At 74.5% G+C, this 57,132-nt stretch carries 50 protein-coding genes and 1 pseudogene; 25 read left to right on the forward strand and 26 right to left on the reverse strand.

Going from position 1 to position 57,132, the window contains the following annotated elements; genetic code table 11:
* Together IE286_RS18800 and IE286_RS18805 are read right to left on the reverse strand one after the other, a co-directional pair.
* A partial coding sequence (locus IE286_RS18800) for a Dyp-type peroxidase (RefSeq protein WP_189798022.1) occupies window positions 1–811 on the reverse strand: 811 nt, incomplete at its 3' end.
* Between the two features lie 86 nt (window positions 812–897).
* A complete protein-coding gene (locus IE286_RS18805; RefSeq protein ID WP_189797932.1) occupies window positions 898–2,115 on the reverse strand; it encodes an EfeM/EfeO family lipoprotein in 1,218 nt (405 codons plus the stop codon).
* Window positions 2,116–2,408: 293 nt separating this feature from the next.
* On the opposite strand from IE286_RS18805, the gene IE286_RS18810 reads away from it, so the two are divergent.
* From IE286_RS18810 to IE286_RS18835, 6 genes are read left to right on the forward strand one after another with little or no spacing between them, the layout of a single operon-like run.
* A complete protein-coding gene (locus IE286_RS18810; protein WP_189797933.1) occupies window positions 2,409–4,010 on the forward strand; it encodes a sensor histidine kinase in 1,602 nt (533 codons plus the stop codon).
* The gene (locus IE286_RS18815; RefSeq protein WP_125498267.1) at window positions 4,007–4,414 is read left to right on the forward strand and encodes a roadblock/LC7 domain-containing protein; all 408 of its coding nucleotides are present in this window, start codon (window positions 4,007–4,009) and stop codon (window positions 4,412–4,414) included. Before IE286_RS18810 ends, IE286_RS18815 begins: the two co-directional genes overlap by 4 nt.
* Window positions 4,411–4,758, forward strand: coding sequence for a DUF742 domain-containing protein (locus IE286_RS18820; protein WP_189797934.1), 348 nt, complete (start codon window positions 4,411–4,413; stop codon window positions 4,756–4,758). Before IE286_RS18815 ends, IE286_RS18820 begins: the two co-directional genes overlap by 4 nt.
* On the forward strand, window positions 4,739–5,365 hold the full coding sequence (locus IE286_RS18825) for a GTP-binding protein (RefSeq protein ID WP_372462538.1): 627 nt from the start codon (window positions 4,739–4,741) through the stop codon (window positions 5,363–5,365). Before IE286_RS18820 ends, IE286_RS18825 begins: the two co-directional genes overlap by 20 nt.
* Window positions 5,362–6,579: a cytochrome P450 gene (locus IE286_RS18830; RefSeq protein ID WP_189797935.1), complete on the forward strand. Its 1,218-nt coding sequence runs from the start codon at window positions 5,362–5,364 to the stop codon at window positions 6,577–6,579. The genes IE286_RS18825 and IE286_RS18830 overlap by 4 nt, the downstream gene beginning before the upstream one ends.
* Before the next feature lie 2 nt (window positions 6,580–6,581).
* Window positions 6,582–7,838: a cytochrome P450 family protein gene (locus IE286_RS18835; RefSeq protein ID WP_189797936.1), complete on the forward strand. Its 1,257-nt coding sequence runs from the start codon at window positions 6,582–6,584 to the stop codon at window positions 7,836–7,838.
* 346 nt (window positions 7,839–8,184) lie between these two features.
* Here the strand turns inward: IE286_RS18835 and IE286_RS18840 are convergent, their stop codons facing one another.
* Complete coding sequence (locus IE286_RS18840; protein WP_189798034.1) at window positions 8,185–8,406, reverse strand: hypothetical protein; 222 nt, start codon at window positions 8,404–8,406, stop codon at window positions 8,185–8,187.
* A 397-nt stretch (window positions 8,407–8,803) separates the two neighbouring features.
* Between IE286_RS18840 and IE286_RS18845 the strand changes: the two genes are divergently transcribed.
* The 3 genes from IE286_RS18845 to IE286_RS18855 all read left to right on the forward strand — a co-directional run bounded on the left by IE286_RS18845 (window position 8,804) and on the right by IE286_RS18855 (window position 12,950).
* Window positions 8,804–10,549, forward strand: coding sequence for an FUSC family protein (locus IE286_RS18845; RefSeq protein WP_229863120.1), 1,746 nt, complete (start codon window positions 8,804–8,806; stop codon window positions 10,547–10,549).
* Window positions 10,550–10,556: 7 nt separating this feature from the next.
* Entirely contained in the window at window positions 10,557–11,462 is a 906-nt protein-coding gene (locus IE286_RS18850; RefSeq protein ID WP_189797938.1) for a LysR family transcriptional regulator, read from the forward strand.
* 387 nt (window positions 11,463–11,849) lie between these two features.
* Window positions 11,850–12,950, forward strand: coding sequence for a PP2C family protein-serine/threonine phosphatase (locus IE286_RS18855; RefSeq protein ID WP_189797939.1), 1,101 nt, complete (start codon window positions 11,850–11,852; stop codon window positions 12,948–12,950).
* 42 nt (window positions 12,951–12,992) lie between these two features.
* Here IE286_RS18855 and IE286_RS18860 read toward each other — a convergent pair whose 3' ends face one another.
* The 3 genes from IE286_RS18860 to IE286_RS18870 all read right to left on the reverse strand — a co-directional run bounded on the left by IE286_RS18860 (window position 12,993) and on the right by IE286_RS18870 (window position 16,315).
* Complete coding sequence (locus IE286_RS18860; RefSeq protein ID WP_189797940.1) at window positions 12,993–14,624, reverse strand: phytoene desaturase family protein; 1,632 nt, start codon at window positions 14,622–14,624, stop codon at window positions 12,993–12,995.
* Window positions 14,617–15,114 (reverse strand): SRPBCC family protein, encoded by a 498-nt coding sequence (locus IE286_RS18865; protein ID WP_189797941.1) that lies wholly within the window; start codon window positions 15,112–15,114, stop codon window positions 14,617–14,619. Before IE286_RS18865 ends, IE286_RS18860 begins: the two co-directional genes overlap by 8 nt.
* A 115-nt stretch (window positions 15,115–15,229) precedes the next feature.
* Window positions 15,230–16,315 carry an NAD(+)/NADH kinase gene (locus IE286_RS18870; protein WP_189798024.1) on the reverse strand — a complete coding sequence of 362 codons (1,086 nt, stop codon included), beginning with the start codon at window positions 16,313–16,315 and terminating at the stop codon, window positions 15,230–15,232.
* 246 nt (window positions 16,316–16,561) lie between these two features.
* Between IE286_RS18870 and IE286_RS18875 the strand changes: the two genes are divergently transcribed.
* A complete protein-coding gene (locus IE286_RS18875; protein ID WP_189797942.1) occupies window positions 16,562–17,770 on the forward strand; it encodes a carbohydrate-binding protein in 1,209 nt (402 codons plus the stop codon).
* A gap of 267 nt (window positions 17,771–18,037) precedes the next feature.
* Window positions 18,038–19,435: a PP2C family protein-serine/threonine phosphatase gene (locus IE286_RS18880; protein ID WP_189797943.1), complete on the forward strand. Its 1,398-nt coding sequence runs from the start codon at window positions 18,038–18,040 to the stop codon at window positions 19,433–19,435.
* Here IE286_RS18880 and IE286_RS18885 read toward each other — a convergent pair.
* Together IE286_RS18885 and IE286_RS18890 are read right to left on the reverse strand one after the other, a co-directional pair.
* Entirely contained in the window at window positions 19,432–20,550 is a 1,119-nt protein-coding gene (locus tag IE286_RS18885) for a YihY/virulence factor BrkB family protein (protein WP_229863131.1), read from the reverse strand. The genes IE286_RS18880 and IE286_RS18885 overlap by 4 nt on opposite strands.
* A gap of 157 nt (window positions 20,551–20,707) precedes the next feature.
* Window positions 20,708–21,196, reverse strand: coding sequence for an MSMEG_6728 family protein (locus IE286_RS18890; RefSeq protein ID WP_189797944.1), 489 nt, complete (start codon window positions 21,194–21,196; stop codon window positions 20,708–20,710).
* 251 nt (window positions 21,197–21,447) lie between these two features.
* Here IE286_RS18890 and IE286_RS18895 point away from each other — a divergent pair, with 251 nt between their 5' ends.
* Genes IE286_RS18895 through hypA form a run of 5 tightly spaced genes read left to right on the forward strand, consistent with a single transcriptional unit; the run spans window position 21,448 to window position 26,385 of the window.
* Window positions 21,448–23,013 (forward strand): hypothetical protein, encoded by a 1,566-nt coding sequence (locus tag IE286_RS18895; protein WP_229863132.1) that lies wholly within the window; start codon window positions 21,448–21,450, stop codon window positions 23,011–23,013.
* Between the two features lie 13 nt (window positions 23,014–23,026).
* Window positions 23,027–24,823: a nickel-dependent hydrogenase large subunit gene (locus IE286_RS18900; RefSeq protein WP_189797945.1), complete on the forward strand. Its 1,797-nt coding sequence runs from the start codon at window positions 23,027–23,029 to the stop codon at window positions 24,821–24,823.
* Window positions 24,813–25,409: a NifU-related iron-sulfur-binding protein gene (locus IE286_RS18905; protein ID WP_189797946.1), complete on the forward strand. Its 597-nt coding sequence runs from the start codon at window positions 24,813–24,815 to the stop codon at window positions 25,407–25,409. Before IE286_RS18900 ends, IE286_RS18905 begins: the two co-directional genes overlap by 11 nt.
* A complete protein-coding gene (locus tag IE286_RS18910) occupies window positions 25,406–26,005 on the forward strand; it encodes a DUF5947 family protein (RefSeq protein WP_189797947.1) in 600 nt (199 codons plus the stop codon). The genes IE286_RS18905 and IE286_RS18910 overlap by 4 nt, the downstream gene beginning before the upstream one ends.
* Window positions 26,006–26,031: 26 nt before the next feature.
* Window positions 26,032–26,385, forward strand: coding sequence for a hydrogenase maturation nickel metallochaperone HypA (gene hypA / locus IE286_RS18915; protein ID WP_189797948.1), 354 nt, complete (start codon window positions 26,032–26,034; stop codon window positions 26,383–26,385).
* A 64-nt stretch (window positions 26,386–26,449) separates the two neighbouring features.
* Here hypA and hypE read toward each other — a convergent pair whose 3' ends face one another.
* From hypE to IE286_RS18955, 8 genes are all read right to left on the reverse strand, one after another.
* The gene (gene hypE / locus IE286_RS18920; RefSeq protein WP_308115061.1) at window positions 26,450–27,532 is read right to left on the reverse strand and encodes a hydrogenase expression/formation protein HypE; all 1,083 of its coding nucleotides are present in this window, start codon (window positions 27,530–27,532) and stop codon (window positions 26,450–26,452) included.
* Window positions 27,525–28,703 (reverse strand): hydrogenase formation protein HypD, encoded by a 1,179-nt coding sequence (gene hypD / locus IE286_RS18925; RefSeq protein WP_189797949.1) that lies wholly within the window; start codon window positions 28,701–28,703, stop codon window positions 27,525–27,527. The genes hypE and hypD overlap by 8 nt, the downstream gene beginning before the upstream one ends.
* The gene (locus IE286_RS18930; RefSeq protein WP_189797950.1) at window positions 28,700–28,990 is read right to left on the reverse strand and encodes a HypC/HybG/HupF family hydrogenase formation chaperone; all 291 of its coding nucleotides are present in this window, start codon (window positions 28,988–28,990) and stop codon (window positions 28,700–28,702) included. Before IE286_RS18930 ends, hypD begins: the two co-directional genes overlap by 4 nt.
* A 3-nt stretch (window positions 28,991–28,993) precedes the next feature.
* Entirely contained in the window at window positions 28,994–31,390 is a 2,397-nt protein-coding gene (gene hypF / locus IE286_RS18935) for a carbamoyltransferase HypF (protein WP_189797951.1), read from the reverse strand.
* Entirely contained in the window at window positions 31,387–32,172 is a 786-nt protein-coding gene (gene hypB / locus IE286_RS18940) for a hydrogenase nickel incorporation protein HypB (protein WP_189797952.1), read from the reverse strand. Before hypB ends, hypF begins: the two co-directional genes overlap by 4 nt.
* Window positions 32,173–32,180: 8 nt before the next feature.
* Window positions 32,181–32,840, reverse strand: a complete 660-nt coding sequence (locus IE286_RS18945; RefSeq protein WP_189797953.1) for a hydrogenase maturation protease — start codon at window positions 32,838–32,840, stop codon at window positions 32,181–32,183.
* Window positions 32,837–34,546, reverse strand: coding sequence for a hydrogenase maturation protein (locus IE286_RS18950; RefSeq protein WP_189797954.1), 1,710 nt, complete (start codon window positions 34,544–34,546; stop codon window positions 32,837–32,839). The genes IE286_RS18945 and IE286_RS18950 overlap by 4 nt, the downstream gene beginning before the upstream one ends.
* Window positions 34,547–34,613: 67 nt before the next feature.
* Window positions 34,614–34,982, reverse strand: a complete 369-nt coding sequence (locus tag IE286_RS18955) for a low affinity iron permease family protein (protein ID WP_189797955.1) — start codon at window positions 34,980–34,982, stop codon at window positions 34,614–34,616.
* A gap of 77 nt (window positions 34,983–35,059) precedes the next feature.
* Between IE286_RS18955 and IE286_RS18960 the strand changes: the two genes are divergently transcribed.
* Entirely contained in the window at window positions 35,060–35,449 is a 390-nt protein-coding gene (locus IE286_RS18960; RefSeq protein ID WP_189797956.1) for a transglycosylase family protein, read from the forward strand.
* Between the two features lie 28 nt (window positions 35,450–35,477).
* On the opposite strand, the gene IE286_RS18965 is transcribed toward IE286_RS18960, so the two are convergent.
* From IE286_RS18965 to IE286_RS18975, 3 genes and pseudogenes are all read right to left on the reverse strand, one after another.
* Complete coding sequence (locus tag IE286_RS18965; protein ID WP_189797957.1) at window positions 35,478–36,359, reverse strand: diacylglycerol kinase family protein; 882 nt, start codon at window positions 36,357–36,359, stop codon at window positions 35,478–35,480.
* A 296-nt stretch (window positions 36,360–36,655) separates the two neighbouring features.
* Entirely contained in the window at window positions 36,656–37,180 is a 525-nt protein-coding gene (locus IE286_RS18970) for a hypothetical protein (RefSeq protein ID WP_189797958.1), read from the reverse strand.
* Between the two features lie 241 nt (window positions 37,181–37,421).
* Window positions 37,422–39,699: pseudogene (locus IE286_RS18975) on the reverse strand (catalase).
* A 366-nt stretch (window positions 39,700–40,065) separates the two neighbouring features.
* On the opposite strand from IE286_RS18975, the gene IE286_RS18980 reads away from it, so the two are divergent.
* The 3 genes from IE286_RS18980 (at window position 40,066) to IE286_RS18990 (ending at window position 44,316) form a co-directional block, all read left to right on the forward strand.
* Window positions 40,066–40,530, forward strand: a complete 465-nt coding sequence (locus IE286_RS18980; protein WP_229863133.1) for a low molecular weight protein-tyrosine-phosphatase — start codon at window positions 40,066–40,068, stop codon at window positions 40,528–40,530.
* A gap of 77 nt (window positions 40,531–40,607) precedes the next feature.
* The gene (locus IE286_RS18985; RefSeq protein ID WP_372462537.1) at window positions 40,608–41,414 is read left to right on the forward strand and encodes a fructosamine kinase family protein; all 807 of its coding nucleotides are present in this window, start codon (window positions 40,608–40,610) and stop codon (window positions 41,412–41,414) included.
* A 100-nt stretch (window positions 41,415–41,514) separates the two neighbouring features.
* On the forward strand, window positions 41,515–44,316 hold the full coding sequence (locus IE286_RS18990; protein ID WP_189797961.1) for a SpoIIE family protein phosphatase: 2,802 nt from the start codon (window positions 41,515–41,517) through the stop codon (window positions 44,314–44,316).
* Between the two features lie 117 nt (window positions 44,317–44,433).
* Here IE286_RS18990 and IE286_RS18995 read toward each other — a convergent pair whose 3' ends face one another.
* Window positions 44,434–44,670: a hypothetical protein gene (locus IE286_RS18995; RefSeq protein WP_189797962.1), complete on the reverse strand. Its 237-nt coding sequence runs from the start codon at window positions 44,668–44,670 to the stop codon at window positions 44,434–44,436.
* Between the two features lie 78 nt (window positions 44,671–44,748).
* Window positions 44,749–46,590 (reverse strand): glycoside hydrolase family 15 protein, encoded by a 1,842-nt coding sequence (locus tag IE286_RS19000; RefSeq protein WP_189797963.1) that lies wholly within the window; start codon window positions 46,588–46,590, stop codon window positions 44,749–44,751.
* A 255-nt stretch (window positions 46,591–46,845) separates the two neighbouring features.
* Between IE286_RS19000 and IE286_RS19005 the strand changes: the two genes are divergently transcribed.
* A complete protein-coding gene (locus tag IE286_RS19005) occupies window positions 46,846–47,049 on the forward strand; it encodes a hypothetical protein (RefSeq protein WP_189797964.1) in 204 nt (67 codons plus the stop codon).
* Between the two features lie 260 nt (window positions 47,050–47,309).
* Here IE286_RS19005 and IE286_RS19010 read toward each other — a convergent pair whose 3' ends face one another.
* The 3 genes from IE286_RS19010 to IE286_RS19020 all read right to left on the reverse strand — a co-directional run bounded on the left by IE286_RS19010 (window position 47,310) and on the right by IE286_RS19020 (window position 50,469).
* Window positions 47,310–47,798 (reverse strand): DUF5709 domain-containing protein, encoded by a 489-nt coding sequence (locus IE286_RS19010; protein ID WP_189797965.1) that lies wholly within the window; start codon window positions 47,796–47,798, stop codon window positions 47,310–47,312.
* A gap of 155 nt (window positions 47,799–47,953) precedes the next feature.
* Window positions 47,954–48,901 carry a lysylphosphatidylglycerol synthase domain-containing protein gene (locus IE286_RS19015; protein WP_189797966.1) on the reverse strand — a complete coding sequence of 316 codons (948 nt, stop codon included), beginning with the start codon at window positions 48,899–48,901 and terminating at the stop codon, window positions 47,954–47,956.
* The gene (locus IE286_RS19020; protein ID WP_229863134.1) at window positions 48,898–50,469 is read right to left on the reverse strand and encodes a hypothetical protein; all 1,572 of its coding nucleotides are present in this window, start codon (window positions 50,467–50,469) and stop codon (window positions 48,898–48,900) included. The genes IE286_RS19015 and IE286_RS19020 overlap by 4 nt, the downstream gene beginning before the upstream one ends.
* Window positions 50,470–50,692: 223 nt before the next feature.
* Between IE286_RS19020 and IE286_RS19025 the strand changes: the two genes are divergently transcribed.
* Window positions 50,693–51,076, forward strand: coding sequence for a BlaI/MecI/CopY family transcriptional regulator (locus IE286_RS19025; RefSeq protein WP_189797967.1), 384 nt, complete (start codon window positions 50,693–50,695; stop codon window positions 51,074–51,076).
* A 94-nt stretch (window positions 51,077–51,170) separates the two neighbouring features.
* On the opposite strand, the gene IE286_RS19030 is transcribed toward IE286_RS19025, so the two are convergent.
* Complete coding sequence (locus IE286_RS19030; RefSeq protein ID WP_189797968.1) at window positions 51,171–53,528, reverse strand: glycoside hydrolase family 65 protein; 2,358 nt, start codon at window positions 53,526–53,528, stop codon at window positions 51,171–51,173.
* A complete protein-coding gene (locus tag IE286_RS19035) occupies window positions 53,525–54,277 on the reverse strand; it encodes an HAD family hydrolase (RefSeq protein ID WP_189797969.1) in 753 nt (250 codons plus the stop codon). The genes IE286_RS19030 and IE286_RS19035 overlap by 4 nt, the downstream gene beginning before the upstream one ends.
* Before the next feature lie 185 nt (window positions 54,278–54,462).
* Between IE286_RS19035 and IE286_RS19040 the strand changes: the two genes are divergently transcribed.
* The 3 genes from IE286_RS19040 (at window position 54,463) to IE286_RS19050 (ending at window position 57,031) form a co-directional block, all read left to right on the forward strand.
* Window positions 54,463–55,152 (forward strand): nucleoside/nucleotide kinase family protein, encoded by a 690-nt coding sequence (locus tag IE286_RS19040; RefSeq protein WP_189797970.1) that lies wholly within the window; start codon window positions 54,463–54,465, stop codon window positions 55,150–55,152.
* A 263-nt stretch (window positions 55,153–55,415) separates the two neighbouring features.
* Window positions 55,416–56,330, forward strand: coding sequence for a MurR/RpiR family transcriptional regulator (locus IE286_RS19045; protein ID WP_189798026.1), 915 nt, complete (start codon window positions 55,416–55,418; stop codon window positions 56,328–56,330).
* A 326-nt stretch (window positions 56,331–56,656) separates the two neighbouring features.
* On the forward strand, window positions 56,657–57,031 hold the full coding sequence (locus tag IE286_RS19050; protein ID WP_189797971.1) for a hypothetical protein: 375 nt from the start codon (window positions 56,657–56,659) through the stop codon (window positions 57,029–57,031).
* Window positions 57,032–57,132: the final 101 nt, after the last annotated feature.

Here is a 57,132-nt window from a genome sequence, read left to right on the forward strand (position 1 = left end):
CCCGGTCCCAGAACTCCACCAGCATGCGGATCAGCCGGACGACCTGGTAGCTGCCGCCGGCCGTCCACTCCGGCTCGTCCGCGTCGCCGCCCACCCACACCAGGCGGTTCATCTCACGGGCGTCGTCCGGGTCCGGGTTGGCGGTGCCGTCCTTGAAGCCGAGCAGGTTGCGCGGGGTGCCCGAGGGCCGGGGCGGGCTGGTGAAGCCGTCCAGGCGCCAGCGGACCTGCGCGGCACCGCGGGTGTGCCGGGCGATGTCACGCAGCGCGTGCAGCACCGTGTCCTGCTCGTCGGCGTGCAGCTGCAGGCTGAGGTCGCCGTGGCACCACTCGGGCCGCAGGTCGTCGTCGGGGAAGGACGGCATGGCCGTCAGGCGGCGCGGCCGGCGCGGAGCCAGCCCGTACCGCTCGTCGAACAGGGAGGCGCCGACGCCCACGGTCACGGCCAGCGCACCGGAGGGCAGCCTGCCGCCGAGAAGGCCGGAGTCGGGGGGCGGCCCGGTGATGCCGACCGGTTCGGGCGTCCCTCCCGAGGCGAGGAAGCGTGCCCGGTCGGTGAGCGTGCGCATCAGCTCGGTCAGTTCGGCCCGGCTGTCCGCGGTGACGTCCAGGGCGACGAACGCGCAGGTGCGGCGCGGGAGCGCGGTGACCGACCACTGGTGGCGGCCGTGGAAGGGCGGCAGGGGCGCGCCGGCCGCGCCGAAGGTGCCCGCGGCCCGTCCGGTGGCCCCGCCGGCGGGGGCGGCGGCCCCGCCCGCGGCGACGGAGGCTCCCGCGAGGGCGGCACCGCGCAGGAAGCGCCGCCGTCCCAGTGCCGCCGTGCCCTGCCGCGTGCCGTCCGGTGCCCGCCGCTCCCCGTCCGGCCGCCCGGTGTCCTCCGGTTCCCGTCCCGGCACCCTCACGCCGTCCTCCTCGGGTCGCACAGCGTGGCCACGGAGGCCAGGCGTTCCACCAGGTCACCGAAGACCGCGTCGGTCTTCTCGCGCTGGGCGCGGGTCAGCCGGCCGAGCGGGGTCCACCGGTCACCGTGGCGGAAGCCGTCCACGAGGTGCTGGGCGTGGTCCAGCTGCCGCTGCAGGTCCGCGAGATCGGCGTACCGCGTGGTGAGCAGCGGACGCAGCCGGGCCAGCACGGCACGGGTGCCGTCGAGGTCGGCGCGGGCGGTGGCGAGGCTGGTGCCGCTGCCGTAGTCGGTGCGTCCGGTCAGCTCGAACTGCACGGTGTTCTCCAGGATCTCGTGGGCGCGCAGGCCCAGTTGGGCCGGGTCCATCCGGGCCTGGGACCAGTCGTCGCGCAGGGTGGTGAGGGCGGTGACGAGCGCGGCCGCCGGGGCCTTGAGGCTGTGGGTGCTCTCGCCGTGCCACAGCCCGTACTCGATGCGGTGGAAGCCGGTGAAGTCCGGATCGTGCACGCCGCCGGGCAGTCCGGCGTCGGTGCCGTTGATCACGCCGTCCGCGTCGCCGAAGGCGTCGTAGGCCCCTCCGAGCCGCTCGTACTGCAGGTGGGCCGGCAGCCAGGCGGCACGGGCCGCGGCCGCATCGCCGCGGACGACGGCCTGCTGGAGCCGTACGGCCAGCTTCACCGCCTCGTCGAGTCCGCCGGCCACCCAGGTCTGGTAGTCGAGGGCGGGCGGGATCAGGTCGTGCGCGGTGACGGGCGAGGCGGCCGGTCCGCCCTGGCCGCGGTCGATGCGGACCGTGGGACCGGTGGCCGCGTCGACGTCCTCCGGCAGGCACCGGAAGCGGTAGGTGCCCTTGCCCAGGCGGACGGTCAGCGGGCGGGTGGTGCCGGGGCCGATGTCCTCCACCTCGCCGTAGACCGCGCCGCTCGCGGCGTCCTCCAGGAACACCTCGGCGGCCCGGTGGAAGGTGTTGTGCAGGTCGAAGACCTGCAGGCCGGGCTCGGGCGCGTCCCAGCCGCGGCCGCACCGGCCCGGCGAGACCTCGACGGTGGTGTGCGGCAGCCCGTCGGCGCCCACGTCCGCCGTCCCCGGGGTGCGCGCGGTGCGGTCGTGGGCGAGACCCACTGCCAGTGCCCCGGCCAGGACCAGGACCACCGCCAGGGCGAGCACGGCCCGCCCCCTCGGCGAGCGCAGCCCCCGGCCGGTCGACTGCATGCGGACTCCTCCCCCGGTAGGGCATGGATGATCACGTCATGGTAGGCAACAGCCCTGCCCATGAACACAGATGAGCAACCGAAAGGCCGACGCCCCGCTGCGGGCAGGCGAGCGGGGCCCGTTGACCGCTGAGATCGAAAGATTGCGAACAGGTCCTTACCAATGAGATCGTCAAGCCTCGTATAGTGACCGACAGTTGACTGCCACCTATCGCACCCCCTAGCCAGGACCTGCCCACGGACAGACCGAGGGCCGCCCTCCCGCGAGCGGCGGCCCGCCCGAGGACCCGATTGATGACCGCCCCCACGCCTCGCGGCGAGCGCCCAGCCCTCCGTACGCTGCTCCCCCTGCCCTTCCTGACGGCCGTCGTGGCCTTCGCCGCGGCCGCGGTGCTGGTCACGACGGCACCGGAAGCCGCCCGCACCCGGCTCGCCTGGGGCACCGGCGGCGGAGCCGTGGTACTGGTGATCGCCGTGTTCGCGGCGGTACGGGCGGCACGGACCACGCGGATCACCCGGCAGCGGCTGGAGTCGACGCGGCAGGAGGCCGACCGCCTGCGCCAGGAGAACGCGCGGCTGACCACCCAGACGCACCGCGAGCGGCAGCAGCTGTCGGACGAACTCGCACGTCAGCGCGCCGAGTACGCCCAGTCGCTGGCCCAGGACAGGGCCCGGCTGGAGGAGGAGAGCGCCCGCGAGCTGCGCCGCCTCACCGAGGAGAACGCCCGCCTGGCCGAGGAGCTGAAGCAGTCCCGGCGGGCCCGTGACGCCGCGGTCTCCGCGACCGCCAGCGTGGCCGGCCGGATGCAGGCGCTGACCACCGCCATGCTCGCCGACCTGCGGGCCATGGAGGAGCGCCACTCCGACGAGCAGGTCCTGGCGGACCTGCTGCACCTGGACCACCGCACCGCGCAGGCCGGCAGGCTGGCCGACTCCATCGCGGTGCTCACCGGCGCCCGTTCGGGCCGCCGCTGGGCGCGGCCCATCCCGATGGAGTCGATCCTGCGCGGTGCCATGGGCCGGATCGGCGCCTACCGCCGCGTGCGGGTGCACGCCACCAGCGAGGCCGCCGTGGCCGGGCACGCCGCCGAGGGCGTGATGCACGCGCTGGCCGAGATCCTCGACAACGCCGCCAACTTCTCGCCGCCGACCTCCGAGGTGCACGTCTACGTCGAGGAGGTGCCCGCCGGCGTCATCGTGTCCGTGGAGGACAGCGGCCTGGTCATGGGCGAGGTCCAGCTGCGCCGTGCCGAGCGGGCCGTCTCCGGCGAGGTCGAGGGCCTGGGCGGTCTGACCGGCACCCGGCTCGGGCTGGCCGTCGTCGGCCGTCTGGCCCGCAAGTACGGCCTGAAGGTGTCCTTCCGGCCGTCCGCACGGGGCGGCACCGGGGTGCTGGTCCTGCTCCCGCAGGAGATCCTCGCCTCGCCCGCCGCCGCGTCCTCCGGGCCGGCACAGCCGACCCGTACGGCTCCGAAGGAGGACCGGGACACCCGCGCCGCCGCCGACGCACCGCGACAGGAACGGCCGGCCCCCGCTCCCGCTCCTGAGCCGGTGCACGAGAGCCCGCCGGACGGCACCGACGGCGACACCGCCGAGCGCGTGGCGGGCCTGCCGCGGCGGCGCCGCGGCCGCACGTTGGCCGAGGCCGAACGCGCCCGCGCCGCCGCCCGCTCCTCCGCGCCGCGCTCCGCGTCCGGCCCCCAGGACGCGAAGACCCGCGTCGCGCGCTTCAGCAGCTTCCGCAAGGCCGTGCGCGCGAGCGGTCCCGGGCAGCCGGCGCCGCCCGGCACCGCCGACGGGCAGCCGGCGCCCGAGAGCGACACCGCTCCCCCGGCCGACGCGGCCCCCACCACGTCCCACCCCTACGCGCATCCGGAAGGCGACACCACTTCATGACCGGCCAGACCACCGCCGACGACAAGCTCACCTGGCTCCTGCAGGGCCTGTTGGAGCGGACCCCGGGGACCCGGCACGCGCTCGTACTGTCCCGCGACGGGCTGAAGCTGTGCCGCACCCCCGAGCTGACGGTCGACCAGGCCGACCAGCTCGCCGCGATCGCCGCCGGCATCCAGTCGCTGTCCCACGGCGCCTCCGCCGAGTTCGGCGACGGCAGCGGCGGCGTGCGCTCGGCGATGACCGAGTTCTACGGCGGCGTGCTGTTCATCGTGGAGGCCGGTGAGGGCGCGCACCTGGCCGTGATCACCGACGAGGACGCGGACGCCGGGCTCGTGGGGCACAACATGAGCGAACTGGTCGAGCAGCTGGGCGAGCACCTCACTGCTCAGCCCCGGACGTCATGACCCGGCCGGGCAGGGACGACGCCCCGGATCGGCTGTACACGATCACCGGCGGACGTACCAGCACGGGCCCCGACGACCCCTTCGACCTGGTCACCCTGGTCGTCGCGGAGTCGGACCCGGTGCCGGGCATGCAGTCCGAGCACGCCGCGATCCTGCGCATGACCCGCTTCCCCACGGCCGTGGTGGAGATCTCCGCCGAGCTGCGTCTGCCCGTGAGCATCACCAAGGTGCTGCTGTGCGACCTGCTGGCGGCGGGCCGGGTCAGTGCCCGGCATCCGCGCACGGCAGCCGTTTACGACCCCGACATCCTGGAGCAGGTGCTCGTTGGACTCCGCAATCTCTGAGGCGCGCACCCCGCTGGGTGCCCAGGCAGACAACGGCCTGAAGATCGTGGTCGTGGGCGGCTTCGGCGTCGGCAAGACCACTCTGGTCCGCTCGGTCAGCGAGATCCGCCCCCTCAACACCGAGGAGACGATGACCCAGGCGGGCGAGCATGTGGACGACCTCACCGGTGTCCGCGGCAAGACCGCCACGACCGTGGCCTTCGACTTCGGCCGTATCACGCTGGACGCGCGCAATGTGCTGTACCTGTTCGGCGCGCCCGGCCAGGAACGGTTCTGGTTCCTGTGGGACCGGCTGTTCTCCGGCACGCTCGGCGCCGTCGTGCTGGTGGACACGCGCCGCATCGACGACTCGTGGTACGCCATCGACCGCCTGGAGCACCACGGCACGCCGTTCATCGTGGCCTGCAACGACTTCGGCGGCCCCCGGTACAGCCACGACGAGGTCCGCCAGGCCCTCGACCTCGATCCCCGGGTGCCGCTGGTGGACTGCGACGCACGCTCACGCGAGTCCTGCAAGCAGGTCCTCATCACGCTCGTCGAGCACCTGAAGAACCAGTACACCGGTCAGGCCGCGCGGTCGGCCCTGCCCCCACAGGAGTTGGTGTGATCCCTGACGCCGTTCCGCTCAGCGGCCCGGAGTTCCAGAGCGATCCCGCCCGCGTGTACCGCGAGATGCGGCGCACGCACGGGCCGGTCGTCCCGGTGCTGCTCGACGGCGGCATCCCGGCCTGGCTGGTACTGGGCTACCGCGAACTGCACCAGGTCTCCGGTGATCCGGTGCTGTTCAGCCGCGATTCCGATCTGTGGAGCCAGTGGGAGAACATCCCCGAGGACTGGCCGCTGCTGCCGATGATCGGCCACAAGCAGCCGTCGATCCTGTACACGGTCGGCGAGCGGCACCGGGAGCGCGCGGCGATGCTCTCCGAGGCGCTGGAGGCGGTGGACCCGACCGAACTGCGCCGGCACTCCGAGCGGTTCGCCGACGAGCTGATCGACGCGGTGTGCTCCCGGGGCGAGGCCGACCTGATCGGCGACTACGCGATGCTGCTGCCGGTGCGGGTGCTGGCCCGGCTGTACGGGTTCTCCGACGAGGAGGGCCCGGCCCTGGTCACCGCCCTGAACGACATGATCGACGGCCGTGAACGGGCGCTCGACGGCCAGGCGTACCTGGCCAAGTCCATGGCGGAGCTGCTCGTCGCGCGCACGGAGCAGCCGGAGGACGACGTGGCCTCCCGGCTGCTCGCCGGCAACCGCGGGTTCTCCGACCGGGAACTGGCCGAGGACCTGATGGTGATGATGGCGGCCGGCCATCAGCCCACCGCGGACTGGATCGGCAACTCGCTGCGCCTGATGCTCACCGACGACCGTTTCGCCGCGTCCCTGTTCGGCGGCCGCAACAGCATCGCCGAGGCCATGAACGAGGTGCTGTGGGAGGACACCCCCACGCAGAACGTCGCCGGGCGCTGGGCGTCCCGGGACACCCAGCTCGGCGGCCGCCACATCCACGCCGGCGACATGCTGGTGCTCGGCCTGCAGGGCGCCAACTCCGACCCGCAGGTGCGCACCCACGGTTCGGCGCTGACCGGTGGCAACAGCGCCCACTTCTCCTTCGGCCACGGCGAGCACCGCTGCCCCTTCCCCGCTCAGGAGATCGCCGAGGTGATCGCGCGGAAGGGCATCGAGGTGGTGCTGGACCGGCTGCCGGACATCGATCTAGCGGTGCCCGCCGAGGCCCTTACCCGCCGTCCCTCGCCCTGGCTGCGAGGGCTCACCGAGTTGCCCGTACGGTTCACCGCGACCCCTGCCCTGAAAGGCGGCTGACGATGACAACCGGCACCACAGGCACCACCGGCACGACCATCGGCAACGACACCTCCCGCATCGTCCTCGATCCTTTCGTGACCGATCTGAACGGCGAGAGCGCCCGGCTGCGCGCGGCCGGGCCGCTCGCCGCGGTGGAACTGCCGGGCGGTGTCCCGGTGTGGGCGGTCACCCATCACGCCGAGGCCAAGGCGCTGCTGACCGACCCCCGGCTGGTGAAGGACATCGACGTCTGGACGGCGTGGCAGCGCGGCGAGATACCGGGCGACTGGCCGCTGATCGGCCTGGCCAACCCGGGCCCGTCGATGCTCACCGTGGACGGCGCCGAGCACCGCCGGCTGCGCACGCTGGTCGCGCAGGCGCTCACGCCGCGCCGGGTGGAGCACATGCGCGGGCGGATCGAGCAGCTCACCGGGGAACTGCTGGACGCCCTGCCGCTGGATCAGGACGTGGTCGATCTGAAGGCCGAGTTCGCCTATCCGCTGCCGATGTACGTCATCGCGGATCTGATGGGCATCGACACGTCGCTGCTGCCCCGGCTGAAGGTGCTGTTCGACAAGTTCTTCTCCACCCAGACCCCGCCCGAAGAGGTCGGCGCGACGCTGCGAGAGCTGGCACAGCTGATGGGCGACACGGTCGCCGCGAAACGTCGGTCGCCCGGTGACGACCTCACCAGCGCGCTGATCGCGGCCTCCGAGAACGGCGACCAGCTCACCGACGAGGAGATCGTCTCCACGCTGCAGCTGCTGGTCGCGGCCGGCCACGAGACGACCATCTCGCTGATCGTCAACGCGGTGGTCAATCTCTCCACGCACCCCGAGCAGCGTGCGCTGGTGCTCTCCGGACAGGCCGAGTGGTCCGCGGTGATCGAGGAGACGCTGCGGTACTCCGCACCCACCTCGCACGTGCTGATCCGGTTCGCGACCGAGGACGTCCCGGTCGGCGACCGCGTCATCCCGAAGGGCGACGCGCTGATCGTCTCCTACGGGGCGATCGGCCGCGACGAGCAGGCGCACGGACCGTCCGCGGGCGTCTTCGACATCACCCGTGAGACGAAGAACCGTCACATCTCCTTCGGCCACGGGCCGCACGTCTGCCCGGGCGCCGCGTTGTCGCGGCTGGAGGCGGGTGTCGCGCTGCCCGCGCTGTACGCCCGCTTCCCGCGGCTCGACCTGGCGGTGCCCGCCAGCGAGCTGCGCAACAAGCCGGTGGTCACCCAGAACGACCTGTTCGAGCTGCCGGTGCGCCTGCGGCCGTAGCACCGCCTCACGGAGCGGCGCGCCTGAGGCGGCAGCACCGCTTCCCGGACGACGCGCGGTGCCCGGCGTCCCGTTGCGGGTGTCGGGCACCGCGTGTGCGCGTGGAGCGCCGGGCAGGGGCCCCGCCTCTGTGTCTCCCCGCGTCTCACGCGTCTTCCCCGGGGCTCCCCGCGGCAAACGGGAGGCCTCTCCCAGGACCACCGACGCGCGTTTCCTCGGAACACCGACGCGCGTGTCCGGCCTGTGCGGGGCACGGGGCCGGGCGGTGCGTCCGTGGTGGACCCGCACCGGGGGCGGCGCGCGCCGAGCCGTGTGCGCCGCCCCCCGGTTGCCGTATCACTCCTGCTCAGCCCTGGCCGCGGGACAGGCCGTGCGGGGGGACCACGGTGGGTGCGGCCTCGTCGTGGGCCGGGCCGGTGGCGGTGGTCGCCGGCCCGTTGTCCCCCGCCGCCTTGCCGCTGTCCTCCGCCGCCCGGGACGGCTGCAGCGGGCCGAGCAGCAGACCGCCGCCCAGGGCCAGCACGGCCACCACCTGCCGCCCGCCGATACGTCCCACATGACCGGACAAACGTCCACCTCCCTGTCGCCTCACCGGGCCGTCGTGCCCGGCACAGGGAGGCTGGCAGATCCGGCGTCCGGGCATCCGCCGGTCTTCTGCGGCTCCCACGGACGGGGGACGGCCGTGCGGCCGGATGACGAACAGGTGTGCCGGTCCCGGTCCTGGTGCGCCGAACCGGGCGAATCCTCGTGTTCCGACCACCCCGGCCGCTCCGCCCGCGCCCGGCGGAGCGGCCGAACCGGCCGGTCAGGCCCTACTCATGCACCGAGCGCATGGACATGGCCCGCATCCGGCATTGGACGCATGCGTCGGATTGATCAACCCTGGAAGGGAACGCAGCTTCCCCGTTCCCTCACCCAAGGAGTCCGATCCGTCGATGAAGGCATCGCGTGGTCCCGTGGCGGCAGTGAGCAGCATCGCGCCGAGCCCGGCGTCCTGCGCGGCTGCCGCGCGGGGTGCCGTCGCCCTGGCCGTCCCTCTCCTGCTCGGTGTGTGGACCGGGGCCGTGGTGCCCTCCGTGATCGCGGGCATCGGTGCCCTGTGGGGCGTCAGCCAGGACGGCTCCGATCCCTACCGCCGCAGGGTGCGGCGGCTGGGCGGCATGGGTCTGTGCGCCGCGGCCGGTCTGCTCGCCGGTGAGCTGGCGCTGCGCAGCGGGCATCCGGCGGCCGTGACCGTCTGTCTGGTCGCCGCCGCCCTGGTGGCCGGGGCCGTCGGCCTGCGCGGCCGCATCGCCGCCGTGTGCGGCATGCATCTGCTGCTCGGCGTCACCATCGGCGGCGGCATCCCGGTACCGGGCCCGTGGTGGCACGCCCCGCTCGCGCTGCTCGCCGGGGTGCTCCTGGTCGTCGCGCTGTCCGCGGCCCCGTGGCTGTGGCGGCGTCACGGCATCGAGCGGGCCGCCGTGCGCGCCGTGTACCGGGCGGCCGCCGCGGCCCTGTCGGCGGCCGGCACCCCGGCGGCCGAGGACGCCCGGCGCCGCCTGACCGCGGCGCTCGACCACGCCCACCAGGTGATGGACCGGCATCTGACGCACGACGGCCGGGAGCGGCCGGAGCGGGCGGCGCTGCGCGAGGCCTTCGACACGGGAGTCCGGCTGGGCGAGGTGACCTCGGCCCTGCTGTGGGAGGGCCGGCCGCTGCCGTCGCGCGCGACCGGGGTGCCCGCGCTGCTGGCCGCACGGCTGCTGCCGGCCGCGGGACGCCGTGCCGACCGCGCCGACGCCGACGTGCTCGAGCCGGCCGACGCGCGGGCGGTGCTGGGCACCGAGCCGGACACCCCGGGCCTGCGGGCGCTCGCCGCCCTGGCGGCACAGGCCGGCCGGGCACGCCCGCACGAGCTGCCCGCCCGGCTGCCGACGGCTCCCCGGCACGGCCGCGCCGCCCGGGTGCGCTACTCCATGCTGCTCGCGCTGTGCGTCCTCCTCGCCCAGGTGTGCGCCGAGGTGCTGCACGAGCCGCGCGGCTACTGGCTGCCGATGACGGTGGCCTTTGTCTACCAGCCGGACTTCGGGCCCGTCGCCCGGCGGGCGCTGCACCGTGTGGCCGGCACGGTCGCCGGGGTGGCCGCCCTCGGTACGGTGACCCTGCTGACCCAGAACACCTACGCGCTGATCGGCGCGGTGGCCGCCTTCGCCGCGCTGATGGCCGTCGGCGTACGCCGGCACTACGCGCTGGCCACGACCGGCCTGACCGCGATCGTGCTCGTCCTGGTGGATCTGCTCGGCGACCACCGGCAGCTGTACGGGCCGCGGATCCTGGACACCTCGCTGGCCTCCGCGATCGTCCTGGTCGCGCATCTCGTGCTGTGGCCCCGGTCGGCGGCGCAGCGGGCCGTCGCGCTCACCGAGGCCGCGGTGGGCGCCGCGCAGCGCTACGGCCGGCTGGCCGAAGAGGTCCCGCCGGCCCAGCGGCACGCGCTGCGCCGCGGCGCCTACCACCTGCTCGCCGAGGCGCGGCGGGCGGTGGACCACGCCCGGGGCGAGCCGGGCCGCCGCGGACGCGACCTGCCCTTGCCGCAGGAGCTGGCGGAGGCCGTGACCACCGCGGAACGGCTGTGCGATGCCGTCAGCGCACGCACCGTCGCGGCCCGGCCCGTCGTCCGCCCCCACCCGGTCGCCCGGTGCGCGCCGGTCCGGCCGGTGGCAGGGTGATCCGGCGATGGATCTTCAGGTGCTGCGTTCCTTCCAGGCGGTGGCCGAGGGCCTGACGGTCACCGAGGCCGCCGCCGAGGCCCGCATCACCCAGCCCGCCCTGTCCCGGGCGCTGCGCCGGCTGGAGCAGGAGGTCGGCGCGGAACTGCTGCAGCGCGTCGGCCGGGTGCTGTGCCTGACCCCGGCGGGGCGGGTGTTCAAGGAGTACGTCGACGCCGCCCTGGACAGCTACGACCGGGGGCGGCGGGCGGTGGCCGAGGCCGTCCACCCGGACACGGGTCTGGTGTCCCTGGCCTTCCTGCACACCCTGGGCACCTGGCTGGTGCCCCGGCTGGTGACCGGGTTCCGCGAGGACTTCCCCGGCGTCCGCTTCGAGCTGTACCAGCACGGCGAGCAGGGCCTGGTCCGGCATCTGCTGGACGGCACCGCGGAACTGATGATCACCAGTGGTGACCCGGAGCACCCGCTGATCACCTGGCGGCGGCTGCTGGTCGAACCGCTGTGGCTGGCCGTGCCCGTCCGGCACCGTCTGGCCCGGCGCGGCCGGGTCCGCCTGGCCGAGGTCGCCGACGAGCCGTTCATCCTGCTCAAACCGGGCTACGGGCTGCGCAGCATCACCGAGTCGCTGTGCCGTGAGGCGGGATTCGGGCCGCGGGTCGCCTTCGAGGGCGAGGAGGTGCAGACCCTGCGCGGCCTGGTCGCGGCGGGGCTGGGCGTGTCCCTGATCCCCTCGTCGCCGGACACGGCCGCCACCCCGGACTTCCCGATCCGCTATCTGGAACTGACCGACGTGCGCGGCGCCCGGGACATCGGCATCGCCTGGCTCACCGGGCGTGCCCTGCCGCCGGCGTCCCGCAGGTTCATCGACCACGCGCTGCGGGCCACGGCCGGTGCGGCGGACGGCCGGTGGTAGCGGGGCGGGCCGCGCGCCGGGGCGGGCGGTGACACGGGCGCCAGGCCCCGCCGGTCGTGGCCGGGCACGCCTCCCCCGTTCGGCGGCTCCGCCTCGCCGTGCGGGCTGACATGCCGTTGCCTGGAGCAATGGGGCACTGCACGCGGCCGGGCGCCGCAGGCTGGTGGTCTTGACCAAGCCGTCGGGAGCTGTTGTGAACAGGCCGCCTGAGTCTTTCCGTGACGACGCCCGACCGGGCCCGGACCGCACGCCCGGGCTCCGGCCGGGACCGCCCGTGCCCGCCGCCCGGCCGCGATGCCCGTGGCCCGGACCGTGCCGGAGCGTGCGGTGAGACTGCCCCGGCGGGGCGGCACCGGCCGGGCACGGGCGCGCGACGGCCGGCCTCCGATGCCCGCGCCTCCGGCCTGGCTGCGCTGGCTGCCGTTCGGGTACCTGGTCGTGGTGCTCGCCATCGAGCCGCTCACCCCGGTGAACTGGCCGGTGAGCTTTCTGCTGATCGCCCTGCCGCTGATCGCCGCCTACGCCTACGGTCCGCTCGGTGTGACCGTCCTGACGGCGCTGGCGATCGTCTTCGAGGGGGTGCTGGCGGGGACGCCGTGCTGCGCGGGGCGTCCGGTGGCGTATCTGTGGGACCGGCACTATGTGGCCAACTACCTGTGCACCGCGCTGGTGGGTGTGCTCGGCGGCCTCCTGGCCGTGCACCGGCTGCGCCGGGAACGCACCCTCGCCACGGTCCGCAGCGTCGCCGAGACCGCGCAGCGGGTGCTGCTGCGTCCGGTGCCGCGCCGGCTGCGGCAGGTGTCCGTGGAGACGCTGTACGTGTCCGCGGCGGCCGAGGCCCGCATCGGCGGCGACCTGTACGAGGTGATGTCCACGGAGTACGGCGTGCGGCTGCTCATCGGCGACGTCCGCGGCAAGGGCCTGGTCGCCGTGGAGACCGCTGCGGCGATGCTGGGCTCCTTCCGGGAGGCGGCGTACGAGGAGCCCGACCTGATCGCCCTGGCCCGGCGCATGGAGCGCAGCATGAGCCGCCACGCCGCCCAGCTGCCCGGCGACGAGGCGGCCGAACGCTTCGTCACCGCGGTCTTCGCGGAGATCCCCGACCACGAGCCGGTGGTGCGCCTGGTCAACTGCGGTCACCCGCCGCCGCTGCTGATCCGCAAGGGCGGGGCCACCGAGCCGCTGCACGGCGACCCGGCGCCGCCCATCAATCTGGGCGTGCTGACCGGCGACGGCTACCAGCTGCAGGTCGAGCCCTTCCAGCCGGGCGACCAGCTGCTGCTGTACACCGACGGGGTCACCGAGACCCGTGATGCGGACGGCCGTTTCTATCCGCTGGCCGAGCGGGTCGCTCCGTGGGCCGGGCTGCCGCCCCGGCAGCTCCTGGACCGGCTGCACGACGACCTCGTCGCCTACAGCGCCGGGCGGCTCGACGACGACATCGCGGCGCTCGTCGCCCACCGTCTGCCCGGGCCGGGCCACATCTGAGGTCCGTGCTCCGCCGTCCTCACCGCATCCGGCTCGGCGTGATCAGCCGGCCGGTGGCGGCTGCTGTCCGGCCCGGCGGTCGCGGCTGCGCGCGCGCCCCGCGCCGGTCCAGGTCCGGCGCAGCCGGTGCCGCAGGGCGGCGCGTGCGGCGTTGGCGCCCGGCGCCCCGTGCACGCCGCCGCCCGGGTGCGCCCCGGCGGACGCCAGGAACAGGCCGGGCACGGGCGTCGCGGGGCGCCCGGTGCCGGGCACCGGGCGGAACACGGCCTGCTGGTGCAGGGCGGTGGTGCCGCCGTTGACGGCACCGGCGTCCAGGTTGCGGTCGAGCGCCTGCAGTGTGGGCGGGGCGAGGACCCGGCGGGCGCGGACGACGGCGCGGAAGCCGGGGGCGAACCGCTCGACCTGGCGTTCCACCCGGTCCGCCATGATCTCCTGCTCCCGGGTGTCCCAGACGCCGGTCAGCCCTTCCCCGCCCGCGTCGCCGGTGACCTCGCGCGGTACGTGGGTGTAGGCCCACGCGGACTCGGTGCCGAGCGGCGAGCGGGTGGCGTCGGTGGTGGTCATCTGGCCGAACAGCGCGAACGGCCGGTCGGGCACCTGCCGCATCGCGATCTGCGCGGCGAAGCGGGTCAGCTCGTCCACGCCGTCGGCCAGGTGGACGGTGCCCGCGCCCGCCGGGCCCTCGGTGGCCCAGGGGACCGGCCCGTCCAGCGCCCAGTCCACCTTGAAGGTGGCGAAGTCCCACTGGAAGCGGTGCAGGTCGGCCAGCAGCCGGGCGGGCAGGTACTCGGCGCCGACGAGCCGGCCGTACAGCACCGGCACAGCGACGTCGGCGAGGACGGCGTGCCGCGCGGGGACCTCCTCCCCGCCGGCGGTCAGCACGCCCACGGCGCGGCCGCCGCGGACGACGATCCGTGCCACCCGCTGCCGGCAGCGCAGCACACCGCCGCGGGCCCGCAGGCGAGCGGCGAGAGCGGCGGTGAGGGCGCCGGCCCCGCCGACCGGGACGGGAAAACCGCAGGTCTGGCCGAGCATGGACATCAGCCAGCCGAATCCGCCGCTGATCGCGGACTCCGGTGCCAGGTCGGCGTGGAGCGCGTTGCCGGCCAGCAGCAGCCTGCCGCCCTCGCCGCGGAACTCCTCCTCGCCCAGCCGGCGCACCGGCAGCAGCAGGGTGCGGGCCAGCCGCAGCCCGCCCGCGGCGCGCACGCGGGCGGCGAGCCGCAGGGCGGGCCGCACCGGCGGGAACGGGCCGAGCAGCGCGTCGGTCAGTTCGGTGCCCACGTGCTGCCACATCCTGTGCAGGCGGCGCCAGGCGTCGCCGTCCCCGGCGGCGAAGGCGTCCAGCGAGGCGGCGGTGACGTCGACGCTCCGGTCGAGGACGGCGCACCGGCCGTCGCTCAGCGGGTGCGCCAGCACGTGCGGGGCGTGGGTCCAGCGCAGGCCGTGGTCCGCCAGGCGCAGGCGGGCGATGACCGGGGAGGCGGCCGCGAACGGGTAGAAGGAGCTGAACAGGTCGTTGACGAAGGCGGGGTCCACGCCGCGGTCGTGACGGACCGCGCCGCCCGGCTCGGGCTGCTCCTCCAGGACCTCCACGCTCCAGCCCGCGTCGGCCAGCAGGTTCGCCGCGACCAGTCCGTTCGGGCCGGCCCCGACGACCACCGCGTCAGGCATGCGCCGCCCCCGGCCCGGTGTGCGGTGCGGGCCCGGGCCCGGCCCGGTCCCGCGCTTGGGCGTCCTGCTCGCAGCAGCGGGCGAGCCGGACGAGCATGGCACGGTGCCGGAGCTGGATCAGTGCCTCGACGCCCACGTTGTGCAGCAGGCCGCCGGCTCCCTGCAGCGGGTGCTCGTCGACGATCACCAGGCAGTGCTCGCCCCACGGGCGCAGTTCCAGCGCGATCCGTGCCGTGCCGAGGAAACCCGCCTTGGCCTCCAGTTCGAGCAGGGAGCCCTCCACGCAGTGGCGGACGACGGTCTGGTCGGTCAGACTCACCGGGCCCAGGCGCACCTGGAACTCGAGCGTTGCGCCCAGCGCGGGCCACTGTCCGCGCACCGGTGTGGTGGAGGACGTGCCCACGACCCACTCCCCGTAGCGGGTGCCGTCCGCGAGGACGTTCCACACCGTCCCGGGAGCGGCCTTGATCAGACGGTGCCGGACTGCCACTCGTACCTCCGCGGGGTCGCTGCCGGCGCATGCCGTCGCCGAGTGCCCCGCACGGCACCCCGCCAACCGTGCACGCCTGGCACGCCACCTCGCCGGCCGTCACGCGCGGGGCGGGTCAGGGGCGCTGGTCCGGGCGGGACTCGGGCGGGGCGGCGGGCACCGGCGGCAGGGCGAGGTGGGCGAGGTCGTGCGGCGGCGGGGTGGACACCGGCCACAGGGGCGCCTGGGTGCCGTCGGCGACCGCGGCCGGGGCGTCGGTGAGGTTCATGCGGTCCCGCAGCCGCCCGTAGAAGTCCATCGGGCCGAGGCGGACGGCGCGCAGCCGGCGCGGCGCGGCGTACACGCCGATCCAGTCGCCCGGGTCGAGCACGCCGCGCAGCTGGCCGTCGATGCTGACGGCGGCCTGTCCGGAGTGCTGCAGGATGCGCAGGGCGAGGGGTTCGTCGGGGGCGGCCACGACGGAGCGGTCGAAGGTCATGTGCGGGGCGACGGGGGTGAACACCAGGGCGTCGGCGCGCGGGGAGACCACGGGGCCGCCGGCGGCGAAGCTGTAGGCGGTCGAGCCCGTCGGGGTGGCGACCAGCAGCGCGTCGGCGGAGTAGGAGGCCAGCAGCCGTCCGGCGATGTACACCGCGGCCGACACCTGCCGGTCGCGGGCGAGTTTCTCCACGACGACGTCGTTGAGGGCAGTGACGTTCAGGGCGACGCCCCAGTCCCCGCCGGCGGCGCAGTCGGTGCGCACCCGGGGCGGGGGCAGCATGGGCCGGCGGCCGTAGCGCATGAGTTCCCCGATGCCGGGGGGCACGTCCAGGCGGCGTGAGGCGCGCAAGGTGAGCAGCATGCGGCTCTCGACGTGCATCCGGTCCTGGGCGACGGCGTCCAGCGCGGTGTGCACGGTGGAGGCGGGCACCTCGGTGAGGAACCCGACCCGGCCGAGGTCGACGCCGAGGACCAGGGCGTCGTGTTCGGCGGCCAGCCGGGCGCCGCGCAGGAAGGTGCCGTCGCCGCCGAGGGTGACGATGAGGTCGGGGTCGCCGGCGGCCTCGACCTCCGCGTGGGCGTGGCGGCGGCCGTCCTGCCACACGTCGATGTCGGCGCAGGGCACGTCGTTCCCGGCGGCCCATGCGCGCACCACGTCCGCGGCGGCCACGGCCTCGCTCCGTCCTCCGTGCACGACCAGGCCGATACGGCGCACCGTCACATCCGTCTCCGAGTCGGCTCGCAGTGTCAAACGGACCCGGCGACATCCTCGCCGCACCGTCCGGCCGGGGCGGGCAACGCCACGCCGCCGTCTCGGACGAGGCGGTGCGGCGGTATCGCACCCGCCAGGCAAAGAACACGTATGGTCCAGCCCAAAAGACCCCCCGTGGTCCAGACCAATCTATTGACGTGCTCTCATCACACTAGGGAAGCTGGGGCCTCTCCCCGACCCCACTGGAGGCACGCAGTGAGACGTCTTCGCGCATGCCTGGGCGCGGCCGCCGCCGTCGGCCTGGCCGCCGCCGCGACCACCGCCCTGGCCGCCCCGAGCGCCTCGGGCGCCACCGCCCGGCTGAGCGACCGCTGGTATGCCGCCGCCCCGTACCTGATGCCGCTGGACAACGATCCACCGGACGCCGCCGCCATCATGGACGCCACCGGTCTGAAGTCCTTCCAGCTCGCCTTCGTGCTGGCGCCCGACGGCGGGGGCTGCACCCCGACCTGGGGCGGCAAGACTCCGGTCTCCTCCGACACGGCCGTCGAGTCCGTCATCGACACCATCCGCGCCAAGGGCGGCGACGTCTCGGTCTCCATCGGCGGCTACGGCGGCACCAAGCTCGGCCAGGCCTGCGCCGACCCGGCCGCCACGGCAGCCGCCTACCAGCAGGTCATCACCAAGTACGACCTGCACGCCATCGACTTCGATCTGGAGGAGCCGGAGTACGAGAACGCGGCGGCCGTCCACAACGAGATCGGCGCCGCGAAGATCCTGCAGCAGAACAACCCGGACCTGTACGTGTCGGTCACCACGGCCGGCACGGCGGACGGCACCGGCTGGTTCGGCAAGCAGATGCTGCTGGAGGCGAAGTCCCAGGGCTTCACCCCGAACAACTTCTCCATCATGCCGTTCGACGGCGGCTTCGACGGCGGCGCGGCCTCCCAGATCGACGCGCTGACCGACTTCAACCGGATCCTGCAGTCCACCTTCGGCTGGGACGAGGCCACCGCCTACGCCCACGAAGGCTTCTCCGGGATGAACGGCCGCAGCGACACCGGGGAGTTCTTCACCCAGGACGACTTCCGCACCGTGCTGGACTTCGCCACCAGCCACCACATGGACCGCTTCACCTTCTGGTCGCTCAACCGCGACCGCCAGTGCTCCCCGCCGGACAACGGCGGCCGCACCTCCGGCACCTGCTCCAGCGTTCCGCAGGAGTCCTGGGACTTCGCGAAGTTCTCGGTGACCTTCGCCGGGGCGACCCCGCCCACCGAGCCCACCGACCCCACACCGCCCGCCGGCACCGAGTGCAAGCCGGCCTGGGACCCGGCCACCGCATACACCGGCGGCAGCGAGGTGTCGTACGGCGGGCACAACTGGAAGGCCAAGTGGTGGACCCAGAACGAGACCCCCGGCGCCTCGCCGTGGGGGCCGTGGGAGGACGAGGGCGCCTGCTGAGGAACCCGCCCGGTCCCGCCGCGACCGGGCCCTGACACCGGCCGGGGCGTGCATCGGTGCGCCCCGGCCGGACGGCTCGGAGCCGGTTCCGCCAGGGACCAGTGCGGAACGGAACCGGCCTTGTCAGTCTTGGTCGCCTCGCCCGGTGCCGCAAGCAGCCGATCGTGTTGTCCGGCAAGAAGCCCGCTCCGCCCGGACCGCTTAGGGTGACCCTGTGGGGGGTTCGGTGGTACGCCGGGTTTTCCGAGCCGGCGGGAGGTGTCTGGCATGTCGGACGAACCGCGGGGTCCGGGGCCGCGCGAGACGGCGGACACGCACCGGACCGCGGACACGCACAACACGCCCGCACGGAGCGCGTCCGTGGAGCAGCTCAACGCCCAGGTGCAGCATCTCGCCTGGGGGCAGCGCAGGCTGCACCGCCTGCTGGACGCGGTGCTGGCCATCACCGCGGACATGGACACCCCGACCGTCCTGCGGCACATCGTGAACGCGGCGCACGATCTGCTGGCCACCCGCTACAGCGCCCTCGCGGTGCTCGGGGAGGACGGGGAGTTCACCGACCTGTACACCGTGGGCGTGGACGAGAAAAGGCTGCTGGCCGACGCCGGGCTGCCCCAGGGGCACGGACTGCTGGCCGGCCTGCTGACCGCCTCCGGTCCGGTGCGGGTTCCGGACATCCTCTCCGACCCGCGCTCGGTCGGTTTCCCGGACGGGCATCCGGTGATGACCACGCTGCTCGGGGTGCCGCTGACGGTGCGCGGCACCGTGTACGGCACGCTGTACGTCGCCGACAAACAGGACGGAACGCCGTTCACCGCCGACGACGAGACCCTGCTGGCCGCACTGGCCAGCGCGGCCGGCGTGAGCATCGAGAACTCCCGGCTGTACGACCGGCTCAAGCGGGCCACCGAGCAGTTCCAGCGCCGGCTGCTGCCCGCGCTGCCCGACCTGGCGCCGCTCGCGGTGGAGGCCCGCTACCAGCCGGCCTCCGAGCTGCCCCGGCTCGGCGGGGACTGGTACGACGTGGTGCCGCTGCCGGACGGGGCCGTCTTCGTGGTCGTCGGGGACGTCACCGGCCACGACGTGGAGGCGGCACCGGTGATGGGCCAGATCCGCAACATGCTGCGGGCCCTGGCCATCGACCGGTCCGGGCCGCCCGGCCGGCTCGTGGACCGGCTGGACCGGGCCCTGACCCCGTACGACGTCACCATGGCGGCCACGCTGGTGGCGGGCCGCGTCGAGCGGAGCCCGGACGGCGGGTACACGCTGTGCTGGACGAACGCCGGGCACCCCCCGCCGCTGCTCCTCACCGAGGACGGCACCGCCCGCAACCTGTCCGTCGCCCAGCACGGCATCCCGGTCGGCGTGGACCCCTCTTTCCCCCGCCCCGACCACACCCACCCGCTGCCCCCGGCGAGCACCCTGCTGCTGTTCACCGACGGCCTGATCGAGCGCCGCGGTGAGGACATCGACGCCGGGCTGGAGAAACTGGCCGCGCGCGCCGCCCCGCTCGCCACGGCCCCGCTGGAGCAGCTGTGCGACGCGCTGATGCCCCGGCAGCAGACGTACGACGACGACGTCGTCCTGCTGGCGCTGCGCGTCCCGGACACGTCCGGTGCCGCCGGTTCGGCCGGGGAGGCCGACGGACCGGGGCGGCACACCTAGGTTCTGCCGTTCTCATCGGGGTGTCCGCCGGCGTCGTCGTGCGGGTGGGCGCCGGTGTCCTCGTGCGGGTAGGGGCCGATGTCCTCGTGCGGGTGGGCGCCGGTGTCCTCGTGCGGGTGGGCGCCGGTCTCGTCGTGCGGCGGCGGGTCGAAGTGGACGGTGATCTTTTCGAAGCCCTTGAAGGACTCCGTGGACGCGTACGACCGGTAGGCCCGCTGGTCGCCCGCGCTGAGATGGACCCGGTCGGTGAACGGGCTGAGCAGGCTGCGCGGCCACAGCCTCATCCGGCGCACGGCGGTGATCTCCGCGGTGACCAGGTAGATCAGCGCGCCGAGGTACAGCCAGGCCAGCAGGCCGAGCACGATGCCGAACAGGCCGTAGGTCGCCGTGGCACCGCGCAGCACATGGCCGACGTAGTACGTGCCGCCCCACAGCACCAGCTGCCAGGCGCACGCCCCGGCCAGGGCCGCCCCGTACGTCGTCCGCAGCGGCAGCCGGCGCCGGATCAGCACCCGGTAGCTGGCCACCAGCAGAGCGGCGTTGATCAGCACGGCCCCGATCACCGCGGCCACGCGCACCCCGACGGCCAGCCGGGCGCCGAACAGCCCGGCCGCCGACTCCGCCGCCGTGGACAGCACCGTGGTGATGCACAGGCCCAGCGCCAGCAGCGACAGGAACTTCAGCCCCTTGACGCGTGAGCGCAGCGGGTCCGGGCGGGCGTGCCGGGGCACGGCGAAGATCTTGTTCAGCGCGTGCTGGGCGGCCTGGGCGACGTTCAGCGCACCGTAGAGGCTGCCGGCCACACCCACGGCCACGGCGAAGGGGCTGCCGTGGAAGGAGCGGATGTTGTGCACGATCTGGTCGCCGATCACCGGGAACTCCCGCAGCGCCGAGTTCAGCAGTGCCTGCTGCACCTGAGGGTTGCCGCTGAGCACCGAGCTGAGCACCGCGACCAGGAAGAGCAGCAGCGGGAACAACGCGAGGAAGCCGTAGTAGGTCATCAGGGCGGCCAGGTAGGCGGCCTGGTCGTCGTAGAACTTGTAGGCCACGGCCAGCGGGAGCCCGGCCCAGCGGTGCCGTCGCTGGTACGCGTCCAGCCGGGCCAGCACGTCCATGCGCTCTCCCACACCGTCGGCGGTGACTCGGCCCGCACCCGCCGTCACTCTTTTCCAGGTGCCCTGACCTGGAGCATGCATGCGACGCGGGATGCGTCACGGGCCTGTGGGGATGTCAGTCACGGGCCTGTGGGTGTCAGGGGGGCCTGCGGGGGTGTCATGGGCCTTCCGGAGGCGGCTCCGGGTCGCGGTCGGACCGGGGCCAGACGTAGGGCAGGTCGTCCGGCACGTCCGGGAACAGCGGGCGGTACCGCTCGGGGTCCTTGCGCACCAGCGCCGAGCGGTGGCTGAGGTGCACGGCGTCGTCGCCCAGCCAGGGCGGCAGCTCTCCGGCCGCGGCCAGCTGCCGCTGGTCGCGGACGGGGTGGCCGGGGCGGTGCGCGGCGAGACCGGCGACGAGCGAGGCCGCGCAGGTGTCCTGGTGGCCCTGGTCCCGCCACACCCGGCACACCTCCAGCCCGTAGCGCACCAGCGCCTCCTCGTAGCCGATCCACATGCGGACCGCCGGGTGCCGGCGCCAGCCGTATCCGGGCACCGTCAGACCGCGCAGCACCTGCAGTGCCTCCACCCGCTGTTTGCCCAGTCTGCGGCGGTCGAGCACCTGCGCGCACTCCGTGAAGCCGGGGTAGGGCAGGAAGGTCTGCATGGCACCGTCCGCGCAATGGCCGGGGCGGGCCGGGCACGTGTGCCGCCGGCCTGCTCGCAGGTGTGCCGGGCCGCCGGCCGTGTCCGCGGCGCCGGTCCGGGCGTCCATACCTCAGTGTGCCGCCGGCCGGCATCCCGCGCGTGCGGGAAGTGCGCCGGACGGTCGACAACTGCGCGCCGCTCGGGGGCGGCGGCGCGTGGAAGACACGCCGGGGTGGAAGGGATGGCGCACACCCCAACCGAGGAGGCCGGATGCCCGATGCCGTGGCCGCGCGGAGCGCTGCCCGCGCCGTCGCCGTGGACGCCCCCGAGCCGCCCGCGGACGGCCCGTCCCCCGGGCCGCTCGCCGACCGGCTGAGCGCGGTGGCGGACGCCGTCCTGTACGAGGGCTACCTGCTCTACCCCTACCGCCGCTCCTCGCCGAAGAACCGGGTGCGGTGGCAGTTCGGGGTGCTGCTGCCCCGGGCCTGGGTGGAACGCGACGGTCCCGTCACGCCGGGGGTGTCCGGCTCCGCGGACTCCTGGTACCAGCGCACCGAGTGCCTGCTGCGGGCCGGCCGGGACGACGCCGCCGTGACGGTCCGGGTGCGGTACCTGCAGATGCAGCACAAGCAGGTGGAGCAGGCCGCCCCCGGCGGGCACCGCCCGGTCGACTCGCTGCGCACGGCGGACGGGGTCTGTCATCTCACCTTCGACGAGGCGGTGCCGCGCGAGACCCGTCTCACCGTCGCGCTGGACGACCTGCTGCGCCGGGAGCTGACCGTCGAGGCGGGCGCGGCGGCCGGGGAGGAGACCGAGGATTTGCCGTCGGGCGCCGGACGTGTGGTGCGCAGCCGCCGGCAGGTCCACGCCCGTGTCACGCTGACGGCACAGCGGCTCGGCACGGACCTGGTGCGGCTGCGGGTGCGGACGGAGAACACGGGGCGGTGCCCCGATCCGTCGGTTCCGCGCGACCGGGCGCTGCGGCAGGCGCTGATCGCCACGCACACCCTGATCACCGGCAGCGGTGTGCGGTTCGTGTCGCTGATCGACCCGCCGGCCGGGCTGGCGGACGCGGCGGGCGACTGCCGCAACGAGTTCACCTTCCCGGTCCTGGGCGGCGGCCCGGACTCCGGCCCGGGCGGTGACGGCCAGGCCGCTCCGGCCGTGCTGTCCGCGCCGATCCTGCTGCCGGACCATCCGCAGGTGGCGCCGGAGAGCCCCGGCGATCTGCACGACGCCGCGGAGATCGACGAGATCCTGACCCTGCGCACCATGCTGCTGACCGACGAGGAGAAGGCCGAGGCGCGGGCCACGGACCCGCGGGCCGCCGAGATCCTGGACCGGGTGGACACCATGCCCGCCGAGGTGCTGGCCCGGCTGCACGGCGCCATCCGCTCGCTCGCACCCGCCTCGGCCGGTGCTCCCGCCGCCGCCCCCGACGGCGCACCCGAGCGGCCCGCCTGGTGGCAGGAGGACGCCGCCGGGCCGTCCCCCGCGACGGACACCGTGCTCGTCGACGGGGTGCGGGTGGGCCGCGGCAGCCGGGTCCGGCTGCGTCCCCGGCGGGGCGCGGACGCCCAGGACATGTTCCTGGCCGGCCGCACCGGGCACGTCGCCGGGGTGTTCCGAGACGTGGACGGCGGGGTGCAGGTGGCCGTCACCGTGGACGACGACCCGGCGGCGGAGCTGCACACCTGGTACGGCCGGTTCCACTACTTCCGCCCGGACGAGCTGGAGCCCGCGGATCCGTCACCGCCGCCGGCACCGGCCCCGGACGGCGACGCACACACCCGCACGACGACTCCCCCCACCCCATCCCTGGACCACGGACAGTGAGGCAGTAGCGAACATGACCGCCACCGAAGCCCGCCCGGCCGCACGCAAACCTCCGCAGATCGTGGACATGTCCTGGGACCCGATCACGCGGATCATCGGCAACCTGGGCATCTACACCAAGATCGACTTCGCCAACCGGGAAGTGATCGACTGCCGCTCCACCTCGTCCCTCTTCCGCGGCTACTCGGTGTTCATGAAGGGCAAGGACCCCCGGGACGCCGGGTTCATCACCTCGCGGATCTGCGGGATCTGCGGCGACAACCACACCACGTGCTCGCACTACGCCCAGCAGATGGCCTACGGCATCAAACCCCCGCCGCTGGCCGAGCTGATCACCAACCTCGGCGAGGCCGCGGAGTACATGTTCGACCACACGATCTTCCAGGACAACCTGGTGTTCGTGGACTTCTGCGAGGCCATGGTCAAGGCCACCAACCCGGGGGTGCTGGCCCGCGCCGAGCGCACCGAGGCCCCCCGCGGACACATCCACGGCTACCGGACGATCGCCGACATCATGCGCGCCTTCAACCCGTTCGAGGGCGAGGTGTACAAGCAGGCGCTGAAGGTGTCACGGGTGACCCGGGAGATGTTCTGCCTGATGGAGGGCCGCCATGTGCATCCCTCCACGCTGTATCCCGGCGGGGTGGGCACCATGCCGCAGCCCACCACGTTCACCGACTACCTCTCCCGCATGCTGCGCGTGCTCGACTTCGTCAAGCAGGCCGTGGCGCTGAACGACGACGTCTTCGACTTCTTCTACGAGGCGCTGCCGGGGTACGAGGAGGTGGGCCGCCGCCGGATCCTGCTGGGCTGCTGGGGAGCCTTCCAGAACCAGAACACCTGCGACTACCGGTACGAGACGATGAACGAGTGGGGCAAGGACATGTATGTCACCCCCGGCATCGTCGTCGACGGCGAACTGGTCACCAACAACCTCGTCGACATCAACCTCGGGCTGCGGATCCTGCTCGGCTCGTCCTTCTACGAGGACTGGGTGAACGAGGAACCGTTCGTCACCCACGACCCGCTGGGCAACCCGGTCGACATGCGGCACCCCTGGAACCAGACCACCCTCCCGGTGCCGCAGAAACGCGACTTCGAGGGCAACTACAGCTGGGTGATGAGCCCCCGCTGGTACGACGCCCGCACCGGCGACCACCTCGCCCTGGACACCGGCGGCGGCCCCCTCGGCCGCCTGTGGACCACCGCGCTGAGCAACCTGGTCGACACCCCGTACGTCAAGGCCACCGGCCGCAGTGTGCGGATCATGCTGCCCAAGAGCGAGAAGCTGCCGGAGATGACCCTGGAGTGGCACATCCCCCGGTGGTCCAACACCATCGAACGCGACCGGGCCCGGCCGTACTTCGTCGCCTACGCGGCGGCGATGGCCTTCCAGTTCCTTCAGGAGGCCATGCAGCTGGTGCGCGCCGGGGACACCCGGGTGTTCGAGAACTTCGAGGTGCCGGAGGAGGCGATCGGCTGCGGCTTCCACGAGGCCGTCCGCGGGGTGCTCTCCCACCACCTGGTGATCAAGGACAAGAAGATCGCCAACTACCACCCGTACCCGCCGACCCCGTGGAACGCCAGCCCCCGCGACCACTACGGCACCCCCGGCCCCTACGAGGACGCCGTCCAGGGCCAGCCGATCTTCGAGGAGAACGGGCCCGACGACTTCAAGGGCGTCGACATCATGCGCACCGTCCGCAGCTTCGATCCGTGTCTGCCGTGCGGGGTGCACATGTACATGGGCAACGGCAGGACGCTCACCACCACCCACTCCCCCACCTACGGAGCGGGCCATGGCGGCTGAGGCCGCGCCGGCGCCGGTGCGGCTGGCGGACGCCGACGTGGAGGCGCGGCTCGCCCGCATCGACGACCTGCTGGAGACGCTTCAGTCGGCGCCCGGGCCGACGGTGCGCGGTGCCGTGGAGGCGGTGCGGCTGCTGACCGAGGTCTACGGGGAGGCGCTGGCCCGGGTGCTCGAGCACGCGGACGCGCCGATGCGGCGGCGCATGGCGGAGGACGAGCTGCTGGAGCATCTGCTGGTGCTGCACGCCGTGCACCCGGACCCGGTCGAGGTGCGGGCGGCCCGCGCGGTCGAACGGCTGCGTCCCGCGGTTCGGGCGAGCGGCGGCGACGTGGAGTTCGCGGCCGTGGACGGCGAGGTGGCCCGGGTGCGGGTGCGCACGGGCGGCGGGTGCGGTGCCGGCTGCGGCGGCGGTGGGGCCGATGTGGCCGGCGCGGTGCGCGAGGCCGTCCTGGCCGCCGCGCCCGAGCTGTCGGACGTCGAGGCGGTGCCCGAGCAGCCGGCCGGGCGGCCGGCGCCCGCCTTCGTGCCGCTGGAGGCTCTGGCGCGGCGCGGCCCGGATGTCTCCGGTGTACGGGAGGCGGGGTGAGCGCGCAGGGGGCTCTGGCCCGGCTGATCCGTTCCTCGGCCGCCCGGTCGGCGCCGGCCGCGCGGGAGGTGTGCGAGCTGTGCGCGGCGCCGGTGCCGGAGGAGCACCGGCACCTGTACGACCTGAGCGAGCACCAGGTGCGGTGCGCGTGCGAGGCGTGCGCGGTGCTGTTCGCCGGTGACGGTGCGGGCGGCGGCGGGACGTTCCGGCTGGTGCCCCGGCGCCGGATGCGGCTCGGCCGGGTGGACACCGCCCCCCTCGGGGTGCCGGTCGGTCTGGCGTTCTTCGTGCCGCACGCCGACGGCACGGTCACCGCACAGGGCCCGAGCCCGGCCGGCGCCATGCGCTGGGAGGTGGATGCGCGGGCCTGGCGGCGGGCGGCCGGGCAGTGTCCGGAACTCGCCTTGCTGCAGCCGGAGGTGGAGGCCCTGCTGGTGAACACCGTGCGGGGCATGGACCACCACTGGATCCTCCCCGTGGACGACTGCTTCCGGCTGGTGGCCCTGGTCCGGCGGGAGTGGCGCGGGCTGTCCGGCGGCGGCCGGGTGTGGCCGGCCGTGGAGGAGTTCTTCGCCGGCCTCACCGAACGCGGCTGACGATCCGAGGAGAGGACGGACCGCGCGTGCACGAGTTGTCGGTCGCGACCGCGATCGTGGAGCGGGCCGGGGAACTCGCCCGGGCCCAGGGCACGGACACCGTCGGGGAGGTGCGGGTCCGGGTGGGCGAGCTGTCCGGGGTCGTGCCCGACGCGCTGGACTTCGCCTTCGAGGTGGCCCGGCAGGGCACCGCCCTGGACGGAGCCCGGCTCGTGGTGGAGCACGTGACCGCGCAGGCGTACTGCGGGCCGTGCGGTGAGATGTTCCCGGTGGGCATGCCGCCGTTCTTCTGGTGCCCGCGCTGCGACCGGCCCTCCCAGGAACTGCGCCGCGGGCGGGAGCTGGAGATCGTCGCGGTCGAGCCGGGGCCGCCGGACTGAGCCGGGGGGCGCGGACGACGGCGGCCCCGCGCACGGCGTGTGCTGCGCGGGGCCGCCGGTCGGGTCAGCAGATGCGCGGCAGCTGCTCCCCGAGCGGCAGGTCCACCACCCGGGTGCCTCCCAGGCCGGTGGCCACGACCACCATGCCGGGGTGCTCGGCGACGCACTCGCCGACGATCGCGGCGCCGGTGCCCTGCGGGTGGGCCTGCATCGCCGCGAGCACGGCGTCGGCGTGGGCGGGCGGGACGAAGGCGACGAGCCGACCCTCGTTGGCCACGTACAGCGGGTCGAGGCCCAGGAATCCGCAGGCGTTCGCGACGGCCTCCGGGACGGGCAGCGACCGCTCGTACAGTTTCACTCCGGTGCCGGAGGCGCGGGCGATCTCGTTCAGGGACGCGGCGAGCCCGCCTCGGGTCGGGTCGCGCAGCACATGGATGTCCCGGGTGACGTCCAGCATGGCGGCCACCAGGTCGGCCAGCGGTGCGGTGTCGCTGGTGACCTCGGCGCCGAACTCCAATCCCTCGCGCACGCTCAGCACGGCGATGCCGTGCAGTCCGATGGGGCCGCTGACGATGACCGCGTCGCCGGGCCGGGCCCGCTGCGGGCGGATGTCGACGCCCTCGGGGACGAGGCCGATGCCGGCGGTGGTGACGTACACGCCGTCGCCGTGTCCGGACTCCACGACCTTGGTGTCGCCGGTGACCACGGTGACCCCGGCGGCCTCGGCAGCGGCGCCCATGGCCTGGGCGACGCGGTCCACCACGGCCAGTTCGGTGCCCTCCTCCAGGACGAAGGCGGCCGACAGACAGGCGGGCCGCGCGCCGCTCATGGCGAGGTCGTTGACCGTGCCGTTGACCGCGAGGTCGCCGAGGCTGCCGCCGGGGAAGAACAGCGGCCGGACGACGTGGGAGTCGGTGGAGAAGGCCAGCCGGACACCGCCGAGGTGGAGCACCGCGGAGTCGCCCATGCCGGCCAGGACGGGGTTGCCGTAGGCCGCGGCGAACACGTCGTGGACCAGCTCGGCGGACAGGGCGCCGCCTCCGCCGTGGCCCATCACCACGACCGGCTGGTCGCGGATGGGGGCGGGGCAGGTCCAGTTCGCCGGGTCGACGGGGGTGCCGGTCTGCGGGGATGCGAGATCAGCCAACGGGGTTCATCTCCTCCTGCGCGGTGCGCGAGCCCTGCGGGACGGGGGTGTCCGCGGGTGCCGGGGCACCCTGCGGGCGCTGTCCGTTCATCCGGCGGTACAGGTAGTAGGCCGCGCAGGCTCCCTCGCTGGAGACCATGGTGGCGCCGAGCGGGGTGCGCGGGGTGCAGGTGGTGCCGAACGCGGCGCACTCGGTGGGTCTGATCAGGCCTTGGAGCACCTCGCCGGCCCGGCAGACGGCGGGTTCCTCGGTGCGGATGCCGCCGACGTCGAAGCGGTGCGCGGCGTCGAAGGACCGGTAGTCCTCGGTGAGCTGCCAGCCGCTGGCGGGGATGGGGCCGATGCCGCGCCAGGTGCGGTCGGCGACCTCGAAGACCTCCTCGATCATGCGCCGGGCGGCGGGGTTGCCCTGCTCGCGCACGGCCCGGGCGTAGGCGTTCTCCACCCGGTGCTCGCCGCGTTCGAGCTGGTGCACTGCGCGGCGGATGCCCTCCAGGACGTCCAGCGGTTCGAAACCGGTGACGACGATGGGCACCCGGTGCCGGTCGGCCAGCTCCGGGTACTCGGCGGTGCCCATCACGCTGCACACGTGTCCGGCGGCGAGGAAGCCCTGCACCCGGCAGCCGGGGGCGGTCATGATGGCCTCGATCGCCGGAGGCACCCGCACATGGGACACCAGCAGGCTGAAGTTGTCCAGGCCCAGGCGGCGGGCCTGGTGCACGGCCATGGCGTTGGCGGGGGCGGTGGTCTCGAAGCCGATGGCGAAGAACACCACCTGCCGCTCGGGGTGTTCGCGGGCGAGGCCGAGGGCGTCGAGCGGCGAGTACACCACGCGGACGTCGCCGCCCTCGCTCTTGACCCGGAACAGGTCGCGGCCGGTGCCGGGCACCCGCAGCATGTCACCGAAGGAGCAGAAGATCACCTCGGGGCGGGAGGCGATCTCCAGGGCCTTGTCGATGACCTCCAGCGGCGTCACGCACACCGGGCAGCCCGGGCCGTGGATCAACTCCACTTCGTCGGGCAGCAGTTGGTCGATGCCGTGGCGGATGATGGAGTGGGTCTGGCCGCCGCACACCTCCATCAGAGCCCAGGGCCGGGTGACGGTGGCGCGGATCTCGTCGAGCAGCCGGCGGGCCAGCTTCGGGTCGTTGAACTCGTCGATGTACTTCACCGGGCCTCACTTCCGCTCTCCTGCAGGGCCGCCTGCTGCCAGGCGTCACCGAACTCCTCCTCCAGCAGGCCGAGTTGCTCGAACAGTTCCAGGGACGCCCGCGCCGAGGCCTCGTCCAGCCGCTGCAGCGCGAACCCGACGTGGACGATGACGTACTCGCCCACCTGCACGTCGGGCAGGTATTCCAGGCACGCCTGTTTGCGCACCCCGCCGAAGTCGATCAGGCCGGTGAGCGGGTCGGCACGGTGGTCGATGGACACGACCTTGCCGGGCACTGCCAAGCACATGGGTCACTCCGTTGCGTCGCTGTCGGGAACCGTCCGCGGGCCGCGGGGCCGGTCGGGGGCAAACCGGTGGGCCGCCACCATGAGCTGTCCCAGCGCCAGTCCGCCGTCGTTCGGCGGCACCTCGCCGTGGCACAGGACGGTGAAGCCGTCCCGGGTCAGCAGCGCGGTGCACTCCTGTTCCAGCAGGCCGTTGGCGAAGACCCCGCCGGTGAGGGCGACCGTGGTCAGGCCGGTCGCGGCGCGGGCGCGCCGGCAGATCTCCGCCACGGCCCGGGCCACGCCCCGGTGGAAGCGGGCGGCGAGGACGGGCGCGGGGACGCCGCGCCGCACGTCGGCCGACAGGGCGCGCAGCAGGGGTGCGGGATCGCAGTCCAGCAGGCCCGCCCGGTCGGTGAGAGCGAAGGGGTAGGCCGCCGTGTCCGCCTCCCACGCCTGCCCGGCCGCCGCCTGCAGTTCCAGCGCGGCCTGTGCCTCGTACCCCGCCCGGTGGCACACCCCGGCGAGGGAGGCCACGGCGTCGAAGAGCCGACCCATGCTGGAGGTGGGCACACAGGCCACGTCGCGCTCCAACTGGCGTCGCAGCAGGGACAGTTCGCCTTCCGTGCAGGCGGCGACGCTGGGCAGGTCCGCCGCCCAGGGCAGGTGCGCGGCCCACAGCCGGGCCAGCGCCAGACGGCAGGGGTTGGCCACGCCGGCGTCGCCGCCGGGCAGCGGGGCCGGTGCGAGGCGGGCGAAGCGCCGGTGGCCTGTGTAGTCGGCGAGCAGCACCTCGCCGCCCCAGACGGTGCCGTCGTCGCCGTATCCGGTGCCGTCGAAGGCGACGCCGATGACCGGTGCGGTGCCGTCCCGGCCGTGTTCGGCCATCGCGGAGGCGATGTGCGCGTGGTGGTGCTGGACCAGGACGGGGGTTCGCGCGGGCAGGTCGGCCGAGCGGCGGCGCGCCCACCGGGCCGAGTGGTAGCCGGGGTGCCGGTCGGCGGCGACGGTCTCGGGGGCCACGCGGGTGAGGTCGAGCAGGTGCCGTTCGGCCCGCCGGGCGGCGTCCAGGCCGCCCAGGTCGGCCAGGTCGCCGATGTGCGGGCCGAACCAGGCCTGGTCGCCGTCGCCGGCGCACAGCGCGTGCTTCAGGTCGCCGCCGACCGCGAGGGCCGGGCGCACCGGCACGGGCAGGGTCAGCGGGCGGGGCACGAAGCCGCGGGAGCGGCGCAGAACCTGGGTGGTGCCGTCGGGGCGGACCCGGAGCACCGAGTCGTCGCAGGGGCAGGCGATGGGCCGGTCGTGGGCGAGGAAGGCGTCGGCGATGCCGGACAGCCGGGTCAGGGCCTCCTCGTCGTCGGTGACGATGGGTTCGCCGGAGCGGTTGCCGCTGGTCATCACGAGCAGCCGGGGGCCGGGCGGGTCGCCGGGCAGCCCGAACAGCAGGGTGTGCACGGGGGTGTAGGGCAGCATGACGCCCACGTGCGGGCTGCCGGGGCACACCGCGTCGGCGGGGCGGGGGCCGGTGCCCGGGGTGCGCGGGCTGAGCAGGACGACGGGCCGCACGGGCGAGGTGAGGGCGGCGCGTTCGTGCGCGGTGAGGTGGGCGATCGACTCGACGGTGGCGAGGTCGGGGCACATCACGGCGAAGGCCTTGCCTCCGCGTTCCTTGCGGGCGCGCAGTGTGGTGACGGCGCGGGCGTCGGTGGCGTCGCAGGCCAGGTGGTAGCCGCCCAGGCCCTTGACGGCGACGATCCGTCCGGCGGCCAGCAGGGCCCGGGCCGCCGCGAGGGCGTCCGCGTCCCGGGCCGGGCGGACGTCGCTGCCGGGGGCGGGGACCAGGCGCAGCCGGGGCCCGCAGTCGGGGCAGGCGACGGGCTGGGCGTGGAAGCGGCGGTCGGCGGGGTCGGTGTACTCGCGGGCGCAGGCCGGGCAGAGGGGGAAGCCGGCCATGGTGGTGGCCGCGCGGTCGTAGGGCAGGGCGGTGGCGATGGTGAAGCGGGGGCCGCAGTGGGTGCAGGTGATGAAGGGGTGCCGGTGGCGGCGGTCGCCCGGATCGGCCAGCTCGCGCAGGCAGTCGGCGCAGGTCGCGGTGTCCGGCGGCAGCTGGGTGCGGCCGGCGGAGGAGGTGCTGGGCCGGATGGTGAACGGCTCCGGGGCGCCGGTGGCGGGCAGGTCCTCGGTGCCGATCGCGGTGACCGTGGCCAGCGGCGGCGGCTGCCGGGCCAGCAGCTCGCAGAACCGGTCGACGTCCTCCGCCGGTCCCTCGACCTCGATGAGCACGCCGCCGGCGGTGTTGCCGACGAAGCCGGCCAGGGCGAGGTCGGCGGCGAGCCGGTGCACGTACGGGCGGAAGCCGACACCCTGCACCGTGCCGCGCACGGTGAGCCGGCGGCGCACACGTCCGGTGGCGGGGGCGGTCACGAGGCGGAGGCCGGCTGCGGACGGGTGTGCGGGGCGTGGGCGGGTGTGCCGGCCGGGGCGTCGGCGGCCGGCGGCTCGGCGTCGTGGCTGTGGGGGTGCGGGGCGAGGGGCGGGCGGTGGGCCGGGCCCGTGGCGCGTGCGGCGAGGACGCGGTCCAGGAGGGTGTCCACGCCGTCGCCGGTGCGGGCGCAGGTGCGGACGGTCTCCACGCCCGGGTTGACCCGCCGCACGTTGGCCAGGAACGTGTCCTCGTCGAAGCCGGCCGCCGCGGCGAGGTCGGTCTTGGTGGCGACGACGAGGTGGGCCGAGCCGAAGGCGGTGGGGTACTTCAGCGGTTTGTCCTCGCCCTCGGTGACCGCCATGAGCACGATGCGCAGGGTTTCGCCGAGGTCGTAGGAGGCGGGACAGACCAGGTTGCCGACGTTCTCGACGAACAGCACGGCGGTGTCCCCGGGCAGCCAGCCGGTGAGGTGGCTGCGCAGCTGGCGTGCCTCCAGGTGGCACAGCCCGTCGGTGAGCACCTGGCGCACGGGTGCGCCGGAGCGGGCCAGCCGGCTCGCGTCGTTCTCGGTGGCCAGGTCGGCGGTGAGCGCGGCCACCGGCACGCCCCGTTCGACCGCGCGGGCCAGGACGCGGCCGAGGAGTTCGGTCTTGCCGCTGCCCGGGCTGGACAGCAGGTTGACCACGGCCACGCCGCGCCCGTCGAGTTCGGCGCGCAGGGCGCGGGCGAGGTCGTCGTTGTGGGCGAGCACCGCCTGCTTGACGTCGGCGGACCGGCACATGGCTCTCCTCAGGGCGGGTTCGGCACGCTGGAGCGCGGCGGGCGGGCACGGCCCGCCGGGGGGCGCGCCGCGGGCGGGGTGTCGCCTCGATCCTGCGCCGTGCCCGCGACCGGGGGCGGCAGCGCAGCCGTGCCGGGCGGCCCGGATTCGTCCGGGCGGCCCAACGACGGGGTGGCCGCGGGATCGGCGAGCAGGACCGGGACCATGGCGTGCAGCGCCTGGACGGCGTGGTCGACGGCCCGGCGGACCGGGGCGCTCAGTCCGGGCGCGATGTCCTCCTCGCCGCGCGGCAGGGTGTGGGGTTCGCAGGCGAGGACGAGGACCCGTGGCAGCGGTTCGTCGCCGAGGTGTGCGGCCAGGGCGAGCACCCGGGCCGGGTCCATGCCGTGGGCCTCGGGCGGCACCGCGTGGGTGCCGTCGGGAGGTTCGGCCTCGATCAGGGACAGGGTGCCGGGGCGGTGGCCGCGCGGTGCGGCGTCGACGAGGACGGCGGTGTCGTAGCCGTCCAGCAGGGTGTAGGCGAGGTCGAGGCCGCGGATGCCGAAGTCCTCCGCGCGCACCTCGGGCGGCAGCGGGCGCGCGGCGAGGGCACGCAGCACCTCGGGACCGAAGGCGTCGTCGCCGAGGAAGATGTTGCCGACGCCCGCGACCAGCAGCCGGGCGGTCACCGGATTCTCCCGGCGAGCGGGTCGGGGGCCGTAGTCAGGGGGCGGGCCGGGCCGGAGGGCTGTTTGCGGACGAAGGCGGAGCGCAGCGTGTGATAGGGGGCGGTGGGGTCGAAGAAGATGGCGTGCATGCGGGCGAGTTCGGCGCGGCGGTAGTCGTCCAGGGGGCGTCGTGCCTCGTCGCGTGCGCGGGCGGCGGCCTTGGCCGCGATGCGCCGGCCGAGGCCGGAGCTGCCGGCGAGGTCGGCCGCCCGGCGCAGGGTGGCGGCGGTGAACGACTCGGCGGGGACCGGCAGCAGCCGGTCCACCAGGCCGAGGGTGCGGGCGGTGGCGGCGCTGACCGGCAGGGCCTCGGTGGTGAGCCGTTCGGCGGTGGCGGCGCCGACCCGGCGGGGCAGGCTGTAGGTCCACAGCTCGGAGCCGTACAGGCCCATGCGGCGGTAGTGCGGGTTGAGCATGGTGCCGGTGCGGCACCACACCTCGTCCGCGGCGAGCGCGAGCATCACCCCGCCGGCGGCCGCGTTGCCGCCGAGCGCGGCCACCACCAGCCGGTCGGTGGTGCGCAGCACGGCCTCGACGAGGTCGTTCATGGCGTTGAGGTTGGCCCAGGACTCGGCGGCGGGGTCGTCGCTCGCCTCGATGACGTTGAGGTGGATGCCGTTGGAGAAGAAGTCCCGGGCGCCGCCGAGGACCAGGACGGTGGTGGGACGGGTCAGGGCGTGCCGGTAGGCGGCGAGCAGCCGGCGGCAGTGGGTGGTGCTCATCGCCCCGCCGGGGAAGGAGAAGCGGAGCAGGCCCACGTCGCCCTGCTCCTGGTAGCGGATGTCGGTCCAGGTGCGCCGGCCGGCGGGCAGGTCGAGCGGGACGGGATCCTCCGGCAGCCCGCAGTCACCGAGCACGTGGGTGGCGGGGCGGCGGAACGGGGCGGGGTCGCCCGAGTTCTTGCGGGGCCGCAGTTCCTGGATCCACACGGCGCCGTCGCGCGTGGCCCTGCACACCGCTCCGGCGCGGGTGGCGAGCAGCTCGCCGGGGCGTCCGCGCAGCCGGTCCTCCTCGTGTCCGCCGTGCAGGAACACCTCCCGGCCGAGCAGCCGGTCCAGCACCCCGGGCTGGGAGTCGGCCGCCCGCAGGGCGCGCAGCACGGTCACGGTGTCGTCGTGGTCCCAGTCGATGCGCCGGTCGGTCTGGCGCATGGCCTCGCGCCAGATCACCCGGATCTCCGGGTCGCTCTGCGGCCGGGGTTTGAAGTCGCCCGCCGCGTACCGCTCGACGGCCAGCAGGACGGCGGTGACGGCGGCGTCGGAGACCTCGTTGCGGTACAGGTCGCTCTTGCCGACGGGGGCCGTCCCGAAAGGCACCGCCGCCCAGATGTCGCCGGCGTCCATGGCCTCCTCGGCCTGCAGGACGGTCACCCCCCAGTGGGTCTCCCCGGCGGCGACGGCCCGGTCGAGGGAGGACGGGCCGCGGTCGCCGGGCGGTCCCGGGTGCACGATCAGGCAGGTGTTCTCCCGCCACAGATCCTTGGGCAGTGCGGTCTTCAGCATCGGCGCGACGATCAGTTCCGGCCGCAGCTCGGCGACGGCGGCGCGGACGGCGTCGGTGCCGTGCGAGGCGAGGACGACGTCCACCCGGTGCCCTCGGTCGGAGAGTTCGGCGTACACACGCTGGGTCAGGCTGTTGAACGCGCTCGCGACGAGCAGGATGTCCATGGTGCGGCATGCTGTCCCGCTTCCCCAGGGAGGCGAAGGACGCCCGGCCGGGGGTCGCCCGCCGGTGTCAGGTCTCCTCCTCCATCCGGATCGAACGGCGCAGGTCCTCGAAGGCGGGGCTGTGGTCGTCCTTGTTCATCTCGGCCAGCGCCCGGGCGAGGGCGTCGAGTTTGCGCTGGATGGCGTGTTCGGCGCGCATCTCGGAGTTCTTCAGCAGCGCGAGCAGCAGCAGGGTCACGGCGGTCATGGACCCTCCTGCCGCCAGCCCCAGCTCCACCCCCAGGTGTGCCACGTGGGCGGCGACGAAGAAGCCGACGACGAGCAGGCACAGCAGGAAGAACACCGGGGAGCTGGTGAAGTTCGAGGCGTACTCGGCGAGCTGCTCGAACCGGCCGCGCCGGGGGCCGCCGCGCTGTGCGGGATCCTTGAACGTCATGAGCGAGCCTTACCCGGCGTGCGGCGCACGGCGCGTCACGCCGTCACTTTGCGTTCATATGATGTAACAGTCTGCTCATGATTCAGCAGCAGAGCATCGACAGCGCCTCCGTCGAACGTGACGGGGCATCGGACCACCACCTGCGCCGTCGTGGCCTGCGGGGAGCCCTGCTGGCCGCGGCGGCCACCGCCGCGCTGGCCGGCGGGCCCACGGCCGCGGCCGCGCTGCCGTCCGCCGCCCATGAACCCGACTGGGACGCCATCGCCGCCTGCGAGTCCAGCGGCAACTGGCACGCGAACACCGGCAACGGCTACTACGGCGGGCTGCAGTTCCGTCAGTCCAGCTGGGTCCTGGCCGGCGGCCTGAAGTACGCGGCGCGCGCGGACCTGGCCAACCGCCGGCAGCAGATCGCCATCGCCCGCAACCTGGCCCGCATCCAGGGCATGTCCGCCTGGGCCTGCGCCTGAGGGTCCATCACCCGTCACCGTATCCGCGTCAGCAGAGCATCCGCAGCGCACCCGGCAGCACCCGGGCCGTGACCGGCAGGACGGCGTCGACCTCGCCGTCGGCGCCCCAGGGCACGGCCCGGTCGGCTTCGATCCGGACCGTGCGGCCGCGCAGCACCCGCACCTCGGGCCGAGCCAGGTGCCGGCCGGTCTTCAGCTCGTTCATCAGCGCGAAGAACAGCCGGCGCGGCGCGGCGGCGATCAGCACCACGTCGAGCACCCCGTCGTCGACGCGGGCGCCGGGGGCGATCATCCGGCCGGACCCGTAGTAGGCGGAGTTGGCGGCCACGACGGTGTATCCGCGATGACGGTGCACGGTGCCGTCGACGGTGATCCGGTAGCCGGCGTGCCGCCAGCCGGCCACGGCCCGCAGCCCGCCCGCGTAGTACGAGGCCGCGCCGCGCAGCAGCCGGGCACGGTTGGCGTACCGGTTGGCGAGCGCGTCGACGCCCGCGTAGACACTGCCCAGGACCACGGTCCGGGGCCCTCCGTCGCGCCGCACCTCTATGGTGTCCACCGCTTTCGGCTCGTGCCCCAGCAGGATGCGGGCCAGCGCCGGCGGGTCGTGGGGCAGCCCCAGGGCGCGGGCGAAGTCGTTGCCGCGTCCGGCGGGGATGAGCCCGAGGACGGTGCCGGTGCCGCTGAGCGCCCCGCCGATCCCGCCGGCGATGCCGTCACCGCCCACGGCCAGGACGATGCGGCCGCGGTCGCCGGCCCGGCGGGCGAGGTCCTGGGCGTGGGTGAGGCTGCGGCTGTGCACGGTCTCCAGCCCGGCGCCCGCCTGCCGCAGCAGCCGGCCCACCCCCAGCAGCGCACCGGCCCCCGTGGCCGCGCCCGCCGTGGGATTGACGATGGCGGTGAACTGTCGCAACGGCAGATCTCCCGGGCGGCGCGGACGTGGGCGGGCAGCGGTGCGCCGGGCGGGCGGAGGCTCGATGCACGAACTCCCGTGCCCCATGCCGTCCGCGGGGCGCGGTCCGGTCGCACGGCCGTTGCACTGTCGCAGATGACGGCGGTCCGTCACAAGATCTCGGGAGGCCGGTTGGTGCGGCGTTCGCTGCGGTGACCGCTCCGGAGCTGCCGCCGGGCCGCAGCACCCGGATGCCGCGGACGGCACCAACGGTGTGCCCGTGCCCCGGCCGGGGTGCCGGTCAGCCCGGCCTGCGCTCAGGCTGCCAGGGAGGTGCCCGGGGTGAGGTGGTCGAGGAGCTGGGTGCGGTGCAGGGAGGCGACGGGGGCCGTCAGGTCGGGGTGACGCAGCAGGGCGGCGGCACGGGCGTCGCGGTCGTCCGGGGCGAGCAGACGCCGGAACTCGACGAACGCGGCGACCGGGTGGCCGCTGTCGGTGAGCGTGGCCACCGCGCGCTCGGCCAGGCCGGGTTCGGTGAGCAGGCAGACCGCCCAGCTGGCGACGACCTCGTCCACCCAGGTGCGCCAGGCGTACGCCTGAGAGTCCTGCTCGATGCCGTCGGCGCCGGTGATCCAGTCGAGCCGGGCGGATCCGCCGGCGCCCGCCATCCCGACGAGGGCGGCGTCCATGGGCGTCGGGTAGCGCAGCCAGGCCGCGGCCGTCACCGCCTGGCGGGCCTGGACCTCGCACAGGGCGGACGCGAGCGCCCCGCCGGTGGCGGGGTACGCGCTGGTCAGCCATCGGGTGGTCGCGGCGATCAGGGGGGAGAGGTCTTCGAGCACTGCCGGGCCGTTCGGACTGTCCCCGCGTTCCGCGGTCCGCGGCGGTGCGGACACCCGGGTGCGGGGGCGACGGATTCACAAGGACGTCCGCCACGGTAGTCCGCACCCCGCGCCCGGCAGTGTGGCCCAGACCTCTTCCGAAAGGTGGCATCTGCCACATTCATCCGCCGGTCGTCGTTCATCCGCCAGTCGTCGCGGCCGGGCGGCCGGTGAGAGGCCAGGGCCCTGGGCAGGGTGCCGGTCAGACCCCGGCGGGGAAGCGTGCCCAGACACGGTGGGCCGCCAGCAGTCCGACGACCTGCTCCAGGGTGGCGGTGCCGCTGTCGCCGACGATCACTCCCGGCGCGTCGACGGGGACGCCGGCCGCCTCCAGTGCGGCCTCGGCGCCCTTCCAGCCGCCGATGGCCTTGCCGTGCCGGAAGGCCTCCGACAGCAGCAGGCTCACCCTGGGGTCCTGGGTCGCCTGCCCGACGGACGGCAGAGGCGACTTCGCGTCCCGGGCGCCGTAGGCGTCGGCGCCCACTCCCGGTGCGCCGGCGAGCAGGACGGCGTCGAACTCCACCGACCGCGCGGTGGCGTAGGTGCGCTGCACGGTCAGCGCGTCGGCGCCGTCGCCGAGGGTGCCGCCGGCGGGCGAGACGACGAGGGGCACCATGCCGCCCGCGAGCACCGCCTCCCGGACCGCCCGCACCCCGTCCAGGTCGCCGTCCGGCCCGGTGACGATGCCGATGACCCGCCCGTCGGTGGGCCAGGTGCGGCCGACCTGGGACAGTGCCGGACTGGGCTGGACGTCGGCCGGCGGCACGGTGGGCTCGGGCACCGGCAGACCGAGGCCCTCGGCGACCCGCGCGCACAGATCGGCGTCGATGTTGGCGAGCACCTGCAGGGCGCGTTCCTTGACGGCCCGCTCGTAGCACTTGCCGAGCTCGAAGGTGTAGGCGCCGATGATGTGCTCGCGTTCCACCGGGCTCATGCTCAGCCAGAACCGGCGGGGCTGGCTGAAGTGGTCCTGGAAGGACTCCGGCGCCGCGCGCACCTTGGTGGCCTCCGGGACCCGTACCGGTGTCTCGACGAAGGCGCCGTTCGCCCCGTCCGCGGTGAACGGGCAGCCGCCGTCGAGCGAGTTTGGGCGGTAGGGCGCCACCCCGCGGTGCACGGCGGTCTGGTGGAAGCTGTCCCGCAGCATGTCGTTGACCGGCGCGTGCGGGCGGTTGATGGGGATCTGCGGGAAGTTGGGGCCGCCCAGGCGGGTGATCTGGGTGTCCAGGTAGGAGAACAGGCGCCCGGCGAGCAGCGGGTCGTCGGTGATGTCGATGCCGGGGACGAGATGGCCGACGTGGAAGGCGACCTGCTCGGTCTCGGCGAAGAAGTCCGACGGATTGCGGTTGAGGACGAGGCGCCCGATGGGCTGCACGGGGGCCAGTTCCTCGGGGACGATGTTCGTCGGGTCCAGCAGGTCGATGCCCTCGAAGGTCTGCTCGGGGGTGTCGGGGAAGGTCTGGATGCCCAGCTCCCACTCGGGGGCAGGCGCCGGCCTCGATGGCGTCGGCCAGGTCCCGGCGGTGGAAGTCGGGGTCGACGCCGCTGAGGATCTGTGCCTCCTCCCACACCAGGGAGTGCACGCCGAGCTTCGGCTTCCAGTGGAACTTCACCAGGGTGGTGGCGCCCTCGGCGTCGACCAGCCGGAAGGTGTGCACGCCGAAGCCCTCCATGGTCCGGAAGGAGCGCGGGATGCCCCGGTCGGACATGTTCCACAGGGTGTGGTGGGTGGCCTCGGTGTGCAGGGTGACGAAGTCCCAGAACGTGTCGTGGGCGCTCTGCGCCTGCGGTATCTCCCGGTCGGGATGGGGTTTGCCCGCGTGGATGACGTCGGGGAACTTGATGGCGTCCTGGATGAAGAAGACCGGGATGTTGTTGCCGACCAGGTCGAAGACGCCCTCGCTGGTGTAGAACTTCGTCGCGAATCCCCGGGTGTCGCGCACGGTGTCGGCCGAGCCGCGCGATCCCAGCACCGTGGAGAACCGCACGAAGACCGGCGTCTCGACGTCCTTGGCGAGGAAGGCCGCCTTGGTGATCGAGGCCGCCGTGCCGTAGCTCGTGAAGACGCCGTGCGCCGCCGCGCCGCGGGCGTGGACCACGCGCTCGGGGATGCGCTCGTGGTCGAAGTGCATGACCTTCTCGCGCAGGTGGTGGTCCTGCAGCAGGACGGGTCCGCGGGGGCCTGCCTTGAGGGAGTGGTCGGTGTCGTACAGCCGTGCGCCTTGCGCGGTGGTGAGGTACTCCCCGCCCTGGGCCACCGCCGCCCGGTCCGTTCCCGTCTTCTGCCCGGTGGGCGAGACGGTGGCCGGGCCGGACTGGTCCGGCTTCGGCGGCAACGGCTCCCTTGGCCGCGTCGGCTCGGAGACGGACGGTGAACGGGACCCCGGCTTGCCCGGGATGCCGTCGGCGGGTCCGCTGCCGCCGTGCGGCGCGCCGTCGGCCCGGTGGGCTGCCTGCTCGATGCGGTTGGCGTCGCTCATCGCTGCTGTTCCTCCGCTGGTGGCCGCGTGCGGTGTGCCGCGCCACGGCCTCGTGCTGTCCGGTTGCCGGTCGTATGCCGTCGGCCGCCCGCCGTCCGGTCCGCGGCGGGGCGTGCTCCGTGGGGCTCGTGTGCGGGCCGGTCCTGGGCGGCTCCCGGCGCCGAGTGCCCCGCGATGCCGGTCCCGATGCGGGCGGGAACCGGGGGCGTCGTCGCTCCCGTACGGGGTCTGCGGGGCGCATGGCCGTCCTGTGCGCCGGCGCGGACCGCGTCCGGCTCGCCGCCGGGGAGCCGGCTCTCAGCCGGGAGGCCGCCGGCCGCCCGGGGGCCGGCGTCCGGGCGGTGGCGCGCCCTCTACCCTGGGGCCGTGCACATCTGTTTCGTCTGCAGCGGGAACATCTGCCGGTCGCCGTCAGCGGCCCTGGTCTTCGGCGAGCATCTGCGCCGGGCGGGGCTGGCGGAGTCGGTGCGGGTCACCAGCGCCGGGATCGGCCCCTGGCATGTCGGGGAGTCCATCGACGAGCGGGCCGCCGAGGTGCTGGCCCGGCACGGCTACCCCGTGGAGCACGTCGCCGCGCAGGTGGGCGACGGCCATCTGGACGCCGACCTGCTCCTGGCCATGGACCGCGGCCACGAGAAGGCCCTGCGCCGCCTCGTCGACGACCCGTCCCGGGTGCGGATGCTGCGCTCCTTCGACCCGGAGGCCACCGGCGACCTGGACGTGCCCGACCCGTACTACGGCGGCCCCGAGGGGTTCGAGGAGGTGCTGGGCTTGATCGAGGCCGCGGTGCCCGGCCTGCTCGCCTGGGTCCGCGAGCAGCTGCCGTCGTGACCGCGGGCCGGTCCGGCGACGCGCCCGCCGCCCCGTCCGGCCCGCAGGCCGCGGCGTCCCGTGTCACCGTGCGTGCCGTGACCGCGTCGCGCCCGCTGACCGCGACGCTCACCGAGGTGTCGCTGGACGACGGCCACGTGGTCATGGTCAAGCGCGGCGACCAGCCGGACGCCCTGCGCGCGGAGGCCGCGGGCCTGCGCTGGCTGGCCGCCGCCGGCACGGTGCGCATCCCCCGGGTCCACGGGCACGACGGGCGCTGGCTGGTGACCGACCGCGTCCCGGACGGCCGGCCGAGCGAGCGGGCCGCGCTGCGGTTCGGCCGTGACCTCGCCGCGCTGCACCTGTCCGGGGCGCCCGCCTTCGGTTCGCCGCCTCCGGGCGGATGCGAGGACGCGTACATCGGGCTCGCCCCGATGCGCAACGCCACCGGCGACGACTGGCCCCGCTGGTACGCGGAGCACCGGGTGCTGCCCTATCTGCGCCGCGCGGTCGACGACGGTGTGCTGCGCCCGGCCGAGGCGGCCGTGATCGAGGACGTCCTGGAGCGGCTGCCCGAGCTGGCCGGGCCCGCCGAACCGCCCGCGCGGCTGCACGGCGACCTGTGGAACGGCAACGTCCTGTGGGGTGCGGACGGGCACGTCCATCTGATCGATCCGGCCGCGCACGGCGGTCACCGGGAGACCGACCTGGCCATGCTCCACCTCTTCGGCTGCCCGCATCTTCAGCGGGTGCTGGACGGCTACCAGGAGGTCGCGCCGCCGGCCGACGGCTGGCGGGAGCGGATCGGGCTGCACCAGCTGTTCCCGCTGCTGGTGCACGCGGTGCTGTTCGGACGCGGGTACGCCGAGCAGGCGCTCGCGGCGGCCCGCACCGCCCTTCGCTGACCGCCGGCCGCCCGGGGCGGCCCGCCCGGACCCGCGGCCGTGCCGCCGGGCGGATGCGGCCGCCCTCGCCGTACGGGCCCGGGCGGGGTAGACATGGCTCATGGTGCGACTTCCGGGGCGTTCCGGCACACGGCCGGAACGCCGTCCGGGCGGCCGGCGCCCGTGGCAGGCGTCCGGCGCCGCCGTGCGGGCCCGTGCGTGCGCCGAGCGGCGCCGGGCCGCCGACGACGCGGCCTCCGGCGGGCGGTCCGGCAGGCTGCGTCCGGCCCTGCGCCGGCGCACCGTGGCCGGCCAGGTGTTCGTCCTGCAGGTCCCGATCGTGCTGCTGCTCGTCCTGGCGGCCGCGGTGGCGCTGGTGCTGCAGGTGGAGCACGACGGCACGCAGGAGGCGCGTCGTCGGTCGCTCGCCGTGGCGGCCGCCTTCGCCCACTCCCCCGGCGTCGCCGCCGCGTTCACCGCGCCGGACCCGACGGCCGAGCTCCAGCCCCGGACGGAGGCCATCCGCACACAGGCACGCGTCGACTTCGTCACGGTGCTGAGCACCAGTGGGGTCCGCTACACCCATCCGGTGCCGGAGCAGATCGGCCGGCAGTTCGTCGGCCACTTCGAGCCCGCGGTGCACGGCCGCACCGTGGTGGAGGAGGTCCACGGGGCCCTCGGGCCCCTGGTGCAGGCGGTGGTGCCGATCCGGGCGGCGGACGGCACCGTGGTGGGGGTGGTGGCGGCCGGAGTCACCACCGCACGGGTGGGCGGCCTGGCCGAGCGGCAGCTGCCCGTCGTCCTGGCGGCGGCCGGCGCCGGACTGGCGCTGGCCACGGCGGGCACCGCGCTGGTCGGCAGACGGCTGCTGCGCCAGACCCACGGGCTGGGGCCGGGCGAGATGACCCGCATGTACGAGCACCACGACGCGGTGCTGCACTCGGTGCGGGAGGGTGTGATCATCGTCGGCGCGGACGGCGGACTGGTCCTCGCCAACGACGAGGCGCACCGTCTGCTCGGCCTGCCCGAGGACGCCGAGGGGCGCCGGGTGTCCGATCTCGGTCTGGACCCGGAGATCGCCGGTCTGCTGGTCTCGGGACGCATCGCGACGGACGAGGTCCACCTGGTCGGCGACCGGCTGCTGGCGGTCAGCCAGCGGCCCACCGATGCGGGCGGCGGCCCGTCGGGCAGCGTGGCCACCCTGCGCGACTCCACGGAACTGCGCGCGCTGTCCGGCCGCGCGGAACAGGCCCGTGAGCGGCTGAGCCTGCTCTACGACGCCGGGGTGGCCGTGGGCACCAGCCTGGACGTGCGGCGCACCGCGCAGGAGCTGGTCCGGGTGGCGGTGCCGCGTTTCGCGGACTTCGCCACGGTGGATCTGTACGACGCGGTGCTGCGCGGCGACGATCCCGACCAGGGGTCCGTGCTGCGGCGCACGGCGTCCGCCGGCGTCCGCGACGACGCCCCGCTGTACCCGGTGGGCCAGGAGATCCGCATCGCGCCCCTCTCCCCGCAGGCGGACAGTCTGCGCACCCGCCGGCCCGTCCTGGAGCCCCGTCTGGAGGCAGCCCCGGGCTGGCCGGCCCTGGATCCGGAGAGGGCCGACCGGGTCGTGGCATACGGCATCCATTCGCTGATCACGGTGCCGGTGCGGGCGGGGCCGGCGGTGCTGGGCCTGGTGAGTTTCTGGCGCGCCGAGCACCCCGAGCCGTTCGACGCCGAGGAGCTGGCGCTGGCCGAGGAGCTGGTCGCGCGGGCCGCGGTGGCGGTCGACAACGCCCGCCGGTACACCCGTGAGCACGGCATGGCCGTGACCCTGCAGCGCAGTCTGCTGCCGCGGACCCTGCCCGTGCAGAACGCCCTGGAGATCGCCTACCGCTATCTGCCCGCGCAGGCGGTGGGCGGTGACTGGTTCGACGTGCTGCCGCTGCCGGGCGCGCGGGTGGCGCTGGTCGTCGGGGACGTCGTCGGGCACGGGCTGCACGCGGCGGCCACCATGGGCCGGCTGCGGACCGCGGTGCACAACTTCTCCTCGCTGGATCTTCCGCCCGAGGAACTGCTGGGGCTGCTGGACGAGCTGGTCGCGCGCATCGACCAGGACGAGCAGTCCGGCGGGCCGAGGGCGCCCGCCGTGGTGGGGGCGACGTGTCTGTACGCCGTCTACGAACCGGTCAGCCGCCGGTGTGCGCTGGCCCGCGCCGGTCATCCGCCGCCCGCGGTGGTCTCGCCGGACGGCGAGGTGACCTTCGCCGACGTGCCCGCCGGTCCGCCGCTGGGGCTGGGCGGCATGCCGTACGAGACGGCCGAGCTGGAACTGGCCGAGGGCAGCCGGCTGGTGCTGTACACCGACGGTCTGGTGGAGAACCGGCGGCAGGACATCGACACGGGCCTGGCCGAGCTGCGCACCCTGCTGGCCGCGGCGGGTCCGTCGCCGGAGGAGACGTGCCGGGCGGTCCTCGACGCCCGGCAGCCGCTGCGGGCACCCGACGACATCGCACTGCTGGTGGCCCGGACCCGGGCGCTGGGTCCCGGCCGGGTGGCCGAGCTGGACGTCGCGCCGGAGCCGTCGGCGGTCGGCGAGGTACGGGCCCGGGTGACCCGGCACCTGGTCGCGTGGGGTCTCGAGGAGCTGGCGTTCACCACGGAGCTGATCCTCAGCGAGCTGGTGACCAACGCGATCCGGTACGGCAGCCCGCCGATCCGGGTGCGGGTGCTGCGGGACCGGGCGCTGATCTGCGAGGTGTCCGACAGCAGCGCCACCTCGCCGCATCTGCGGTACGCCGCCTCCACCGACGAGGGCGGCCGGGGCCTGTTCCTCGTGGCGCAGACGGCCGAGCGCTGGGGCACCCGCTACACACGCTCCGGCAAGGTCATCTGGGCGGAGCAGCCGTTGCCCCTGGCCGCGGAGCTGCCCGTGCCGTGACACGTGACACCTGGTGCGGGCGGCCGGCACGTGACATGTGTGCGGGCGGCGGGGCAGGTGGAGGCCCGGGGCCTGTCGTGGGTCCCGGGCCGCCAAGTGCGGGTGTCAGGTGTACGTTCAGGCGGCGCCCAGCCGAGTGCTCAGCAGGGCCTTGCCGAGTTCGGCACCCTTGCGGCTGTCGGCCTGGGCCTTGAGGAACAGCTCCGTCAGTTCGTTGTCGCCGTCCCGTTCCGCGTCCTGGATGTACTGCTCGAGCCGGAGCGCGTTGCTCAGGCAGGACTCCACGTACCAGATGAGGTTGTAGTCCTTGTCCCGTGTGCCGGTGACGTGACCGGTCTCGGCACTGATCGTCATGCGGGCCTCCTGCTCGGTCGGATCGTGGACTCGCGTCGTCGCGGGCCGGGTACCCCCGGCCCGCGGGCACACACCGTCTCAGCCCAGGGCGCGGTCGAGGTTGTAGGCGGCGCTGATCAAGGACAGGTGGGTGAAGGCCTGCGGGAAGTTGCCCTGCTGTTCGCCGGTGCGGCCGATCTCCTCGGCGTACAGGCCGAGATGGTTGGCGTAGGTGAGCATCTTCTCGAAGGCGAGCCGCGCCTCGTCGAGACGGCCGGCCCGGGTGAGGGCCTCCACGTACCAGAACGAGCAGATGGAGAACGTCCCCTCGTCGCCGTGCAGCCCGTCGGGGCTGGTGCGCGGGTCGTAGCGGTAGACGAGGGAGTCGGAGACCAGGTCCTCGGTGAGCGCGTCGAGCGTGGACAGCCACTTGGGGTCGGTGGGGGCGATGAACTTCGCCAGCGGCATCATCAGCACGGCGGCGTCCACCACCTCGCCGCCCTCGTACTGCACGAACGCCTGCCGCCGCTCGGACCAGCCGCGTTCCATGATGCGGCGGTAGATCGCGTCCCGGGTCTGCCGCCAGTGCGGCAGATCGGCGGGCAGTCCCCGGTGGGTGGCGAGCCGGATGGCGCGTTCGATGGCGACCCAGCACATCAGCCGCGAGTACAGGAAGTTCTTCCGGCCGCCGCGGGTCTCCCACACCCCTTCGTCGGGCTGGTCCCAGTGCTCGCACACCCAGTGCACCAGCCGGCACACGTCGTCCCACTCGCCGCTGGAGATCGGGTGCGCCCACTTGTCGTAGAGGTAGATGGAGTCGATGAGCGCGCCGTAGATGTCCAGCTGGAGCTGGTCGGCGGCGGCGTTGCCGACGCGGACGGGGGCCGAGCCGTGGTGGCCGGTCAGGTGGGTCAGTTCCCGCTCGGGCAGATCGGTGCGGCCGTCGATGCCGTACATGATCTGCAAGGGGCCGTTGGCCTTGCCGTCGCCCGGGCTGATGTGGGAAGTGACGAAGCGCATGAACGCCTCGGCCTCGCCGCTGAAGCCGAGCCGCAGCAGCGCGTAGACGGCGAACGCGGCGTCCCGCACCCACACGTAGCGGTAGTCCCAGTTGCGCTCGCCGCCGATGCGTTCCGGCAGGCTGGTGGTGGGGGCGGCGACGATGGCGCCGGTGGGTGCGTAGGTGAGCAGCTTCAGGGTCAGCGCGGAACGGTGCACCATCTCCCGCCACCGCCCCCGGTAACGGGACTGTGCGAGCCACCGCCGCCAGTAGGCCACGGTGGCGTTGAACTGTGCCTCGGCCTCCAGGTGGGGGCACCGGCGCGGCGCCACGTCGCCGCCGATCTGGTCCAGGGCGAAGACGGCCGAGTCACCCTCGGACAGTTTGAAGTCCGCGCGCACGTCCGGCTCCTCGATCTCCAGGGGGACGGTGGCCGTGAGGGCGAGGGACAGTGAGGGCGACTCGAACAGGACCGCGCAGCCGTCGCTGCGGACGGTGTGCGCATCGGCGGCGTAGTGGAACCGGGGGGCGATCCGTGCCCGGAAGGACAGGGTGCCGCGCACGCACAGCACACGGCGGATGAGCCGGTGCCGGTCGGCCTCCCCCGGGATGCCCGTGGCGCCGGCCACCGGCATGAAGTCCTGGACCTCCCCGGCGCCTTCCTCGGTGTAGAACCGGGTGATCAGCACATTGGTGTCGGGGAAGTAGAACTGCTTGGTGCGGAGTGCTTCGGCAGCGGCGAGTTCGAAACAGCCTCCGTGGTCGGCGTCCAGGATGGACGCGAAGACGCTCGGGGCGTCGAAGGCCGGGGGGCAGTACCAGTCGATCGTGCCGTCGCTGCCGACCAGGGCGACGGTGCGCAGGTCGCCGATGAGTCCGTGTTCGGCGATCGGCACATGCCGGCCGCCGTGGAAGGGCGGCAGGCCCGGGGATCCGGCCATCATGGCCTCCCTGTGCGTCGGGTTCCTCCAGCTTAGGACGCCGGGCACCCGGGCGGCCGTGGCCGCGGGCGGGCGGTGCGGCGACGGGACGCGCAAGCCGCGGCGACGGGGGCGTGCGCGGCCGGTGCGGGCGCCGGCCGTTCCGGATGCAGTCGGCGGCGCGGCGGGCAATGGTGGGAGAAGGTTCCGGTCCCGCGACACGGTCGGCGCAGTCCGGAACCGGGCGGGGACCCGGCCCCGGAGCGAGGAGGACACATGTCGACATCACGACCCGAAGCATCCGGCAGGTCCGGGGGGTGCACCCCGGACGAGGTGCTCCACGCCCGCACCGGCAACGACGTCTCGCCCGAGGACGTCGTGCTGGCCGCGGGCCGGGACGTCACGCCGCAGAACCTGGAGTGGGCCAAGCGCAAGATCGAGAAAGAGGGTCCGGCTGCCCTGGACAAGCTGCTGCCGTAGAACCGGCCCGCACACCTGCGGGCGCAAAGCGCCTAGGGGGCGGGCCCGGGTCGTCGAACCGGTACCCGCCCCTCCTGCTCGTCGCCTCGCCTTTTCCCTTCCCGCCGCGCCTGTCCGCGCCTGTCTCCTCCTGCCGCCTTGGCATCGTCCGGGTCGTCCCGCGCCGCACGGCTCGCGCGGTCCGCCGCGCCTCACCGCCCGCCCGGTCCGCCGCGCCTCACGGCGCCCCGTCCCTCACGGCTCTCCCGGGCCGTCGCGCGTCACGGCCCGCCCGGTTCCTCCGGGAGCGTGCCGTCGTCCTCCACGATGTGCATGGCGGCCTCCTCCGCCCCGGCCGCCCCCGCGTCGATACCGGCGTCGGACGCCACCTCCTCGGCGGTGGTGTCGGCGTGCGCGCCCTCGTCCGGTGCGACCAGCCGGCCGGCCCGCGGACCGCCGGCCTGGGGGTCGACCGGCTCGCCCTCGCCGCCGGGCAGGTCGCCGACGGAGTCGCCCTCCTGTTCCGTCACCTCGGGCTGTTCCCGGGCCAGGCGGCGGTCCAGGGTCTCGCCCGTGTGCTGTTCGGCGGCGGTGGTGCCGTGCTCGTCGACGCCGAGCGGCTTCTCCGGCGGGGAGTACCCCTCGTCGAGGATGTCGTCCAAGGTCCGTTCGTCCACCGCGTCCTGCAGGTCCAGCGGCGCTGCGTCATCCTGCTCCTCGTTGCTCCCGGTGGGCTGGTAGGCGTCGTCCGCCATCGGATCGGTGCTCACGGGTGCCTCCCTCGCGGCGGCGTACGTACGGTGTCGTGATCCGCGTTTCCCGCAAGGCCCGCCCCAATCCCCCCACCGGGATCCGGCTTCCCCGGCGGCCGCCGCGTGCGGCCCGGCCCGCCGGCCGGGCGTGGATCCGTCAGGTGCCGGCCGCCTCACACGGCTCTGCGGCGGATCAGGAAGCCGAGGACGACGAGGCCGGGCAGGAGCGGGGCCCACACGGTCAGCAGGCGGTAGCCCAGGACGGCCGAGGCGGCGGCGGAGCCGGGGGCGCCCGCGGTGGTGAGGGCGAAGGCGAGCGCGGCGTCCAGGGAGCCGAGGCCGCCGGGGGTGGGCAGCAGGGCGGCGGCACTGCTCGCGGCGAGGTAGAGGAGCGCCACCCGCAGCGGGGACACCGGCAGCCCGACGGCCTGCCCGACCGCGACCACCACCAGCGCGTGAGCCGTGGCGAAGGCCAGCGAGCCGCCCCACAGGGCGGCCGCGCGGCACGGCCGGGTGTGCACGGCCCGGATGTCGGCGAGCACCGAGCCCAGCGCGCGCCCGCACCGCGCCCGCAGCGGTCCGCGCAGCAGCACCGCCACGAGCAGGACGAGGGCCGGAAGTGCGGCCAGGGCCGGGGGGGACACGGGCGGGAGGCGGAGCAGGCCGGGGCAGGCGACGGCGAGCACGGCGATCAGGGCGGTGCGGGTGAGGGCGCCCGCGGCGGCCTTGACCGCCAGTGCGCTCGCCGAGCGGGCCGCGGACAGCCCGCACCGCATCAGGAAGCGGAGGTTGACCGCGCCCGCGCCGAGGCCCGCGGGCAGGACATGGTTGGCGGCGGAGGCGGCGAACTGGGCCGCGATCAGCCGGCCACGGGGCAGCCGCTCGGCCACCGCGCCCTGCTGGGCGAGCGCCGCGCACATCCAGGTGGCGACGGCGGCCGCGGACCCGGCCAGCAGCCACCTCTGGTCGGCGCCGGCGAGCTGGCCGGCGCCGTCCTGCAGCACCGGCCAGTGCCGCCGGCCGAGCCAGGCGGCGCACAGCAGCACCACGCACAGGGCCGCGGTCTGCCACCGGTTCCGGCGGCGCAGGACGGTGGCGGCGGCCGCCAGCGGCGAGGTCATGTGTCACGTCCCCCTCGCGCCGGGACGGCTCCGGCGACGCCGGTGACCGGGGTGCCCGGACTCTCCGCGGAGGCGGACGCGGCGCCCGGTGCGGCCGACGGGGCGACGTACAGACGCAGATCGCCGAACCGGTGGACGGCCCAGGCGCGGGCGTACGCCGGCGGCGAGCCGTGGCCGGCGACGAGGGCCGCGGCCGGCATGCGCCGGGCGGCCTCCGCGATGCCCGCCGCGGTGGCGTTGGCGTTGGGGCCGGTGGTCGCGGCGGAACGGCAGCCGGTGTAGAACGCGATCGGCAGGGCGTTGTCACCGGTGAGCAGGCAGGGCGGGCGTACCCCGAGCCGGTGCAGCTCCGCCGCGGTGCGGTCCCATTCCCGGTGGGCGGCGGTGGTGCGCGAGACGGTGTGCGCGAGGACCGCGTACTGCACCGCGAGGTGGGCGGCGACGGCGAGGACGACCAGGCTCAGCACTGCGGGGCGCCACCGTCCGCGGGGCGAGCGCACGAGATGCGGCAGCGCGTCGGCGACCGGGAGGACCAGCAGCGCGTAGGCGGGCAGCAGGAAGCGTGGCGCGGCGTAGCCGATGAGGAACAGGTAGGGGAAGGCGGCGGTGGCGGCGCAGGCCGCCGCGAGCGCGCTGGGCGTGGCGCGCCGCTCGCGCCGGGCGACGGTGAGACCCAGCAGGGCGAGCAGCGGCAGCACGAACCACCAGACGGTGACCACGGGGTGGGGCGGGGCGCCGGTGCAGGGCCGGCACAGGGTCCGGCCGCCGAGGCTGCGCAGCTGGTCCGGCACGGCGAAGTGCCAGCCCAGGCCGCCCTGGACGGCCGAGCCGTCGGACAGCCGTCGCAGCAGCCCGCCGTAGCTGACATAGGCCTCGATCACCCACTCCGCACTGCCGGCGGCCAGGCCGGCGAGGAGGGTGACGAGGAGCGGGTGCCGGCGGCGCGGCAGGGCGAGCACGAGCAGCGGCAGCACCACCCACACCGCGTCCATGGGCCGCATCAGGGCCATGAAGGCGGCCGAGCCGGCCAGGCCGTACCGTGCGGTCCGGTCGTGCCGGTCCGCACGGGCGCGCAGGAAACAGCCGGCGCAGGCCAGGGCGCCGACGGCGACCCAGTAGTTGGGCATGGCCTGAGGGCCGTAGAACAGCGTCACCCACAAGGTGGCGAACAGTGCGCCGGCGAGGGCGAGGACGCGGACGGGGAAGAAGGCCCGCCACACGCGCAGCGCCGCCCACAGGGCGAGGCCGGAGAGCACCGCGAGGTAGACGCGCAGCAGGGCGGTCGAGGAGGACCAGGAGGCGACGGGGGCCACCAGCAGCGAGATGCCGCGGGCGCGGGGGGCGCTGAAGTAGGCGGCGGGTGCGTGGGCGGAGACCTGGCTGACGTAGACGGTTTCGTCCCAGCCGAGGCCCATCCCGGGGCGGACGAGCAGCAGTTGGGCGAGGGTGAAGGCGGCGGCCACCGCCGCGAGGGGGGTGTCGCCGCGTCGCCGGAGCATGCGGCCGGCTCCCGGCACGGGTCCGGGCCGCCGGCTCCCGGCGAGTACGGCGTGCGCACCGTCGGCCATCTCCACCCCTCCCCTACGCACTGTAGGGTATCCGGCTGCTCGGTCCCCGGACCGGACACAGGAGCCGGGCACGGCACCAGCGGGTCGCCGGGAGGGCATCCGGGCAGGGCCTGCCGGTGCTCGCCCCGGGACGAATCAGGCACAACGTACCCCGCGTCGGGGTGCGGTGCCGGGTGGGCTGCGCCGGACGCCGGACTGTTCACGCACTGCAAAGGGTGAGGGCATGGCTGGTGGAGAGCCTCATGACAGACCGGGACGGCGCGGCCCGGGCGAGCTGGAGAGCGACATCCTCGCGACGCTGTGGGCGGCCCGGCGGCCGCTGACCCCGGCCGAGATCCAGGTGCGGCTCGGCGGCGGACTGGCGTACAACACCGTGCACACCGTTCTCGGCCGGCTGTGCGGCAAGGGGCTGGTGCTGCGCCAGGCGGACGGGCGGCGCGGCGCGTACCGCCCCGCGAAGAACGCGGCCGAGGTGACCGCCCAGGCCATGCACGACGCCCTGGGCCGCGGCCCCGACCCGGTCGCCGCGTTGCGGCAGTTCGTCACCCGCCTGACCCCCGAACAGGAACGCGTGCTGCGGGACCTGCTCACCGGCGATGCGGCGTGACGGCAGGCGCGGCGCCGGTGCCTGACGGCCGCGGGCGCGGCGCCGGTGCGTGAGGGCGCCGTCGCGTCCGCGCGTGCGGGGATGGACCGGCCGGTCAGCGGTGCCTGCCGCGGCCGGCCTGGGGGCGGCGGTGCGGCGGCTGTTCCAGGGGCGGCAGATGCGGCTGCGGCGGCACCGGGCGGGCCACGGGTGCACCGGGTTTCAGCTCGACCTCCTCGCCGTGGTGACGGACCGTCACCGGCGGCCCGGACAGCAGCGTGTAGGCGGCCTGCTCCTGGGTGATCTCCACGGCCAGCCGGCGTCCGCGGAACAGCAGACGGAAGGCGAGGCGGCTGAACCGCTCCGGCAGCCGCGGGGAGAATTCCAGCACGGTCCCCGAGCGCCGCGCGCCGCCGAACCCGGTCACCAGTGCCATCCAGGTGCCGGCCAGCGAGGCGATGTGCAGCCCGTCGCGGGTGTTGTGCTCCAGGTCCTCCAGGTCCATCAGGGCCGCCTCGGCCGTGTAGTCGTAGGCGAGCCGCAGATGGCCGGTCTGCGCGGCGATCACCGCCTGGATGCACGCCGACAGGGAGGAGTCCCGCACCGTCAGCGCCTCGTAGTAGGCGAAATCGCGGGCGATGTGCTCCTCGTCGAACTCGTGCCCGCAGGTGTACAGGGCCAGCACCAGGTCGGCCTGTTTGACCACCTGTTTGCGGTACAGGTCGAAGTAGGGGAAGTGCAGCAGCAGCGGGTACTGGTCGGCGCGGGTGCCGGCGAAGTCCCAGCGCTGGTAGCGGGTGAAGCCCTCGCTCTGCTCGTGCACCTTCAGTTCGGGGTTGTACGGGATGTTCATGGCCTCGGCGGCGTCCCGCCAGGAGGCGCTCTCCTCGTCGTCGGCGCCGAACCGCTGCGCCTGTTCCGGGTACCGTTCGACGGCCTCGGCGGCGGCCAGCAGGTTCCCGCGGGCCATCAGGTTGGTGTAGACGTTGTCGTCCGCGATGGCGCTGTACTCGTCGGGGCCGGTGACACCGTCGATGTGGAAGGTGCCGCGGTGGTCGTGGTGGCCGAGCGAGCGCCACAGCCGGGCCGTCTCCACCAGCACCTGGAGCCCGGTGTCCCGGGCGAACTCCTCGTCCCCGGTGGCGGCTACATAGCGCACCAGGGCGTGCGCGATGTCGGCGTCGACGTGGAAGGCCGCCGTGCCGGCGGGCCAGTACGCCGAGCCCTCCCGGCCGTCGATGGTGCGCCAGGGGAAGGCGGCGCCGCGCAGCCCCAGCTGGGCGGCGCGTTCCCGGGCCGCGGGCAGGGTGTTCTGCCGCCAGCGCAGTGCCTCTGCCACGGCCTCGGGCGCGGTGTAGGTCAGCACGGGCAGCACGAACATCTCGGTGTCCCAGAAGGCGTGCCCGTCGTAGCCGGAACCGGTCAGTCCCTTGGCCGGGATCGCCCGTTCCTCGGCGCGTGCGCCGGCCTGCAGCACATGGAACAGGCCGAACCGGACGGCCTGCTGGATCTCCTCGTCACCGTCCACCTCGACGTCCGCACGCGCCCAGAAGTCGTCCAGGCAGGCGCGTTGTTCCTGCGCCAGGCCCTCCCAGCCGTCCAACGCGGCGGCCGCCAGGGCGGCGTCCACCTGGTCGCTCATCGCCGGCAGCGAGCGGGTGCCGGACCAGCCGTGCGCGACGATCTTCTCCACGCGCAGCACCTGCCCCGACCGCAGCACGGAGGCGATGGTCAGCCGGGCCAGGTCGGGGTGGCTCTCGCTCGCGGTGGTGATGTGGCCGGGGCCGGTGACGACATGGTCGGCGGCGACGGCGACCCGCAGGCCGCTGCGGCGGGTGCGGTGCACCAGCCGCAGCCGGTGACCGCAGGCGAAGTTCTCCTCCGGCTCCAGCGGGGACTGCAGGGCGAGCGCGGCGCGCGGGTCGCCGCCGGACTCGGGCAGCTGCTCGTTGGCGACGAGTTCGGACTGCACGACGATGCGGACGTGGCAGTCCACGGGCTCCACCTCGTAGGCCACCGCGCCGATGGACCGCTGGGTGAGGGAGATCATCCGGGTGGAGCGGACCTTGACCCGGGTCCCGGCGGGCGAGCACCACTCGCAGGTCCGCTCCAGCACCCCTCGGCGCAGGTCGAGGACGCGCTGGTGGGACAGCAGCCGTCCGTAGCGCAGGTCGAACGGCTCGTCGTCGACCAGCAGCCGCAGCACCTTGCCGTTGGTGACGTTGATGACGGTCTGCCCGGACTCCGGGTAGCCGTAGCCGGCCTCGGCGTACGGCAGGGGATGCAGCTCGTACACCCCGTTGAGGTAGGAGCCCGGCAGGCCGTGCGGTTCGCCCTCGTCGAGGTTGCCGCGCCAGCCCACGTGGCCGTTGGACAGCGCGAACACGGACTCGCTCTGGGCGAGCACGTCCAGGCTCAGCTCGGTCTCGCGCACGCTCCATGGTTCGACGGCGTACGAGCGGTGGGTGATCATGCTGTGCCTCCCTGGTCGCCGAGGAGTTGGGCGAGGTCGTCGACGACGATGTCGGCTCCGTGCCGGTACAGGGCGTCGCGCTGCCCGGCGCGGTCCACTCCGACGACGTATCCGAACCGGCCCGAGCGGCCGGCCTCCATCCCGGCCAGCGCGTCCTCGAACACCGCCGCCCGGTCCGCGTCGACACCGAGGTCGTGCGCGGCGGCCAGGAACGTGTCCGGGTGCGGCTTGCCGGGCAGATTGCGCTCGCGGGCGACGACACCGTCGACGCGGACGTCGAAGAGGTGCTCGGCGCCGATCGACCGCAGCACTTCGACGGTGTTGGCGCTGGAGGAGACGATGGCCGTCCTCAGCCCCTCCGCACGCACCGCGTCCAGGTAGCGCAGGGTGCCCTCGTACGCCTCCACGCCGCCGGTGCGGATCTTCCGCAGGACCAGCTCGTTCTTCCGGTTGCCCACCCCGTTGACGGTCGCGGCGTCCGGCGGGTCGCCGGGGCTGCCCTCGGGCAGCCGGATACCGCGGGAGGCGAGGAAGGTGCGCACCCCGTCGGCGCGGGGCCGGCCGTCGACGTACCGGTCGTAGTCCGCGACCTGGTCGAACGGGCGGTATCTGGGGCCTTCCCGCTCCCGCAGGAAGGCGTCGAAGGTCTCCTTCCAGGCGGCCGCGTGCACGGCGGCCGTCCTGGTGACCACCCCGTCGAGGTCGAAGAGGCAGGCGAGGATCTTCCGGGGCAGACCGAGCTGTGTCATACAGGCCGCGTTTCCCGGATCGCGGAGTTCACCGGGATCGTCACGGAGTTCCCCGGCTTCGTCACGGAGTTCTCCGGGATCGTCCACGTTCCCCGGCGTCCTCCCGGCCGCTCACGGCCCCTCGGCCGCCTCCGCCGCCGCGGAACCGGTCCGGCCGGGTGACAGCGGGTGACACACTGGGGCGCGTGCCGCTGACCTTCGACGATCTTCTTTGCCGTGCCCGGTCCCTCGTCCGCGACGGCCACCGGGCCGTGCTCGGTGTCGCGGGCAGCCCCGGCGCGGGCAAGTCCACCCTGGCCGAGCAGCTCGTACGGGCCCTGAACGGCGACGGGGAGCCGTGGGCCGCCCACGTCCCGATGGACGGCTTCCACCTGGCCGACGCCGAACTGGCCCGCCTGGGGCGCCTGGACCGCAAGGGTGCGCCGGACACCTTCGACGCGGCGGGCTACGCGGCGCTGCTGCGGCGGCTGCACGAGGAGTACAGGGCGGACGGCAGCGGCGAGACCGTCTACGCGCCCGGCTTCGAGCGCGTGCTGGAACAGCCGCTGGCGGGCGCCGTGCCCGTGCCGCCGGCCGTCCGGCTGGTGGTGACGGAGGGCAACTACCTGCTGCTCGGCACCGGCGCCTGGGCCCGGGTGCGCCCGCAGCTGGACGAGGTGTGGTTCTGCGAGCTGGACGAGGACGAGCGGATCCGCCGGCTGATCGCCCGGCACGAGCGGTTCGGCAAGGACCACGAGGCGGCCGTCGCCTGGGCGCTGGGCCCCGACCAGCGCAACGCGGACCTGGTGGCGGCGACCCGCGGCCGCGCCGACCTGGTCGTCCCCGCCTCGGCGCTGCCGTTCCGCCCCGCCACCGACCCCGCCACCACCGGCTGAGCCCGGCCGCCCGGCGACACCGGGGCGGGAGACCGTCCAGGGCACGCCGGCCGACCCCGGCACGGCGAGGAGTGCCGCGCGCCCGCGCCGCACGGTGTCCCGCCGGCCGGTGACCGGACGGCCGGTGACCGGCAGGAGAAGGCCGCAGGAAGGGCCGGCAGGAAAGGCCGCAGGAAGGGCCGCGGGGAAAGGCCCTGCGCGCCCTGGCGGCGAGGGCCGGTGAGCTATGTTGAAACGCTGTGGGAGACAAGTCAGGCGCCTCGGTGCCCTCGCCGCAGCAAACTCGCGCGCAGGCGTCCGCCATCACCGCGCACCGGCCTGCCGCACCGGCCGAGCCGGCCCCCGCGTCCCAGCTCAGAGCGCTCTTCGACCGGCCCCGGCTGTCTCCCGGGCACCGCCGCATCGCCCAGTACCTGATCGAGAACATCACCGAGGCGGCCTTTTTGTCGATCACCGAGCTGGCCGACCGGGTCGGGGTCAGCCAGCCCTCGGTGACCCGGTTCGCCGGCGCGGTGGGCTTCAGCGGCTACCCCGCCCTGCGGGAGAAGCTGCAGGCCATCGCCCTGCGCACCCTCGCGGGCGGCACCGAGGCGGAGCGGGTCAACGAGCTGCAGGCGGCGGTCGACGCCGAGATCGAGAACCTGGAGAACCTGCGCCGTGACTTCGCCGACCCGCAGCGGGTGATCACCGTCGGGCGCGAGCTGTCCCGCTCGGAGCCGCTCACCGTGCTCGGGCTGCGCATCTCGGTGTCGCTGGCCGAGTACTTCGCCTACGCGGCGCGGCGCATCCACCCGGACGTGCGGCTGGTGACCCGCGGCGGCAGTGTCGCCTACGACGCGCTGCTGCAGTCCCGCGAGGCCGGCGGCACCTGGGTGCTGGCCTTCTCCCTGCCCCGGCACGCCCAGGAGACGCTGTCCGCCATCCGGGTCGCCCGCAGCGCCGGGCTCAAGGTCGCTCTGATCACCGATCTGGCCCTGGGCCCCGTGGCCGACGAGGCCGATGTGACCTTCGCGACCGGCACCGGGTCCCGCCTGGTCTTCGACTCCTACGCCGCACCCGGCGTGGTGTGCGCCGCCCTGCTGCAGGCCATGACCGACGCCGACCCGGAGCGGACCCAGGCCCGGCTGGAGGAGTACGAGCAGCTCGCCGAACGACACCAGTTCTTCCTGAGGGACTGAGCGGGCACCGCGAGAGCCTTCCGTCGTCCCGCCGGACAGGGGCGTTGCCATGGCTCCGGCGGCACACCCTGCGCACGGACCGGACCGCGACCGGACGTGCGCTCACCCCTCCCCGCACATGAAAGTTTTCATGCGTCTTGCCAAGTGAACGGCATATATAAATACTGCTCTCGGATCACGGCCCGACCCCTCAGGGCCGGCTCCACGGGGCGTTCCGGCCGGGCATCACCCGCGCCGACGCTCCCCGGCGGACCCGGCCACCCCCTGGGCCGGGGCCGCCGCCTGGCTGGACGGCCACGCCAGGACGCACACCGGAAGCGACGATCATGCCTGTGACCACCCCGCGCCTCAGCCCGGACTGGCCCTGCCAGGTCAAGCCGCCGGGCAGCTACGACTGGCAGCGTTCGGCGACCAGGTGGCTGCGCGAACTTGTGCCCGCACGCTACGGCGGCTACCCCGCACTGGTGCGCCACCCCGTGCTGCTGGCCCGCCACGCCCATCTGCAGGTCCAGCAGGAGATCCGTGTGGCCCGCACGGCTCTGCAGACCGCGCGCACGGACCTGCCCGGCCTGGGCATGCCCGAGTCCGTCATCGAGCACACGATCAAGCTGTACGCGGCGGAACTGGCACAGTTGCAGCACATCGCCCGCAGTGTGCGGGCGGTGACCCGGGCCCTGGTGGAGCACGGCACCACCCGCTGAGTCCCACGCCCGCGTTTCCCGTCCGGCCCCGGCCGGGGCCCGTCCACGAAACGAGGCCCATGCATCCCGACCGGTCGCGACCCGGCCGGCCGTGCACCCCG

This window comes from Streptomyces thermodiastaticus, assembly GCF_014656135.1.
GTDB lineage: Bacteria > Actinomycetota > Actinomycetes > Streptomycetales > Streptomycetaceae > Streptomyces > Streptomyces thermodiastaticus.

Coding starts and splice junctions, on each gene's coding strand:
- IE286_RS18805 (WP_189797932.1), bottom strand. CDS start 2,115: ATGCAGTCGACCGGCCGGGGGCTGCGCTCGCCGAGGGGGCGGGCCGTG.
- IE286_RS18810 (WP_189797933.1), top strand. CDS start 2,409: ATGACCGCCCCCACGCCTCGCGGCGAGCGCCCAGCCCTCCGTACGCTG.
- IE286_RS18815 (WP_125498267.1), top strand. CDS start 4,007: ATGACCGGCCAGACCACCGCCGACGACAAGCTCACCTGGCTCCTGCAG.
- IE286_RS18820 (WP_189797934.1), top strand. CDS start 4,411: ATGACCCGGCCGGGCAGGGACGACGCCCCGGATCGGCTGTACACGATC.
- IE286_RS18835 (WP_189797936.1), top strand. CDS start 6,582: ATGACAACCGGCACCACAGGCACCACCGGCACGACCATCGGCAACGAC.
- IE286_RS18850 (WP_189797938.1), top strand. CDS start 10,557: ATGGATCTTCAGGTGCTGCGTTCCTTCCAGGCGGTGGCCGAGGGCCTG.
- IE286_RS18855 (WP_189797939.1), top strand. CDS start 11,850: ATGCCCGCGCCTCCGGCCTGGCTGCGCTGGCTGCCGTTCGGGTACCTG.
- IE286_RS18860 (WP_189797940.1), bottom strand. CDS start 14,624: ATGCCTGACGCGGTGGTCGTCGGGGCCGGCCCGAACGGACTGGTCGCG.
- IE286_RS18880 (WP_189797943.1), top strand. CDS start 18,038: ATGTCGGACGAACCGCGGGGTCCGGGGCCGCGCGAGACGGCGGACACG.
- IE286_RS18885 (WP_229863131.1), bottom strand. CDS start 20,550: ATGGACGTGCTGGCCCGGCTGGACGCGTACCAGCGACGGCACCGCTGG.
- IE286_RS18890 (WP_189797944.1), bottom strand. CDS start 21,196: ATGCAGACCTTCCTGCCCTACCCCGGCTTCACGGAGTGCGCGCAGGTG.
- IE286_RS18895 (WP_229863132.1), top strand. CDS start 21,448: ATGCCCGATGCCGTGGCCGCGCGGAGCGCTGCCCGCGCCGTCGCCGTG.
- IE286_RS18900 (WP_189797945.1), top strand. CDS start 23,027: ATGACCGCCACCGAAGCCCGCCCGGCCGCACGCAAACCTCCGCAGATC.
- IE286_RS18905 (WP_189797946.1), top strand. CDS start 24,813: ATGGCGGCTGAGGCCGCGCCGGCGCCGGTGCGGCTGGCGGACGCCGAC.
- IE286_RS18930 (WP_189797950.1), bottom strand. CDS start 28,990: ATGTGCTTGGCAGTGCCCGGCAAGGTCGTGTCCATCGACCACCGTGCC.
- hypB (WP_189797952.1), bottom strand. CDS start 32,172: ATGTGCCGGTCCGCCGACGTCAAGCAGGCGGTGCTCGCCCACAACGAC.
- IE286_RS18950 (WP_189797954.1), bottom strand. CDS start 34,546: ATGGACATCCTGCTCGTCGCGAGCGCGTTCAACAGCCTGACCCAGCGT.
- IE286_RS18955 (WP_189797955.1), bottom strand. CDS start 34,982: ATGACGTTCAAGGATCCCGCACAGCGCGGCGGCCCCCGGCGCGGCCGG.
- IE286_RS18960 (WP_189797956.1), top strand. CDS start 35,060: ATGATTCAGCAGCAGAGCATCGACAGCGCCTCCGTCGAACGTGACGGG.
- IE286_RS18990 (WP_189797961.1), top strand. CDS start 41,515: ATGGTGCGACTTCCGGGGCGTTCCGGCACACGGCCGGAACGCCGTCCG.
- IE286_RS18995 (WP_189797962.1), bottom strand. CDS start 44,670: ATGACGATCAGTGCCGAGACCGGTCACGTCACCGGCACACGGGACAAG.
- IE286_RS19000 (WP_189797963.1), bottom strand. CDS start 46,590: ATGGCCGGATCCCCGGGCCTGCCGCCCTTCCACGGCGGCCGGCATGTG.
- IE286_RS19005 (WP_189797964.1), top strand. CDS start 46,846: ATGTCGACATCACGACCCGAAGCATCCGGCAGGTCCGGGGGGTGCACC.
- IE286_RS19015 (WP_189797966.1), bottom strand. CDS start 48,901: ATGACCTCGCCGCTGGCGGCCGCCGCCACCGTCCTGCGCCGCCGGAAC.
- IE286_RS19020 (WP_229863134.1), bottom strand. CDS start 50,469: ATGGCCGACGGTGCGCACGCCGTACTCGCCGGGAGCCGGCGGCCCGGA.
- IE286_RS19025 (WP_189797967.1), top strand. CDS start 50,693: ATGGCTGGTGGAGAGCCTCATGACAGACCGGGACGGCGCGGCCCGGGC.
- IE286_RS19030 (WP_189797968.1), bottom strand. CDS start 53,528: ATGATCACCCACCGCTCGTACGCCGTCGAACCATGGAGCGTGCGCGAG.
- IE286_RS19035 (WP_189797969.1), bottom strand. CDS start 54,277: ATGACACAGCTCGGTCTGCCCCGGAAGATCCTCGCCTGCCTCTTCGAC.
- IE286_RS19050 (WP_189797971.1), top strand. CDS start 56,657: ATGCCTGTGACCACCCCGCGCCTCAGCCCGGACTGGCCCTGCCAGGTC.